A 57,671-nucleotide genomic window follows, 5' to 3' on the forward strand; every position below is an offset into this window, starting at 1 on the left:
AAGGTGCCACAACCGTAAAAACAACCTTCTTGCAGGGGAATGAAAAGATCCAACACGCAGTAAAAACATTACTGGAGTACAAATGGATCCCAGGCGAGGGAAAAGGCTTTGCCATGGCTGGAGTAGGAAAGGTCTCAGGAGGAGGACAGTATTCTCTGAAAGAGGCTTATCAGTATATGGAGAGTAAGGTTGTTAAGGGGAAGGGTGAAGGTAGTAAGAGTACTAGTGGGAATAGTAAGCATTTAAGTGATGTGAGAATTCCATCAGTAAGAAACAATGAGTTTAATAAATGGTTTGATAATCTATCAGTAAAAGAATTTGAGGAAATGTGGAATAATCCTCAGTTGAGAAGTAAAATAGAAGATAGGATTAGACGCCCAGGAGGATACCACGAGTGGCATCTTGTAGCAAGAACTCCTAAATTTAAGCAATGGGGAATTAGTATGGATGATATTAAAGAAATGAGGTCTCTGACTAAAGATGTTGAATTTGTAAATCCACCTGATCGTCATGGAAGAAGAGGCTCGACAAAAGCACATAATGAAATGTTAAAGATTATTGATTCTGCTTCTGACTATGAAATTTTTGTTAAAAGGCCTAATGAGTGGGCTGAAAATAGAATAAAAATGGCATTATGGATTTACCAGAAGGTTTGAGGAGGTGAAAAATGAAAAACGATGTTTCTTTATGGTTAGGATGCTTTAGTGATTTTGATGAACTCGAAACGTACACTGAAATAAAATATAATGAAGATGGAGATAGTATTCCCTCTATTTTTGAGAAAGATTTTAAATTAGGTTATTATGATAGGGACTTAGTTGAAAAAGATTGGATTTCTGATGCTGAAGATGACATAGAAAAGCTGTTAGCAGATTTTTCATATGATAATCAATTAATACAACAGTACAATAACATTAAGTTAAAGTCTAAATACAATACCATCATTTTAATTTATAATTATGATTATAATAAAGAAGGTAAAATTGTTAACTTCGTAGATAAGACTACCTACAAGTTGGATTTCATTGGTACGGCAAAATATATAGATTAATGCGAATATAGTAGAAAAGGAATTTGAATTAATAAAAAATGAAGATGATGATGACCAAGATGAAGACGATATGGATCATGATGATCTAGATGATTAATAACATTGCTCTATTGTACAAAGTTACAATGGAACATTCTTTTCGACAAAAAAATTAATATATACCTTGACAGTTACTAATATAATCGATATACTTCATATTAATTTCAAAAGAAAATATATTCTAAATATTAAAATGTGTTGAATAGGAGTAGTAAGGTCATGTATTTGTGCAGAGAGCTATGGGTTGGTGCGACATAGTCAAATGACATCCTGAACTCGCCTAGGAGCAGTAAGGTGGAACGGAATCACATTTCTTAGTAAATCTTAACGGTTAACCTTCGATATTAGGTTTGTAATCAAACGATTACTACTAAGGTGGATTCATAATGGAATCAATAAGGGTGGTACCGCGTTAAGTAAATGGCTTAGCGTCTCTTTATATAAAGAGATGCTGGGCCATTTTTTATTTTATAGAAAAAGAAATGGAGGGTTTATTCGGATAGGTATATAAAATTTATTTATTTATATAAAAAGATTTAATAAGGAGGAAAATAAGATGAAACAGACGGAGCAATGGACTTCGAAATTAGGTTTTATTATGGCAGCAGCAGGATCAGCAATTGGACTTGGCGCAATATGGAAGTTTCCTTATATTGCTGGAAAGAGCGGGGGAGGAGCATTCTTTTTAATCTTTATATTATTTACTGTATTAATTGGTCTCCCGCTATTAATAGCTGAATTTATGATTGGACGCAGTACACAGAAACAAGCAGTTGGAGCATTTAAAAGTATCGCACCAAATACAGGATGGCACTGGATTGGGCGTCTTGGGGTTGGGACTTGTTTTATATTACTTTCATTTTATAGTGTTGTAGGTGGATGGGTACTAATTTATTTATTCAGAGGAGTAACTGGACAACTTATTACTCCGGGACAAAATTACGGTTCGTTATTTACTGAAACAATTGGAAATCCGGTTTGGGCTATTACTGGACATTTCGCTTTTATGTTCATTACGATATGGGTTGTATCAAAAGGTGTACAAAACGGAATTGAAAAAGCAAGTAAATATATGCTACCAGCATTGTTCGTTTTATTTGTCGCCCTTATTATTCGTTCATTAACACTGGATAATGCAATGCAAGGTGTGAAGTTTTTCTTACAACCAGATTTCTCAAAGATTACTTCAGAAAGTATTTTGTTCGCCATGGGCCAATCATTCTTTGCGATTAGTATCGGAATATCAATTATGGTTACATATAGTTCCTATTTAAATAAAAAAGAAAGTTTACCAAAATCAGCGGTTACGATTGTTGGATTGAATTTATTCGTATCTTTATTTGCAGGCCTTGCTATATTTCCAGCAGTATTTTCATTAGGAATGGAGCCGACAGAGGGGCCAGGCTTACTATTTATTGTATTGCCATCTGTATTTAGCCAAATTCCATTCGGAGGATTGTTCTTAACGGTATTTCTTGCGCTATTTACATTTGCGACATTAACCTCGGCATTTTCTCTACTAGAGACGGTTGTTTCAGCATTAGCAAATGGTGAACAAGAAAGAAGAACAAAACTATCATGGATCATTGGTTTCTGTATTTTCTTAGTGGGTATACCATCTGCGTTATCATTTGGAGTATGGAGTGATATTACGATTTTTGGGAAGAATATTTTTGATGCAGTAGACTTCTTATCTAGTAATATTTTAATGCCGCTCGGAGCGCTATTTATTAGTATTTTCGTATCATTCAAAATGGAAAAGAAAGTGTTAGAAGCAGAATTTTTTGTGGGTGGAAATTACGGAAAGAAAGTATTTACTTGTTGGGCATTTTTACTTCGATTTGTAGCGCCACTTGCAATAATCATCGTCTTTTTAAATGTAATAGGAATTATTTAACATTAAATGTTATAATATTCAGTAAAAAAGAAGGTGATGATTATAAAAGCGAATTTGATAAAAGCAGGGAAGTATATGAATATTAAAGGGAAAAAGTTATACGTTGAAACGCATGGAAGCCCTAAAAATAAACCAGTCCTATACTTGCATGGTGGACCAGGAGAAAGCTGCTATGATTTTTCATTTCATCAAGCGGAACGTTTAAAAGATTCTTTATATGTAATTATGATAGATCAAAGAGGTGTTTGTCGCTCAGAAGAAATTAATGAGGACGAAGCTTTTGGATTAAATGATTTGATTGAAGACTGTGAGGAACTAAAAAAAGTATTACAAATTGAGAAATGGTCTGTAATTGGACATTCCTTCGGTGGATATTTAGCATTGTTATATGCGTTGATATATCCAAGTTCAATAGAGAAAATAATTTTTGAAGGGCCAACTTTCGATTTTGCATTAACAAGTAGGGCTTTGTTACAAAAGACAGGAACGTTATTAAAAAAGTATGGAAAAGAAGCGGCAGCAGAAGAGTGCCTAACTTATTCATCTAGTAATGCTAATTCGGAAGAGTTACTAGATGCATATATAAGGTTAAGTGATGAATTAGATGAAAAAAGAATGGAAATTTACAATTATAAGGAAGATGAGACAGACGATAGCTTATATAGTGACGAAGAGTGGAAACAATTTTCGAATCGTTCCAAAATCCATTTCGATAGATTAAAATCAGAGGGAGCATGTCATACGTCATTATTATCTAAAATAAAAGATGTACAGAATCCAATGTTATTAATAGTAGGAAAATATGATGTAGTAACGTGTGAAAAGCAAATTGAAATATTCAATCGAGATTCTCTAAATGGAAAGCATATCATATTCGAAGAAAGTGGTCATACACCCCATTACGAGGTAGCAGATCGATTTGCTGAAACAGTCATTCATTTTTTAAAATAAAAAAGAAAGGTGCTTCTAATAATGAGAAGCACCCTTTTTAAATTTCAGGATAAGTGATTGTAATGTTAGGCCATTTGCTTTGCCAATTCTTTTTATTAACCCTATTTTTATACATATGTATTCGTTCTTTCGTTTCAAGAAAATGAGGTGTAGGTTTCACTTGTAATGAAAGTAAATCTTCTATTCCGCACGGGGATGTTAGTATGACTTTGTTTTGTTCGTCCAAAGAAACACCAAGAGCGGTTGCTGTTTCAGGAAATTTAGAAATAGCATCAACAGAAGAAGAGTATGGCAGCATTCCATTCACTACATGCATGCGAGTTTGATTTTTTACTGACCAAGGGATAGAGGCATCCATCTTCGTCAGCCTCTGTTCTAATGATTGTTCGTATACCTCATCTTTATGTAATGGATCAAAATAAATGACATCGACGTCGGGTGTAGCTGTTCGTACTTCGTAGTTATGTAAAGTATCCCAAATTTTAGAACGGACAAATCCAGCGCAAACCCACCAATCAGGTAGCTCTAGTGATTTTGCCATTTGTAATACATTCATCATCCATTCGTCGTTTTCTATTAAGTGAATTAAATCTTGCTTTGTTTTTATATTCATTGATAAATACACCTTCCTTGTAGATTAATGCATCAGCTCAATAATCCATAAAATCCAGTAAGCACCTGGTACAAATAAAAATTGTGCTAATAAGGTGCCGAGAAGTCTAGAAATCATTAGCCAACCATACATTTTACTCATTGCTTCAGCACCCTTTTCTGATTGTAAAGCTCGTTCTGTTAAAAGAGCAATGCGTGGATCGAGTAGCACTGTTAATAAAATGGTAGCAAAACCATTAACTAGACCAGAAGCTGTACTTGCATTTGTTGCGTAATCTGGGTTTAAAAAGGAAGCGTAAAGGGCTGAAAGTACCCCCGCTGTATAAATTGCAGTAGCAAACATGTTAATAAGCATAATACGCTTTGGGATACCACCGATCCTCATTCGATGAATCATTTCGAATTTAGGGAAGCGTACATATTTTTTTGTGTACTTTAATTTTTGAATGTTATTCGTCTTCATCATTCGAATGAATGAACCATCTGTTTCAAAGTTTTGAATGACGTATCCAAATAGCTTTGTCAAAGTTGGATAGAGTATAATCGCGAGCAAAGTACCGACAGAAGCAGATAATAGAACGAGCCGTATAATATGCTCTAAATTAATAGAAGAATCTAGTTTTGCTTCATCGACAATACCACCGATTAAAAAGGCTTGTAGTAAGTTAGATGTTCTTGAAATAAGCAGTACCATTCCTACGACGGATAAGGCAACGGCAATCTTTTTTAAACGTACACCAGCTAATCGAATACTATAAGAGCTAGTTTCAACTGCGTGGATAACAATTGTGAAAGTCATTATAAAAATTAATGTAATTGACATTTGATTCACCAGTTTCTATTAAATTAAGTATAACTTTTTCACTTTATCATATCTTTTGTGATTTTGTAACTGAAAGTATAAGGGTTAGAAAAAGTAATTTTCTGAAAAGTTAAATGGTGATAGTATAGTAAAGGGGTAAGTAGGAGAATGGCTTTAATGGGGTACATATAAAATCAGTGGGGGAATTAAATATGTATAAAACATTTCTATTTGACTTAGATGGAACATTAACGGATCCGAAAGAAGGGATTATAAATTCTGTTCTATACGCGTTAGAAAAAATCGGGATTGAAGAAGTATATATAAGCGAGTTAGATTCATTTATCGGCCCACCAATACAACAATCTTTTGTAGATAGATATAATATGAACGAAATAGAAGTAGAACGAGCAGTGTTTTACTTTCGGGAATATTTAAAGCAAAGTGGTTTATTAGAGAATAAAGTATACGATGGAATTACAACTCTATTGCAAGAATTAAAGGATGCTGGCAATCGTTTGTTTGTAGCGACATCAAAACCTACTGTATTTGCGAAACAAGTAATAGAGCACTTTCAGTTAACAACTTTTTTTGAAGAGATTGTAGGGAGTAATTTAGATGGGACAAGAATAAAAAAGGAAGAAATAATTGCTCATATTTTACAAACAAATGAAGAACTTAAAAAAGAAGAAATGGTGATGATTGGTGATAGAAAGCATGATGTAATCGGTGCGAACAGTAACGGAATTGCTTCAATAGGTGTATTGTATGGATATGGTAGTGAGATTGAATTGAGTGATGCTGGGGCGATTCATATAGTGAAAGATGTCGAAGAGTTACAAAGCTTTTGTATAGAGAATAGTACGATAAAACTATAGAAATAGAACCTAGAAATCCTTTTATAACATATGACGATGAAATCGTTTTTGTTTAAAGGGATTTTACATATGTAATCGAATACTATAATTAGACAATTTTAGCATGAAAAATTTGTAATAAAGTGAAACTTTGATCAGTGGAGGCTTTTTCCATCCTCCACAAATTATCAGCCCGCATCAATCGGGATTTTACGGGCAGTTGATATCCCGCCTAGCTTCCGCGCATTTGCTGAATTTTAAGGTGGGAGTGTTACTGCCCGCAAATAGCGGGATAAAAAGAGGAGGAATGTCATGAAATAAAAGGGTTTGAAATCCCGGTAAAAGTCTGTTGTTAAAAGATTGAATTTTCAGTTTAAAAGGAGGGTTATAATTGGAGCTAGTTATTATATTATTAGCACTTAGTTTACTCATGTTTGTAGCATATAAAGGATTTTCTGTAATATTATTCGCACCGATTTTTGCATTATTTGCGGTATTTTTGACAGAGCCTAGTTTTGTATTACCTTTCTTTTCAAATATTTTCATGGAGAAAATGGTAGGATTTATTAAATTATATTTCCCTGTGTTTTTACTTGGAGCAATATTTGGAAAAGTAGTAGAAATGTCAGGAATCGCTGATTCCATCGCAAAGACCATTGTAGAGTTAGTTGGAGAAAAACGTACAATTTTAGCGATTGTTCTAATGGGGGCTATTTTAACGTATAGCGGTGTTAGCGTATATGTAGTGGTGTTCGCTATATTTCCGTTTGCGGATAAGTTGTTTCGACAAGCGGATATTCCGAAGCGTCTAATCCCTGGAACGATTGTTCTTGGAGCAGTAACGTTTACAATGGATGCGCTACCTGGATCACCACAAATTCAAAACGTAATACCTACAACCTTTTTTAAAACGGACATTTATGCTGCGCCGATACTTGGTATTGTAGGGGCAATTTTTGTTCTTACATTAGGTTTACTATATTTAGAAAGTAGACGTAAGAAGGCAAAAGCCGCAGGAGAAGGGTATTTTGGTTTTAACGATGGAAATTCTGAAATGGCAGCATCTTTACAATTAGAACAAAAAGATATGCCGATACTAAGCGGTATTGAAATCACAAGAGTGCAACAGGTGATTGCGTTTGTACCACTTATTTTAGTAGGTGTAATGAATAAAGTTTTCACAATCATGATACCGAAGTGGTATCCGAATGGCTTTGATTTCTCAGCTATTGGTATGAAAGCATTTGGAAAGGTTGAATTAAGTGCAGTAGTTGGAATTTGGTCTGTAGAATTGGCACTTATTATAGGGATTCTATCAACACTTTTATTATATTGGAAACGGGTAGTAACTGGATTTCAAGCTGGTTTGAATACAAGTATTGGTGGAGCGCTACTTGCAACAATGAATACAGGAGCTGAGTTTGGGTTTGGTGGTGTTATTGCCGCACTTCCTGGCTTTGCGATAATGAGAGATGGCATCTCTGCAACGTTTACTAACCCATTAGTAAATGGGGCAGTAACGACGAATATTTTAGCTGGAATTACAGGTTCAGCATCAGGAGGAATGGGAATTGTGTTAAGTGCGATGGGGGATAAATTTATTGCTGCAGCAACGCAATATAACATTCCATTAGAAGTTATGCACCGCATTGTATCAATGGCGTCAGGTGGAATGGATACATTGCCGCATAATGGTGCAATTATTACAATATTGACGGTAACGGGATTAACACATAAGCAATCATATAAAGATATTTTTGCTATTACAGTTTTGAAAACGGTTGCTGTATTTGGAGTCATCACGTTCTATACTTTAACAGGAATCTATTAATAAGAGTTAATATACGAAAAGAAAATATTCATTAGGATAAGAAGGGGTGGAGTACTTGCAAGAAGTTGCTGAATTTCGTATGCCGAAGTCTGTATTATATGGGAGAAATTCGCTTGAAAAACTAGGGGAGCAATCAAAAAAGTTAGGGAAAAGGGCTTTTATTGTGAGTGATACAATTATGGAGAAATTAGGGTATGTTGAAAGTTGTATTACGCAATTAAATGCGAAAGGGATTACTGTTAGTACATACAATAAAGTGAACGCTGAGCCTACAAATATACACGTATTAGAAGCTTTATCTATTTGTAAAGAAGGGAAATGTGATTTTATTATCGGTATCGGCGGAGGAAGTTGTATTGATGTTGCGAAAGCAATTGCAGTGTTATATACAAATGGTGGGGAAATTGAAGATTACGTACAAAAGGATGTTGAAATAGAAAAAGATCCGCTACCGCTTATCGCAATTCCAACAACTTCTGGTACTGGATCGGAAGTAACAAGTGTAGTAGTAATTACGAATAAAAAAACGGATGTAAAAATGATGATAAAGCATCCGAGTTTCACTCCACAAGTAGCGATTATTGACCCGATTTTAACACGTTCGTTACCACCTCATATTACTGCAGCAACAGGGATAGATGCATTATGTCATGCAATTGAAGCTTATTTTTCTAAAGTTTCACAACCTCTTACAGATGTTCTTGCTCTGTCGGCTATTGAAAGTATTATGAAATATTTACGTATCGCATATGAAGATGGAGATAATATGGAAGCAAGGGAAGCAATGATGATTGCTTCATTGCAAGCTGGGATTGCTTTTTCAAATGCATCTGTTACATTAGTGCATGGTATGTCTCGTCCAGTGGGAGCATTATTCCATGTACCACATGGAATATCGAATGCAATACTATTACCTACAGTTTTAGAATATACAAAAGCGAAAGCAGTAAGAAGGTTAGCTGACATAGGACATAACTTAAACAAAGATTTATATTCTCATTCTGAAGAAGAAGTAGCCAACTACACGATTGCTGAAATTAAGAAACTTTGCTTTGATCTTCGTATTCCTAATTTAAGAGAATACGGAATTGGGGAAGTTGAATTTGAAAATGCTATTTCTAAAATGGCGAAAGATGCTATTGCAAGTGGTAGCCCAAGCAATAACCCGAGAGTTCCATCATATGAAGAAATAAAAGAATTGTATCGCAAATGTTTTGATTATCAATATGAGTCTACTACAAGAGTTGTTTTCTGAATATTCTATAATTATTTCCGTGGAAATGAATAATATTCCTATACATTCGATCGCATATATTAGGATGGGGATTTGATTTATTATAGTAATGAAACGTTATTTATTGTGTATAAATTACATTATGAATTGTGTGTTTGAAAATATTATTTAAAAGGAGAATATATGAAGTTAATAGGTCTTATTGGCGGAATGAGCTGGGAGTCATCTACTGAGTATTACAAAATGATAAATGAAGAAGTAAAAATGAGATTAGGTGGATTACATTCAGCGAAATGTCTACTTTACAGTGTTGACTTTGAAGAAATTGAGCGATATCAATCTGAAGGGGATTGGGATAAAGCGGGAGAAGTATTGGGAAATGCAGCTTCTTCTTTGGAGAAGGGTGGTGCTGATTTTATAATAGTTTGTACAAATACAATGCATAAAGTTATTAAGCATATAAAAAATAGAATCAGCATCCCAATATTACATATTGCTGATGCAACAGCGAAGGAAATAAAACAACATGGAATTCAATCAGTTGGTCTACTCGGGACAAAATACACGATGGAGCAGGATTTCTATAAATTACGTATAGAAGAAAATGATATAAAAGTAATCGTACCAACAGAAGAAGATAGAGAGACAGTAAATAAAATAATATATAACGAATTATGCTTAGGAAAAATAAACCAACAATCAAGAGAATATTTTAAAAGTGTAATGGAAGATTTAGTGCAAAGAGGGGCAAAAGGCATAATATTAGGGTGTACGGAAATAGGGCTATTAGTAAAACAGGAAGATTCAATAGTTCCTTTATTTGATACAGCGCGCATACACGCAATTGAAGCTGTGAATATGTCTTTAATAAGTAAAGATAATTTTATTATGTAAACAATGACCGTGTGAGTGGAAAATGTTCAGAAAATATTTTATAATGTAAGTGGTTACATTCAAGGGGGAATGCGGATGTTTTCAGTTCAACCAATCGCATTTGTACATAATGAAAGAAAGGAAATATAAGATGATGAGTGGGGAGATGTAAGATCCTGTATTACTTTAACTGATATGTATACTGAGGAAAGTATACAAGGGGTTGAAGACTTTTCTCATATTGAAGTTATTTTCTATTTTCATAAAGTAACAGATGAACAAATCCAGTATTCTGCTAGACACCCTAGAAATAATAGTAATTATCCAAAAGTAGGGATTTTTGCACAGCGTGGAAAAAATCGTCCGAACCGACTAGGAGCGACAGTTGTTAAAGTGATAAGAAGAGATAGAAAAACAATCGTTGTTGAAGGATTAGACGCAATCGATGGTACACCTATATTGGATATTAAGCCTGTTATGAAAGAATTTATACCGAGAGAAGAAATAAAGCAGCCTGAATGGGCAACGGATATTATGAAACAATATTGGAAGGGGAATACAGTAAAATGAGAATATATGAGGCAACAATTGCAGATTTAGATGGACTAGCATCGGTTTTTAATAATTATCGCGTATTTTATCGACAAGATTCCGATATTGAAGGAGCAAAAGTATTTTTACGAAATCGAATCGAGAGAAAAGAATCCATTATTTTCGTGGCAGTTGAAGATGGAGAATATGTCGGGTTCACGCAACTATATCCATCATTTTCTTCTATTTCGATGAAAGAGTTATGGATTTTAAATGATCTGTTTGTACAAAAGGCGAAGCGCGGAGCTGGAACAGGTAAAAAATTATTAGAGGCCGCAAAAGAATTCGCATTAGAAAATGGTGCAAAAGGTGTAAAATTACAAACAGAGATTGATAATTTATCAGCACAGCGATTATACGCTGAAAATGGTTATTTGAGAGATAATCGTTATTTCCATTATGAATTAACTTTTTGAAATACACATAGTTAAATGAGACGTTTTCAAAGTGAAGACGTCTCATTTAATTTTTTATTGATGATTTAAAATCCAATTTGTAGCATCTTCAAAGTTTTCTGCAATGTAGTTTGGTTCAATATGTGCCCATTTATCTCGGAACGTATGTAAAGCATCATATCCAGCACCAGTTTGAACTAATATAGTCGTTGCATTTGCGTTTGCACCAGCAACAATATCCGTCCAGCGATCACCGATTACAGCGCATTTTGTTAAATCAAGCCCATGTTTTTCCGCTGCTTGTAGGAGCATACCTGTGCTCGGTTTGCGACATTCACATCCATCACCATGTTTATGAGGGCAAAGGTAAATATCATCAAAACCAAACTCTTTTAATTCTTTCGCAAAATCATTCACGGTCGCTAGTCCATCTGCGATACCTGGTTGATTAGTAAAAGAGAAAAGCTTTATATTTTTTGCTTTTAATTTTTGTAGAGATTCTTTCGTAAAAGGAAATAATGTGAAAGAACCTGGATAATGTATTGTAGTATCCCCACCAATTGTTCCGTCACGATCAATGAATATTGCTTCAATGTTTGTCATAGTTATAGTCCTTTCTTTGTACCAGTAGTTTAAAAATATTTTACAAATCGATACCCATTTACTTCATAGCCCAATTTTTCATAGAAGGGGTGTGCTTGTTTGCGGTTCATTCCACTAACAAGCCAAGTACCAATACAGTCATGCTCTTTTGCTAATTGTTCTGCATAATCCATTAACACTTGTCCAATACCTTTTCGACGTATTGTAGAATCAACACTAATAATTGAAATCTCTCCATAACGAGTTACATCTTCTAAATTTTCACGTATACGAAATCCTAGTAATCCAAAAATAGTATTATCTTCCTCATATACATATAAAAAATCAAAAGGGCTCATTTTTACGAATTTTAAACGATTCTTCATATCTTCAGTAGAGATAGAGGATCCTTTTAATTCTTTTGTGAGAAAACAAAGTGAATCTATATCATATATAGTCGCTTCACGAATTTGAACTGACATATGATCAACCCCATTTACTTTAAAATCTTCAAACATTAAATATTCTGTTGAATTATGTTTTTTCCTGCTACCGAAACAAATATTTTAGAAATGATATAATACTATATTAAGAGGGATATGTTATCATTTTCCTTGATTGTATTGTAAATGGAAAGAAGGGGAATGTATGCTAGAAGTGAATATTCGCTCAGCAGGATATGAAGTAGGTGAAAAGACAGTTCACGATATTGCATTTGCAATTGAAAAAGGCGAGTTAGTTGCTCTTATTGGCGCAAATGGCGCAGGAAAGAGTACGACAATTAAATCGATGCTCGGTTTGCTAGTCAATATGGATGGTGAAATTTCGTTTGGTGAAAAGAAAAATCCATATGCATATGTACCGGAGCACCCCACTTATTATGATTACTTAACTTTGTGGGAACATATTGAATTGCTAATGGCTGCCCGTGGAAATGAAGTGAGAAATTGGGAGGACAAAGCAAGGGAATTATTACATACGTTTCGAATGGAAAAACATATACACGAGTACATATCAAAGTTTTCAAAAGGTATGAAACAAAAGTCGATGCTTATATTAGCATTTTTAACAGAGCCAGATTTTTATATTATTGATGAGCCTTTTATCGGTTTAGATCCAGTAGCTACGAAAGAATTTTTGAATTACTTATATAAAGAAAAAGAGCGAGGAGCTGGAATTTTACTTTGTACACACGTACTAGATACTGCAGAAAGGATTTGTGAAAGGTTTTTGCTTATTTCGAAAGGGACATTAGTAGCAGATGGGAAATTAGACAAAATCCAAACATTAGCAGAAATGCCAAGGAGTCCATTGTTAGACTGTTTTGATGCAATTGTAAGGCGGGAACAGCATGATTAAACAACAGTTTAATAAAAGGTTACGTCATGAATTGCAAAAAAAATGGAAGTCGATTCGTTCTGTTACAGATTGGACAGTCGCATTATATATTATTATTCCAGTACTTATATTTGCGGGGATTTACTATCGTTCACTATGGATGAAAGAATTATCGATGGAAGAAACCGTTTATTTTGGATTAGGCTTACTCGCGTTTTATTTTGTCACATTTTCAAGAGGAGTTCGCTCGTTTTTTGAGCAAGCAGATAGCTTATTTTTAATTTCGTATCCAAATCATATGCAAAAATTAATGAGGATTGGCATGATGTATACGTTTATTCGGATTGCAATAACGAACGTAATTGTAATATTTATTATGTTACCTATATTGATGAAAAGTATGGGAGCGACAAGTATACAAATCGTACTATTTTGGATTTTCTTTACTGTTTTTCGATTTACGTTATCGTTGTTGATGAGATTCATAAATGTACGTGTGGGGAAACGATGGGTTTTATGGATAGTAAAAGATGTTGTATTTTCTATTAGCTTAATTTTTTTTGGAATCAGTATATTTTTTATTTATAAAAATCCGTTGTACTCAGTATTATTTATCGGTCTAGCAGCTTTACTTACTGTAGTCTTAGTAAAAGAAAAGATGAATTATAAAAAATTCTTTTTTAAAGAAGTTGAGAAAGAAAAAGAAGAAAGTATGCGCTGGACTGTAGGGATTATGCAGGTTGGTGGTCATGCAGCTAAACCGAGTAGTTCGAATAAAAAACCATGGATGTTTCCTCGTTCTAAAAAGATATTAGGAAAAAAATCTGATTCGCGTATTGTAGAAGCTTTTTTAAAAGAATTTTTGCGTACAAGTAGTGCTTTCATGTTTTATATTCAAATTGTATGTATAAGTACTGTAAGTATTATCGTGACTCCGAAGTGGATAACAGCTATTATTCTTGTATTTGCTTTAGTTGCTATTTCTCGCTATGCACGCGATTATTGGAATGAATTTACGAAGAAAATGTTTCTACATTTATATTGTGACGAAGGAGAATTACTATTATTAAGATGGAAGGCGGATCGTTATTTGCTCTTTCCAACCGTATTCATATACGGGACGGTCATCCTTTCTCAGTTTTATTTATTGCCAGCAGTAATAATTGGGTTTATTTTTATAGTATTCATTGGTTGGATTGTATTTTTACCATAGAAAAAGAGCCGGAAACGGCTCTTTTTCTAGTCTGTAACACACTGATAAATAAAATATACTAAAAGGAGTATGCTTGCGGCGGAGTACAGGGCATCTAAAGTCATCTGATCGCCTCCTCGTTGTTGTATATATAGTGTATGAAATCTTACAATTTCATATTCAAGTGAAAAATATGTGAACGTTAACAAAATTGTAAAGTGCAAAAATTACAATCATTTTGTATAATAGAAGAAACAATCGTTATATAAAATATAATGAGCGAAAGGGGAGGGAACATAAATGCCAAATTGGTTTAGAAAAACCTTAGTCGCATTAATTACCGTATTTACATTTGGTTTAGTGACGCCTCCTTCCATATTACTTGATAATGCCAAAGCTGCGGACAAGCCTACGAGCACAGCTGGGCAACAAAATTTGGAGAGTACGTCCTATACATATGAAGAAACGAAGGATAGGTTAACCACCGATACCTTTATTAATTATGCGATGCAAGAAGCAGAGAAGCAATCTATGCAAAAATTCGGCTCTAAAATTGGGCCTGTAATTGAAGATGAATTTAAAGATGTTGTATTACCTAAAATTGAAGAAGCAATTGCAGAACTTGCCAATGATGTGCCAGAAGAATCGTTACAATCATTAGCGATTTCTCAAAGACCGGCTGGCGGAAATAATGAAAAGATTTTTCATGTTTATGACACGAAATCAGGAAATGACTTACTGCGATTTCATGTGAGGCGAGATCATCCACCGCAAGATGGATATTATTTTAATTTCCACTATCATCGTTTTGATGATGGATACTCAGGACACCATGAGTTAGGAAATATTTATTGGAATACGAATGTACCGCCGAAATGGCTGTCTTAAAGAAGAACAAGAGAAAATCTTGTTCTTTTTTTATATTTATGAAAGGGGAAGACATTTCTGTTGTTGAATAACATATGTTTAGGAAAAAAAGCAAAGGGAGTATGGGAATGCAAAAATACATTGTTTTTGATTTTGACGGCACATTAGTAGATTCACAAAATATATTTGTACCAATTTATAATCAACTTGCTGAAAAGCACGGATATAAAACGGTAAGGGAAGAAGAAATTGAGTATTTACGTAAATTAACGATGCCAGAGAGATGTAAAAAGCTTGATGTACCTCTGTATAAACTACCGATATTAGCGCTGGAGTTTTATAAATTGTATCAACCTGCTATAAAAGATCTCGTTTTGTTCCATGGGATGAAAGATGTATTAGATGAACTACATAAAAAAGGCTACGGAATTGCAGTCATATCATCGAACTCAGAAGAGCATATTCGGGCATTTTTACACAATAATGATATAGAAAATATACAGGAAGTGTATTGTTCTAAAAATTTGTTTGGTAAAGATAAAATGATAAAAAGATTTTTAAAATCGAAAAAGCTAACAGAACAAGATATGTTGTATGTCGGTGATGAACAACGTGATATAGCAGCTTGTAAAAAAGCTGGTGTAAATGTAATTTGGGTTTCTTGGGGATATGACGTTATTGAAACGGTAAAAGGGGATGCGCCAGATTATATGGTCAATACGCCAATGGAAATAATGCAAGTAGTACAGGGAGCGCATTCTTAATATGAATACACTTCGAGCAGGTATTCATCATATTGAATTTTGGGTAGCAAATTTAGAGGAGTCTATTTCTTTTTACGATATGTTGTTTTCAATAATTGGATGGAGAAAATTAAGCGAAGGAGCATATAGTACGGGAGAAATTGAAATATATTTTAAAGAAGTAGACGAGGAAAATTGTAAGGACGTTAGGACTGAGACATATTTGTTATCAAGCTATTAATAGAAAAGTAGTTGATGAGGTATCGGGATTTTTAGTCGATACTAATGTGAAGATTATATGTGGTCATATCGAAATAAAGCATTATTCGGATGGGTACTATACAATAGACTTTTATGACCCGAATGGTTTTATTGTAAAGGTTGCGTATACACCGAATGCGGAAATGTAAGGGGAATAGACATGAAGACAATTACAGCATGGCAAAACAATATACAAATAGTAAAAGATGCAGTGGATATTGAAGAAATTTCTAAAGGTTTCTCACCTGATAAGAAATATATAATTACGAGTGCGAGTAATGAAAAATATTTATTGCGGACAGGCGATATAAAAGAGTATGAAAGGAAGAAAATAGAGTTTCAAATTTTAAATGAAATGCAAAACCGTAGTGTGCAAGCACAAAAACCAATTGAAATGGGTTTGTTGGCAGAAGAAGGTGTATGCTATGGCATTTTTTCTTATATAGAAGGGGAAGATGCGAAGAAGCTATTACCTACGTATTTACCCAAAGAACAATATGATATTGGTATAGAGGCAGGAAAAGATTTAGCAAAAATGCATACATATGAAGCTCCCAAGGACTTACTGCCTTGGCATGAAAGAGCAATGGAAAAACATAGAAAATATTTAGAGGCATATAAAACATGCGGAATTAAAATAGAAAATGATGATAGAATTATTAAGTTTATAGATGAAAATGAAATGTATGTAAAGAACCGCCCAAATCGATTTCAACACGATGATTTTCATTTAGAAAATATAATTGTACGGGATGGGAAATATGTAGGTGTTATTGATTTTAATGGCTATGATTGGGGCGACCCACTTCATGATTTCGTAAAGATTGCATTATTTGCAAGAGACATTAGTATCCCGTATTCAATCGGACAAATAGAAGGATACTTTAATGGTAGAATACCAGAGGAGTTTTGGAAATTATATGCGGTGTACGTTGGCATGACGGTTTTCTCTTCAGTTGTTTGGTGTTTACGAGCAGCACCACATATGTTAGATGATATGTTAGAACGTCTTACTATCGTTTTAGAGGATCATAAAAACTTTGAATTATCGAAGCCGATTTGGTTTGATAGTGAAATGATGAATAGAAAATAAGGATAGTAGGTGGGAAATCTCACACCTGCTATTTGTAAATAACTCATGAGATGGTCTCTTTACATACTATATATGTAGTTTTTTTATGAAGGAATGAAAACCTTGATGTCTCCATTATAATAAAAAAAGGGGGTGAATTATTGAAAATCAGGCAAGGCAAATATGAAGAAATAAAATTACGCGATAGAATCCCAGGAATGGTTGAATATATAGAGGACACAATGTTACCTACTGGTTTTCACTATTATATTCCTCCTCACTGGCATAGAAGTATTGAAATTAGCCTAGTCGTATATGGAGACGTTTTCTTGTATGTGAATGGGCAAAAAAAGAAAGTATCTGCTGGCGAATTTATTTTTGTAAATAGTGGAGATGTTCATGAATTTGAAAAAGTTGAAAATATAAGTTGTGCAGTCATGATGCTAATTATTTCTTATGAATTTCTTAAAGAGCTAAATGAAGATTTTGATAAATATAGATTTAATATAAAAGAATCAGTTGTTCAGAAAACTAACCTCCAGCAAATGTTTTATGAATTAAAGGGGTTAGTTACAAATTCTGATGATTTAACTTATATAAAAATTAATAGTTTAATTTATGAAATTGTTTATATTCTATTGCGATATTGCAAAGATGGGGAGAATATAGACAATGATTTTCAACTTGAAAGTAGACAGAAAGAAAAAATTACGTATATTTACAAACATTATGATGAGGAACTAAAACTGAAAGATGTGGCTAAACATTTTTTTGTAAGTGAAGAACATTTTTCACGTATGTTTAAAAAATCATTCGGATCAAATTTCACCACTTTTTTAACGAGATACAGGCTCTATAAAGCGTATGAAGATATTATTAGAAGTACGAATTCTATACAAGATATAGCGCTGAAACATGGATTTCCAAATGTGAAATCATTTATTTCACAGTTTAAAGACAAATATGGATATACACCATTACAGTATAGGAAAAATATCATATCAAAAAAAGACTATAATCGAATCAAATATGAACAACAATAAAAATACGTTCCATGGTACATTTTGTACATGGAACGTATTTTTATTTAGTAAACGGGAAGCTATATAATCCTGAATAATGAAAGCGCTTGAATTTAGAGGGGAGAAATATTAGATGACTAGAAAATATGACTTAGACTTATTAGAACAAATTCAAGAAAAACAAGAAACCATCAATGTGCAGGGGGCAAAAGTCTTAGTAAAAAACATACCAGATTGCGATGAAAAAGGAGCGATGGATCCACGCCTTTATAAGGATACGAAGGTTCAAATGAATGTAATGAGGTTTATGCCTAAAAATATGATGAAAATGGATGCTTCTGAAAAATCGGTAAAGAATATGCGAAAACAATTTAATGGAATTAAAAGTGTTCCAATTGTCACTAAAGACATAAATATTGCGCATAAAACAGTGAAAGCGGAAGATGGCTATGATATACCTATAAGAATTTATAACAGTAGTACTAAACGAGAGAATGCACCAATTTTATACTTTATTCATGGTGGCGGATTTATGGCAGGATCACCAGATGTAGTAGAAGAACTTGTGAAATTGATAGTGGAAAAAACAGATATATTAGCTGTTTCTGTGGATTATCGATTAGCTCCAGAAAATCCTTTTCCAACTGGGCATACAGATTGTTACACTACTTTAAAGTGGATTTATGAGAATGCTGGCACATTAGGCGGTGATAAGAATAATATCTTTGTAGCAGGTGATAGTGCAGGAGGGAACTTAACACAGTATTGTACAACTAAAGATTTGGAAGATGGTAGGAAGTACGTGAAGGGACAGTTGCTACTGTATCCTACAATTAACATGTGTGATTATGAAGATGAGTTTTATTCTTGGAGTATAGATAAATATGAAATTGCTCCAAAGTATAAAAAAGGATTAGAAAAAATGCTTAATATGATGCATTCAATGGTTGGAGGTATGTCAGAAGTACTGGGTACGAAAGAAATTAATTCTAAGTATTTAAGTCCATATGTTGATGTATCCCCAGACTATCCATGTACATTTATTACGGTAGGAGAGCATGATTTTTTAATGATAGAATGCTTAGCTTATGCAGCTAAATTAACTAACAAAGGAGTTGATACCGAAACAATCCTTTATCGAGGTTTAGGGCATGCTTATGGAGATAACGTGGGTGTTTATCCTCAAAGTGAAGATTTAGCAAATGAAATGGGGAATTTTATATTAAAGCATAGTGGAAAGTAGGGAGCATGATGAAAAATAGAAAAGTGATATTAATTGCTAGCTTTGCTATTTTACTATGTATCTTTGCATTTACAGACTTACAAATATCCAATAGTTTATATGAACCAACTAATAAGATTGCTCTTTTTTTACATGCTAAAGGAGTATTTTGAGCTTATATAATGATGAATGGTTTGAGTAGTACTAAAGTGTTATTTGTTTAATTAGATAAATAAATTAATGGTTTTAGATAAAATTTCTACTTGTGAAAAAATAGAGAGAAGCGAAAGCTTCCCTCTATGGAATTAACTATTCAATTTTAGTAAATGTAAGCGGCTGAGTACTTAGCATAGCGGGCACATGTAACTGAAGTGATGGGAATTCACCATTCACATTCATTTCATATGCAAATAATAGATTCATTTTTGCTTGGAACAAGTCAACTGGTGCGGAGAAAATGTCGTAATGATGATGCTGTAATTGAATCTCCATCTCCATAAATTGTACGTGTAATGAATCATCCCGTTTATATACTTGTAATGCTCCATAAGCAGGATGTTCAAAAGTACCAGTATAATCCTCTAACTTGTGAGAAGGTGCAGTCCCTTTAATTTGTTCAGGAAGGGATTCAGTTGCTTCTTTCATCATTTCCTTCATTTTTTCAGTATCTTCAACAGCACGTTTATGCCAATCGATGCCTTCTAATTCAAGTAGATCGTCATAAATTTGGTTAGCAAGATAAGTAGGGAGTAATGTGCTTCCGGCATTCGTTAAAATGACAAGGCCTACATTTTCTTTTGGCATGAATGAAACAAGTGCCGAAAATCCATCAATATTACCGCCATGATGAATCACTTTATTACCACGATAAGCGCTAATAAACCAACCAAGGCCGTAACTATTTAATGGAGATTCAGGGAGTGATAGAACTGGTTGATCTGGAATGGAATTGTGTGGTGTATACATTTGTTGTAATAATTCAGAGGAGATTAATTCATGATCTCCAAACTTTCCTTCGTTTAAGTGAAGAAGTACCCAATTTGCCATATCTTCAATTGTAGAATTAATGCATCCAGCAGCGCCAACTGTATCGATATTACGGAATGGAACTTCTTTTATTTCACCGTCATTTTCCATGTAAGGTAAAGCATAATCGTCTGTATTTTGTGAGTCTGTAACAGAGAAATTTGTTTGATTCATATTTAAAGACTCTAAAATATGTTCTGTAACGTATTGTTCCCACGTTTGATTTGTAATGTTTTCCACAATGTAGCTAATTGTCGCATACATTAAGTTGTTATATAGAAACGCTGTTCGGAACGGCGCATCAAGTGGTAAATGTTTTATTTTTTCAACTAGATCTTTTCGAGATAAGGAAGAGCTGTACCAGAGAGCCTCATGACGACTTACACCAGTTCGATGAGAAGCTAAATCTCGTCCTGTAACTTGCGAGTTAGCGAGCATATCGGATAGAGAGAAGTTAGGTACGTAAGATTGGACAGGGGTATCCCAATTAAATTTTTTTTGCTGTGCTAGTAAGCTTAATGAAAGTGTCCCGAATGCTTTCGTTGCGGAACCGATTGCGAATCGTGTCTGCGGAGTAACAGCCTCTTTTTTCTCTATGTTTCGATAGCCAAAACCTTCTGAAATAATTACTTCGCCATCTTTTATAACAGCTATAGCAGCGCCAGGAACGTTTAAATCCTTCATCATCTTCTCAACCTTATGTTGTAACGTACTTAAAACAGGAGTTTTGATTTTAGACATGCTTTCAACCTCCAAATATAATTTTTATGTTCCGCACTATACTTTCTGTAATAGAAAAGTGAAACCCTTTTTAAATACAGAAAGTTAATAATTTTGTAAGAATAAATAAAATTATTATTTATTTAGAATTTTATTTTTATTATAATTAATTTAAATTGGATTTGAGAAGAGAGGGTGAAAAAGCGTGCTAACAATAAAGAAAATACTTTGCGATAATAAAATTAATCCGATAGGCATAGATTCAAAAGCTGTTAAAATTAGTTGGCAGCTTGAGTCGAATAACCGAAATGTCAAACAACGTGCTTATCAATTGCAAGTTGCGAAGGATAAAGATTTTGAAAATATAGTATTTGATTCACAGAAAGTAGAAACAGATCAAAGTTTACATATACCGATCAATTCCTTTCTATATAGAACGGAGACACGCTATTTTTATCGAGTGAAGGTGTGGGATAATCATGAAGAAGAGTCATCTTGGTCAAAAGTAGCATTTTGGGAGACTGGATTACAAAGTGACAATTGGACGGGAAACTGGATTGCTGCAAAAAAAGAGCGAACACAAGTTATGTCCTTTAATAAAAATATTTTTATTAAAAAATTAGTAAAAAAAGCACGTTTATATATAACAAGTTTAGGATTATATGAGGCCGCTATAAATGGAGAGCGTATTGGAGAGAGTTACTTTACTCCTGGATGGACGAGTTATGATAAGAGAGTATTGTATCAAACGTTCGATATAACGCATTTATTAAAGGATGAGCACAATGCTATTTCTGTACTGGTAGGTAATGGATGGTTTAAAGGACCGCTTACAATGCATCATGTACGTAATTATTACGGGGAAAGACGTGCGATTATTGCTCAAATACATATAACGTATGAGGATGGAACGAAAGAAAAAATTGTAACAGACGAAACGTGGAAGGTAGAAAAAAGCCCTATTTTGTATTCTGAAATTTATGAAGGAGAAGTTTACGACGCTAGGTTAGAAGAAAGTGGGCAAGAGTTAGAGAATGTGGAAGTAATTGGTAATTCTAAACGAATAATTGTTGCACAAGAAAACGAATCGATTCGTAAAATGAAAATCATAAAACCAATCTCTATTTCAAAACTATCAAATCATGAGTGGCTCATTGACATGGGACAAAATATGGTGGGCTGGGTGCGATTTACAGTTCGTCATGTTTATAGTGGACAAAAGATAGAATTACAACATGCTGAAATATTAAATAAAGACGGTAGTTTTTATACTGGAAATCTCCGAAAGGCAAAACAAAAAATAGTATATATAGCAAAAGGAGAAGCTGAGGAAAAGTTTGAGCCTCATTTTACATATCAAGGTTTTAGGTATGTGAAAATAAGTGGATTAACCCAACCACCTCAAATAACAGATTTTGAGGGGATTGTATTGCATACTGATATGGAAAAAGCGACTGAGTTCGAAACGTCCAATCCATTAATCAATCAGCTTCATCATAATGTGGAATGGTCCCAAAGAGGTAACTTCTTTGATGTGCCAACAGATTGTCCACAGCGTGATGATCGACTTGGATGGACAGGAGATGTACAAATGTTCATCGGGACAGCTACACAAATCATGAATGTTCAATCGTTCTTTAAGAAATGGCTCCAAGATTTATCATTAGATCAAAATGTTAACGGAGCTGTGCCTTTAGTTATTCCAGATGCGTTTGGAAAAAGAGCGGATTTTGATCTTGATACTTCTGGAGGTTGGGGCGATGCAGCCATTATTTGTCCGTGGGTTCATTATTTGCATTACGGGGATGTATCGATTTTAAAAGAACAATATGACAGTATGAAGAAGTATATAGATTACATACGTTCACAAGGTGATAACGAGTATACATGGGATACAGGTTATCATTTAGGAGATTGGCTTGCATTAGATACGAAACCAGATGTGTATGAAGGCGGAACAGACAAGTATTTTATTGCGACGGCTTTCTATGCGTATTCTACATCGCTTTTACAAAGAATTGCTGGGATTTTAGGTGAAAAAACAGATGCTAGGTTTTATGAAGAGTTACATGCAAATATTGTTCAAGCATTTCAAAATGAATTCGTTACACCAAATGGTAGATTAATTTCAGATACCCAAACTGCCCATGTATTGGTGCTGTTGTTTGAATTAATAAATGATAATGTGAAGGAGAAAGTATTTAATCGCTTAATTGTGCTTATAAAAGAAAATAAAAATCATTTAACAACTGGTTTTATAGGAACTCCGTACTTGAATTTAATATTAAGCAAGTTTAACCGTCACGACCTTGCTTGTAAGCTTCTATTTCATGAAGATTATCCCTCTTGGTTATATCAAGTGAAGAAAGGAGCTACAACCATTTGGGAACATTGGGATGGTGTGAAAGAAGATGGAACACTTTGGAAGGATAGCATGAATTCTTATAATCATTACGCATACGGTTCTATTGTTGAATGGATATACCGATATATTGTTGGGTTAGAAGTGAATGAAACAAAGCCTGCATATAAACATTTTTATATCCAGCCTCATTTTGATTCCAATCTAGAATGGATTAATATAAAGCGTGAAACAGCGTATGGAGAAATTAAAATTGATTGGCGTGTAGAACATGAACAAGCTATATTAAATGTCTCAGTACCGGCAAATACTACAGCAACGTTACGAATTCAGGAAGCTGAATGGGAAACGAGAGATAGGATTGAAAAGGAACTAGGATCGGGCGATTATGAATTTACATTTTGTAAGAAAATAAATGAGGTAGAATTCTGTTAATATAGAAATGTTTTTTATTAATTTGGATTATTAAATTCGCTGTTTTTCATGTTATGATAAATTGCATATAAGATTGAAAGAAGGTTTTCTTACATATGAAACATGCTGAATATGAATATTTAAATTTATGCCGTCATGTAATGGAGCACGGTACGAAGAAAGAAGATCGTACGGGGACAGGTACTGTATCTGTATTTGGTTACCAAATGCGTTTCGATCTAAGTAAAGGATTTCCTTTATTAACGACTAAGAGAGTCCCATTTCGCCTTGTAGCAAGTGAACTGCTTTGGTTTATGAAAGGTGATACAAATATTCGTTATTTATTGCAACATAATAATAATATTTGGAATGAATGGGCGTTTAAGAGCTGGGTAGAAAGTGACGAATATAAAGGTCCTGATATGACAGATTTCGGTCTTCGCTCTCAACAAGATGAGGAATTTAAGAAGCAATACGATGAGCAAATGGAATTGTTTAAAAGGAACGTTCTAGAAGATGATGATTTTTCGAATAAATATGGTTATTTAGGAGACGTATACGGAAAGCAATGGCGTGCTTGGAAAACGACAGCTGGTGAAATGCTTGATCAACTAAAAGATGTAATTGAAATGATTAAAAAAACGCCAGATTCACGTCGACTAATTGTTTCTGCTTGGAATCCTGAGGATGTACCAAGCATGGCTTTACCGCCTTGTCATACGCTATTCCAGTTTTATGTAGCAGATGGAAAGCTTTCTTGTCAGTTATATCAAAGAAGCGGTGACATATTCCTTGGGATTCCATTTAACATCGCAAGCTATTCATTACTAACACATTTAATTGCACATGAATGTGGTCTTGAAGTTGGCGAGTTTGTTCATACAATTGGTGATGCACATATTTATACGAATCATTTTGAACAAGTAGAAAAACAGTTGGCACGTGAACCACGTCCATTCCCGAAACTTACATTAAATCCAGATGTAAAATCTGTGTTCGATTTTGAAATGGAAGATTTAACGATTGAAGGATACGATCCACACCCAGCAATTAAAGCACCGGTTGCAGTGTAATTGTAGAGGAGATGAAAAGAATGATTATTTCATTTATGGTCGCAATGGACGAGAATAGAGTAATTGGGAAAGATAATAACTTACCTTGGCGTTTACCTAGTGAATTACAATACGTGAAGAAAACGACGATGGGCCACCCGCTTATTATGGGAAGAAAAAACTATGAAGCGATTGGTAGACCATTGCCTGGAAGACGTAATATTATTGTAACTCGTAATGAAGGGTATCATGTAGAAGGCTGCGAAGTAGCTCATACTGTAGAAGAAGTGTTTGAACTATGTAAAAATGAAGAAGAGATTTTTATTTTTGGCGGAGCGCAAATTTATGATCTCTTTTTACCTTATGTAGACAAGTTATATATAACAAAAATCCACCACGCATTTGAAGGAGACACATTCTTCCCAGAAATGGATATGACAAATTGGAAAGAGATTTTTGTAGAACAAGGTTTAACGGATGAAAAAAATCCGTATACGTATTATTACCATGTATACGAGAAACAACAATAATAATAAAAATTGATGTGAGTATTCGCATCAATTTTTTTATTTGTATTTATAAATGTAAGTTTATAGATGATATTCGATAGTGCTATAATGAAAGATAGCATGTGAAAAATGCTAAAATTTTCAAAAGTATTAATGTAGAAAGAGGAGGAGAATCGATTGAGAAAGATATGGGGGATTCTATTTCTTTGCTTAACATTCATGTTAGTCGGATGCGGTAAAGAAGAAAAACCACAAGAAGCGTTTGATACATATGCGAAAGCATGGAATAAACAAAAATTTGCAGATATGTATGATCAATTATCAGAAAATGCAAAAAAAGATATTTCAAAGAAAGAGTTTACTGAGAAATATGAAAAGATTTATTCTGGTATCGAAGTGAAAGACTTAAAGGTAGAAACAGGGGAAGTAAAAGAAGATAAAAAAGATGAAGGCCCTGTTCCTTTTAAGGTAAGCATGGATACAGTTGGTGGTAAAATCACTTTTGGCCATGAAGCGAAAATGGTGAAAGAAAAAGATGGAGATAAAGAATCATGGAAAATAGATTGGACTCCTGATTTTATATTCCCAGGCATGACAAAAGATAGTAAAGTGCGTATGCAAACGACAGAGCCAAAACGTGGAGAAATATATGACCGTAACGGTAAATATCTTGCGGTAAATGGTAAAGCTTCTGAAATTGGAATGATTCCAGAAAAATTAGGAGATGCTGCTCCGCAAACGAAGGAAACGATAGCGAAGTTGCTAAATATGTCTGTAGAAGAAATTGATCAAAAACTAGCTGCTAAATGGGTAAAACCAGGGTATCTCGTACCAATTGGAATTTTACCTGAAGGGACAACGCAAAATACGTATCTTGATTTACCTGGTGTTGTAACAAAACCTGTAAATGTTCGTACATATCCGTTAGGGGAAGCTGCAGCTCATCTAACTGGTTATATCGGAAAGGTAAATGCTGAAGATTTAAAAACGCTACAAAAGAAAGGCTATCAAGCTGATGAGCCAGTTGGTAAGGCTGGATTAGAGCAAGTGTTGGAAGAAAAGCTACGCGGTAAAAAGGGTGGCCGTGTCTTTGTAGAAGATGCACAAGGAAAAGAAATTAAAAATTTGGCAAAAACAGATGCTGTTGATGGAGAAAATGTAACTTTAACTATTGATAGTGTTGTTCAAGAAAAAACGTATAATGAAATGAAGGGAGAAGCTGGTTCAAGTGCGGCGATTAATCCGAAAAGTGGAGAAACAATTGCTCTTGTAAGTAGTCCAGCTTATGATCCTAATTTAATTGCACGAGGAACATCGAAAGCACAACGCGAAGCTTGGAATAATGATCCGAAAAAACCAATGACGAATCGTTTTACACAATTATCGGTACCAGGTTCTGTATTTAAGCCAATTACAGCTGCAATTGGTCTTGAAACAAAAACGATTGATCCAAAAGAAGAGTTGAAAATTGAAGGATTGAAATGGACAAAAGATTCTTCTTGGGGTAATTATTATGTAACGCGTGTGAAAGATGCAAATCCGATTGATCTTGATAAGGCAATGAAATACTCGGATAATATTTACTTCGCACAAGAAGCGTTAAAAATTGGAAAAGACAAATTTATGAGTGAAGCGAAAAAATTCGGATTCGATGAGAAATTACCAATTGAATATGGATTCCCAGCTTCTAAAATCGCAAATGATGGTATTAAAAATGATATTCAAATGGCAGACACAGGTTATGGACAAGGACAAGTGTTAATGACTCCTCTTCATTTAGCTTTAACGTATGCGCCAATTGTAAATGATGGAACGATTCCCACGCCGTATATCATTAAAACAGATAAACAACCAAAAGCTTGGAAAGAAAATGTGATTTCTAAAGGAAATCAAGATATATTAAAAACTGCTTTAACAAAAGTAATTAATGATCCAGATGGTACAGGGAAAATTGCTAAAATTGATGGAATGACTCTTGCTGGAAAAACAGGTACAGCGGAATTAAAAGTATCTAAAGAGGCCGAAGGAAAAGAACTAGGCTGGTTCGCTGCGTTTGATTTAAATTCACCTGATATGGTCATTACAATGATGATTGAAGATGTAAAAGGTAGAGGCGGAAGTAACATTCCAGTTGAAAAAGTGAAACATATTTTTCAAAAATAGAAATTGATAGAAACTACCTCCATGAAATAGGGAGGTAGTTTTTTATTTGGTTAAAATCTTAATGTTTATATACAAAAGTAAAATGAAACTACATAACTTATTAACTTACGAAAAAAAAGTAGCTATTTTTTATTGACAGCAAGTATAACTTTTTGTATTATACTTATATAAGGTAAGTTATTTACTTACAAAACATAAATCTCAAATTAAAGATAAAATGTAAAAAGGGAGATAATACAATGACAAAAGTACTATTTATCACAGCAAATCCAAATTCAGCAGAAGGTTCTTTCGGAATGGCAGTAGGAGAAGCTTTCATCGAAGCTTACAAAAACGAGCATCCACAAGACGAAGTTGTAACAGTTGATTTATTTAATACTGTCGTACCAGCAATTGATGCAGATGTATTTGCTGCTTGGGGTAAATTTGCAGCAGGTGAAGGTTTTGAAACTTTAACTGAAGTTCAACAACAAAAAGTAGCAGCAATGAACACAAACCTAGAAACATTTATGCATGCAGATCGTTATGTATTCGTAACTCCAATGTGGAACTTTAGCTATCCACCAGTAGTAAAAGCATACTTGGATAACGTAGCAATCGCAGGTAAAACATTCAAATATACTGAAAATGGTCCAGTTGGCTTATTAGAAGGCAAAAAAGCACTTCATATTCAAGCGACAGGTGGCGTTTATTCTGAAGGAGCATATGCAGCTGTAGACTTCGGTCGCAATCACTTAAAAACAGTATTAGGATTCATTGGTGTAAATGATACTGAATATATTGCAGTTGAAGGTATGAATGCAAACCCTGAAAAAGCACCAGAAATTAAAGAAGCAGCAATTGCTAATGCTCGTGAATTAGCAAAACGTTTCTAATATAGAATACTTAAAAATGTCCAAACACTTGTTGTTTGGACATTTTTTCTTCTTTTTCCTTCGTTAGTCTAGTATAATGAAGGTCGGAATGATAATAGGTGGGGGTTCTGTATGATTCAAACGTTTTTTAAAATCTTTTATTTAATTTTAATCGTAATTGCGATTACACCGAGAATGTGGCGTCTTAAAAAACAAGTAAATACGATGTCACCGCAAGAAAAAGATAATGCTGTGTATAAAACGACAAATTGGTTTGGTAAAAAAATGGTACGTGTTGCTGGGGGGACAGTAGAAGTAAAAGGACTTGAAAATGTTCCGGAAGACAAGCCAGTACTAGTTGTAAGTAATCATCAAAGTAATATGGATATCCCTGTTTTACTAGGTTACTTAAATAAACCAATTGGATTCGTTTCAAAGGCAGAGATTAAGAAATTTCCAGTTGTACCAACTTGGATGGAACTTATGAATTGTGTATTTATGGTTCGTGATGATCGTCGTCAATCTCTTCAAGCGATTAAAGATGGAATTGAACTATTAAAGAATGGACATTCTATCGTAATTTTCCCTGAAGGAACGAGAAGTAAGGGTGGCGAAATTGGAGAGTTTAAAGCGGGGAGTTTTCACCTAGCAGTAAAATCTGGTGTAGCAATCTTACCTGTAACGTTAGATGGTACATATAAAATGTTTGAAGCGAATGGAAATCGCATGAAACCAGCTCATGCAACAGTAACAATTTCTAAGCCGATTACACCTGAAGAGTATGCGAATATGGATATTAAAGAATTAACGAAGCATACACAGGATATTATTGCATCTCAATTACATAAGTAATAAAAAAAGTTTCAGCTTACATCAAGCTGAAACTTTTTTTATTACACTGCAGGTAAGACGTAAAAGAGTACGCAGAAGAACATCATTGTACTACCACCTAAAACGAAAAGATGCCAAATGGCATGATTGAAAGGTAGCTTTTCCCAAAGAAAGAATATAGCCCCAACAGAATATAAAATGCCACCTATTAACAGTAGTGAAAAACCGTGTCCAGTTAGATTTTCATAAAGTGGTTTAATAGCAACGATTATGAGCCAGCCCATAATGATGTAACATAAAGTTGATGCTTTTATAAAGCGGCGTACAAAGAAAATTTTGAAGACAATACCGCCAATTGCAAGTGTCCATATAATAGCGAGTAACGTCCAACCTAAAGGTCCACGAAGTGTAATGAGTAGAAAAGGAGTATATGTGCCAGCGATTAGTAAATAGATGGCTGAGTGATCTAAAATAGTAAATAATTTTTCTACTTTTGGATGGTGAATGCTATGTAGCAACGTTGAAAACAAGTACAGTAAGAACATGCTTACACCATAAACAGTAAATGCAACAACAGCAGATGCGGTACCGTGCTTAGAAGCATGAATAATTAATATAACTAAGGCAGGGATGCTTAAAATGGCACCGATACCATGTGTAATTGCATTTGCAATTTCTTCTTTCACAAAATGTGTCATTCGTGTCATTTTTTCAGTCATTATGCAAATCCTTTCTACTATCATAAAATAATATCTCATTTCCCTTACCATATCATACACAAGGGCAATAGAAAATGAAATTTGTATAATTGATTATATTTTTGAATTTTTTTGACAAAAGATAACGGAATTGTTGACGTTTTCAAACTTTTTTGACAAAATAAAATTATGTAATAGTAGGACAAGGAATCTACTAATAAAGGGGATGGAGAAATGTTTTCAAATATTGGCTTTCCAGGGTTAATTTTAATTTTAGTAGCTGTACTCATTTTATTTGGACCTAAAAAATTGCCGGAAATCGGGAAGGCTTTAGGGGAAACGTTAAAAGAGTTTAAAAAATCAACGAAAGAATTGACAGATGATGCATTTCAAGAGAAGGAAAAGAAAGAAAAAATGTAATGGATTTTCCTTGTAATGGATAAATAAAGTGTGGTGAACGAGATGGAAGATCAAGAAATGAGCGTAGTAGAACATATTGTTGAGCTTCGTAAACGAGTAATATATACAGTCTTATCATTTGTACTATTTTTAATTATTGGATTTACTTTTACGAAGGATATATATTTTTGGCTCGTAAAAGATTTGCCGATGAAGTTAACAGTTCTGGGACCGAGTGATGTATTGTGGATTTTTTTCTCGATTGCTACAGTATTTGCTATCGTTTGTACGATTCCTTTTGCTGCGATACAAATTTGGTTATTTGTAAAGCCTGGTTTGCATCCTAATGAACAAAAAATGACATTAATGTATATACCGGTACTATCTATATTATTTATTGCAGGTTTGTGTTTCGGATATTTTATTGTAATGCCGTTTCTATTTCATTTTTTAACGACAATTGGTAATGAAATGTTTAATACGATGTTTACTACAGAAAAATATTTTCATTTTGTACTTAATTTAACAGTGCCATTTGCAGTTATTTTTGAATTACCTGTAGTGGTTATGTTTTTAACGAGTATCGGACTTTTAACGGCAGAATTCCTTGTGAAAATAAGAAGGTATGCATATGTAATATTGATTATTATTGCATCATGTATATCACCACCTGATTTTTTATCACATAGTTTGGTAGCGGTACCACTTATTTGTATTTATGAAATTAGTATTGCTTTATCAAAGATTGTTAGTAAGCGAAAACAAAAAAGAGAAGAAAAACAGTCGAAAAGTGCCTCTTTATAAAGGCACTTTTTAATTTATTTGTTATACTCTAGCTATAATCGTATACAATATATAGAAGAAAAAAATTATAGAATCTCCAAAATTTAGACAAACTTTTCACTTTTATAAGTTTATACTGAAGTTATCGAGCTATATATGGGTAATAAGACTCCCGTCTCAAGGGATATATAGGACAGGGGCCAAATTAGGTGGATATAAATGAAGTATTAACTTCTAAACGGGGGCCGCTTAAAAATATTTTAGTTTTCATAGGAAACCTACACTTGAAAAACGTGTTAAAGAATAAAGTGGAGGAAGTTCAAAAATCCAACGAAAAAGAGGATTGATATTGTGATTACGAAAAGTTTTTATTTCACTCATGCAACAGGGAGTTGTATTAAAATATTTGAAATCCCTGTCCTACAAACACAGCATCCATTAGCGTTTCTAATTCAGTCTCGTCTTCAATTGTTTATTGCAAAAATTCAAAAACATAAAAATCCAAGATTCTCGTACTCTTTCCGTGAATATTTACAAAGTTGTTTGAAGTGGAATGATTATTCAAATGTATATAAAACAAATACTCTTGAAAAGAATGCATAATATACAGCAGGGACAGAGTTAGATCGGCTCTGTCTTTTTCATTTTAGGTATAGAAATATAATTAATTTGGTGAAATTTATTCGAAATTGTTGAAAGCATCTGGAATGCTAGTATAATAACAAGGAGAGCGTATTGGAAAGGGAAGAATATAATATGCAAAAAATTAAAATTGTAACAGATTCAACGGCAGATTTATCACAAGAGGTAATTGAGAAGTATGACATTCATGTTCTACCATTATCAATCTCTGTAAATGGACAAACATATTTAGATCGCGTTGATCTACAACCAGATGAATTTATTGAAGAGATGGCAAAATCAGAAGAATTACCAAAAACATCACAACCAGCTATGGGTACATTTGTAGAAATGTATGAAAAGTTAGGGGAAGATGGGAGCGAAGTACTATCCATCCATATGACAGGTGGAATGAGTGGTACTGTTGCAACAGCAAATAGTGCTGCATCAATGACCGATACAAAAGTAACAGTCGTTGATTCTCAGTTCATTAGCCATGCATTAGCATATCAAGTAATTGAAGCAGCAAAGCTGGCAAAAGAAGAGCGCTCATTAGAAGAAATTTTAACGCGAATTGAAGAAGTGAGAAAAAATACTCGCTTATATGTAGTTGTAGATACATTGGAGAATTTAGTGAAAGGTGGACGTATTGGTAAAGGAAAAGCGTTTATCGGCTCTTTACTGAATATCAAACCAATTGCAAACCTTGATGGTGGAGCATACAATCCTGTCACAAAAGTTCGTAGTCAAGGGCAGATTGTAAAGACACTAACTAAATTATTTGAACAGGATACAGCAGGGAAGTCTATAAAAGCTGTTGGGATTCCTCATGCAAAAGCAATGCCTTTAGCTGAAAGTATGAAAGCAGCGATTGAAAAAGCGAGTGGATTCGCACAATCTGAAATTTTCTATACAACTCCAGTTATTAGTACTCATACAGGTCCGGGCGCAATCGGATTTATGTATTTAGCAGAGTAATAAAAAAGCTACTTGAAATATATTTCAAGTAGCTTTTTTATGTGAAGAGAAAGTAAGAAATAAGAAGGGTTATACAGGCACTACCGCTAATGATATAACGAGTCTGCAAATATTCTTTCATAGAAAACACCCTTTACCCCGCTATTTGCGGACAGTAAAACTCCCACCTCAAAATTCAGCTGGAGCAAAGAGGTTAGGCGGGAGTCGGGCTGCCCGTAAAAGCCCGATTGGTGAAGGCTAATAATCAGTGGGGATGAAGAAAACTCCACTGATTAAAGTTCACTTTATGATTTTCTATATTATATGATGGATGCAAGAAATAAGTAGTTCCGTTATACATGTAGCGTTTCGATTTTTTCATTTACTTGTTTATCATTTGTTGCGCTATTATAAGTGAAAGTTTGACCTAAAAAGAGAACATGTAGTTGTTCCCACGGTAGCATTCGTAAATTCCAGTTATTTCGTAGTCTTGTTATTGCTTCTCTTGGTGTTTCATCTGCTAAAGCAAAAGTACCGTAGTGCATTGGAATGAAATGTGTAGCTTTTATATCTAAATAGGCTTGCACAGCTTCTTCAGGTGAAACGTGAGACACTTTCATAAACCATTCTGGTTCATAGGCACCAATTGGCATAAGTGCAATATCAATTGAAAAACGTTTTCCGATTTCTTTAAAACCTTGGAAATAACCACTATCACCACAAAAATAAATGGTTTCTGAAGAAGTTATATTATCAATGATCCATCCTCCCCAGTGAGAGGTGTTCATATCAAATAATGATCTTCTCGTCCAGTGCTGGGCAGGTACGAAGTGAAAAGAGACTTCATCAATTGTTGTACTTTCCCACCAGTTGTATTCTTCTACATTGGTAAAATTTTTACGAGTGAATAATTTTTTAAGCCCAATAGGAACAAGGTATAAGGCATCATCATTTAGTTGGCGCAGAGATGAAAAGTCTAAATGATCGTAATGACCGTGTGAAATAAGGACAATATCAATTTTAGGTAATTCTTCTATAGAGAGTCCAGGTTCTGTGAGTCTTGGAACTAGCTTTAATTTATTGGCCCATACTGGATCCGTTAATATATTAAGTCCATTCGTTTGGATAAGAAAAGTGGAATGCCCAATCCATGTGACAGTCGTTTTTTCAACATTACTTTGCAAAAATTTACTTTGTTTAACAGGTGATTGTTCTACTAGAAAAGAAAAGTCTTTTTTGTTTTGCTTTCTCTCTTTACGCCAGCGTAGGAAGGAGCGAATTGATTTTTTTGTACTTACATTATCCATATTTTCATAGCGCTTAGCCATGAACATCACCTCATTTAAAATCGTTGTAGTTGTATTGTACCGAAATGTTGTTAAGGAATACAGTGTTTAACATGGATTAATGTTTAAGTAATTGTAAAAAAACAGGGATAGGTATTTACAAATTTAACAATGAACTTTGTTTCGTAAATAATGTTTAGAGAAATAATAGTAGTAAAATATATTTTGTCTAGTAATTAGCTTTAAATAAAGAAGTAACATACGTAAAATCGTACGATTTCGTGAACAAATGACGTAAACAATTTTCTCATAGTGTTTACTTTTGTTATGATATACATTACTTACATAAATTAAGGAAAGAGAAAAGAGGTTTAATAATGAAGCGTTATCAAAAGTTAATTGGTCTTATGGTTGTATTTTGTCTCTTTGTACTTGCAGGTTGTAGCAGTTCAGGTTCAAAATTACGTAAACCGTTAAACTGGGATTTAGAAACTTTCCAATTTACAAATCAAGAAGGAAAGCCATTTGGTACAAAAGATTTAAAAGGGAAAGTTTGGGTAGCTGATTTCATGTTTACAAACTGTCAAACAGTTTGTCCGCCAATGACTGCTAATATGGCTAAATTACAGAAAATGGCTAAGGAAGAGAAATTGGATGTTGAGTTTGTTTCGTTTAGTGTAGATCCTGAACTTGATAAACCAGAAAATTTGAAAACTTTCATTCAAAAGTTTACAGAAGATACAAGTAACTGGAACTTGTTAACAGGGTATTCACTGGAGGAAATTACAAAGTTTTCAAAAGATAACTTCCAATCGCTTGTAGATAAACCAGAAGATGGGCAAGTAATACACGGTACATCTTTTTATCTAATCGATCAAAACGGAAAAGTAATGAAAAAATATAGTGGCATTAGTAATACGCCATACGAAGATATTATACGTGATATGAAGCGATTAGCAGATTAAAAAGAAGGGTGCATAGTACCCTTCTTTTTTTACATTAGTCTATGGATAAAATGTCATGCTGCTGTGGAAGTTTTGGTGCACGAATTTCTAATACGCCGTTTTGATAAGATGCTTTCGCTGCTTTTTTATTAATTGAGTATGGTAACTTAATCAATCTTGATGCTTCTGAAATGGAACGTTCTCGGCGATAATAGTTATGAGATGTTTGTTCTTCTTCCTCGCCAAGTATCTCTTCTTTTACAGAGACTTTTAAGTATTCACTTTGTATTTCAATTCGAATTTGTTCTTTTTGTATACCTGGTAGTTCAGCTGTAACAACGAGTTCTTCGCCAACTTCATATAAATCTACAGGGAATGTTAATAAACGGTTTCCTTTTTGGAAAAAATGATTTAAATCAGCGATTACATTGCGAAGTGGTGTTTGCTCGAAGAAATCATCAATTTGCTTTAAATAATTGCGAACCGGTGGGCGAGAAGAATCTTTTTTTTCTTCACTCATGGTATTCCCTCCTAGAAATCAATATGCAATATCATATGACAAAAGCGGAGAAAGGTGATTGCCTAGTTTTCATGTTTTCATAAAAAATTGTTAAAAATGTGAAATGGAGTGATTTTTTTATAGTTTTTGGTCGCCATATTCAGTTGATTATGCTAGTATAAATAGGGTTGATATAGTAGTATAGAGACAGAATGAAAACTGAAAGAGGGTAAGAAGTATGTGTGGTTTTGTAGGATGTTTATGTGAAAACCCTAGAGAGTTTTCAGAAACAGAAAAACATCAATTTGAAAATATGAACACGATGATTTTCCACCGCGGTCCAGATGACGAAGGATATTTTCGTGATGAACATGTACAATTTGGCTTCCGCCGTTTAAGCATCATTGACTTAGAGGCAGGACATCAGCCGCTAACTTATGAAAATGATCGATATGTAATTATTTTTAATGGTGAAATTTACAATTATGTAGAATTACGTGAAATGTTACTTGAAAAAGGCGCAACGTTTGCAACGCAATCTGATACAGAAGTTATCATTGCATTGTATGCACATATGAAAGAAAAATGTGTAGACTACCTTCGTGGTATGTTCGCATTTATGATTTGGGATCGTGAAGAAAAGACACTTTTCGGTGCACGTGACCACTTCGGCATTAAGCCTTTATACATCGCACAACAAGGTGATACTACATTCTTCGCATCTGAGAAGAAAAGTATTATGCATGTAATGGAAGACAAAGGGGTAAACCCAACGTCATTACAACATTACTTTACGTACCAATATGGTCCAGAGCCAGAAACATTAACAATTGATGTTAATAAAATTGAGCCTGGTCATTACTTCGTAAAAGAAATCGGTAAAGAGATGGAAATCCATCGCTACTGGAATCCTTATTTCAACGCTTCAAGCGCAACGAAAGAAGAACATATCCAAGCAATTCGTGATGTATTATACGATTCTGTAAAAGTGCATATGCGTAGTGATGTACCAGTAGGTTCATTCCTTTCTGGTGGTATCGATTCATCTATTATTGCTTCTATAGCAAGAGAAATGAACCCAAATCTTTTAACATTTTCTATTGGTTTTGAGCAACGCGGTTTCAGTGAAGTTGACGTTGCGAAAGAAACTGCTGAGAAATTAGGAGTTAAAAACCATAACGTATTCATTTCAGCGCAAGAGTTTATGGATGAGTTCCCCAAAATCATTTGGCATATGGATGATCCTTTAGCAGATCCAGCAGCTGTACCATTGTATTTCGTTGCGAAAGAAGCACGTAAACATGTAACGGTTGTTCTTTCTGGTGAAGGTGCAGACGAGCTATTTGGTGGGTATAACATTTATCGTGAGCCAAACTCTTTAAAAATGTTCTCTTACATTCCTAGCCCAGGAAAGAGCGTTCTAAAGGCATTAAGTGGTGCTCTTAAAGAAGGATTTAAAGGGAAAAGCTTCTTAGAGCGTGGATGTACGCCAATTGAAGAGCGTTACTATGGAAATGCGAAAATCTTCCGTGAGGAAGAGAAAGCTGAATTAATGAAGTATTACGATGAAAGTGTTAACTATATGGATATCACGAAACCATTGTATAACGAAATTAAAGATTATGATGATGTAAGTAAAATGCAGTACATTGACATGTTCACATGGTTACGCGGCGATATTTTATTAAAAGCTGATAAAATGACGATGGCAAATTCATTAGAACTTCGTGTACCGTTCTTAGATAAAGAAGTATTTGACGTTGCATCTAAAATTCCGACTGAATTTAAAATTGCTAACGGAACTACGAAAGCTATTTTACGTGAAGCAGCACGTGGCATTGTTCCAGATCACGTATTAGATCGTAAAAAGCTTGGATTCCCAGTACCAATTCGTCACTGGTTAAAAGATGAAATGCACGATTGGGCTATAAATATTATTAAAGAAAGCAAAACGGATCATTTAATCGACAAACAGTATGTATTAAACTTACTGGAAGCACATTGTGCAGATAAAGGCGATTATAGCCGTAAAATTTGGACTGTACTTGCGTTTATGGTATGGCATCAAATTTATGTTGAGCATAAATACGATACGAATAAGTTCCACGAAGAAACAAAGCGTGCGTATAGCTTAGTTTAATAAAAAAACCTTAAGGTCGTATTCGGCCTTAAGGTTTTTTTCATAAATTGTAATTATAATTGATATAATAATAGTAAAAGGATGGACAACATATGATTACGTTTGAGAAAGTAAATACAGAAAATGAAAGCGTTGTAAAAGAAATGTTTCACTCACACAGCTTAGATATGAAAAAGGTTCAGTATTGTGTAAAAGTTGATGATACATATATTGGTGTAATAGATTATAGTGTCCAAGAAGAGAGTGCTATTTTGTCACAGTTAATTATTCATTTTGATTATCAAGGTTATGGATACGGGACAAATACGTATTTTACATTTGAAGAAATAATGAAACAGAGAAATGTGAATGAAATAAAAGTATTGCAAGAGGTGTTTACGGAACAAGCTAAATCTTTCATAGTGGGATCTGGTTTTATTGAGGAAAATGGAATATATGTAAAGAAAATATAGTGAATATTGATCACTTGATGAAATGAATATGGGGCAGGTGAATGTATGACAATGACTGCTGGTCTTGTATTAGTTGGAGGTTGTTTTATTGTAGCAGAACTATGCCAGATTTTTATTCGAAAAAGAATGTATAAGAAGAGAAGACCATATGAATTACAATATATACCCGTGTTTGTAATTTTGTTTTGCATGTTATTTGCATTACAAAACGTAATTCATTTTTCACCTCTTTTGAACATCTTTTTAAAGTTTGGATTGTTATACAGCGGTGTTGGAATAGCTCTTATATTTATTTTGTTTTGTATACGTTACATCCACTATCAATCGTACATATTCATTTTAAATTGGTTAAAGAAAAGTGATAGAAGCCGCCTTACATAAGGGGGTTTTTTCTTTGTATTTGTAACGGAACTTGTACAACTAACATAAAATAGGACGAGTAGAAATGTAAGCTTATTACCTTAACGAAAGGAACGAAAAAGATATATGAAACTTGTTATAGACGCAGGGCATGGTGGATATGATTCTGGTGCTGTTGGTAATGGGTTAGTGGAAAAAGAGTTAACACTTCAAATTGCTAGACGTGTACGAGATATTTTATCTGCAAATTATCCAATCAATATTAAAATGACACGTGACAGCGATGTATTCATCTCTTTATCAGAACGTGCTAATATTGCTAATTCATTTGGTGCAGATTATTTTATCTCATTTCACATTAATAGCGGCGGTGGCACTGGATTTGAAAGTTATATTTACAATGCGCTATCTAATAGTAGTTCCGCATATGAAAAGCAACAAAAAATGCATGCAGCAGTCAATCCTGTATTAACTAAATATGGTCTTCGTGACCGAGGAGCCAAAAAAGCAAATTATGCGGTACTAAGAGAGACTGCAATGGATGCAATTTTAACTGAGACTGCTTTTATTGATACAACGTTTGATGCTAATTTATTGAAAAATCCACAATTTATTGAAGACTTAAGTCAAGCGTATGCAAATGGGATAGCAGCTATTTTTGGAGTTGCTCCAAATCCCAATCCTCCAAATCCACAACCTCCAAACCCTCAGCCAACACCACAAACAAAGGGGATCGCCTATATACTTGGGAAAAATGTGAATTTAAGAAGTGGTCCATCAACGTCCTCTTCAGTTATTCGTCAACTAAACTCTCCAGAGTCGTATGTCGTATATCAGGAAAGTAATGGATGGTTGGACTTAGGAAATGGACAATGGGTGTATAATGACCCTTCGTACATTAATTTTGTAAAGACGAGCAATAGTGATGGAAGTGCAATTGGTGTCGCATATATACAAGGAACGAATGTGAATTTAAGAAGTGGTCCATCAACATCTTCTTCAGTTATTCGTAAATTAAATAATCCAGAATCTTATTTAGTGTATATTAATCAAAACGGTTGGTTGAACCTTGGTGGAAATCAATGGGTGTACAATGATCCATCATATATTAAATATAATCAATATTAGAAAATGAATTTATAATGTAATATGAATGCGTATTTATGTATAACGTAGATACGCATTTTAAGAATGTTTATTATTTTCATACTTATACAGTTTATTTTAAAAATAAACATTTGAATAGCGGATAAAATTTAAATTGTATGTATTAAAAAAGTTTTCTGATATACATTGACAATGTATGTAATATACATTAACCTTTAATTGTTAATGATAATCGATTTCATCTAGGGAGGACATATGGTACATAGTAAAAAAATATTTATGTTCTGCATTATGATACTTATGGTAATAATCGCAGGGTGTAGCAAAGAAGAGAAAAAAGAAAATGATACATCAGCTAAAGCAAAAGATTCGTATACTGTAAAGCATGCAATGGGTGAAACAACAGTAAATGGTACACCTAAAAAAGTAGTTGTGTTGACAAATGAGGGTGCGGAGGCACTTTTAGCTGTTGGAGTAACACCAGTTGGAACTACAAAACCACGTGCTGGCGATGAATGGTATCCTCATTTAGCAAAAGAGTTAAAAGATACGAAAGTTGTAGGAACTGAGCGTGATATTAATTTAGAGGCAGTTATGAAGCTTCAGCCAGATTTAATTATCGGGAATAAAATGCGTCATGAAAAAATATATGAGCAATTGAACGAAATAGCGCCAACTGTATACGCTGAAACATTGCGCGGGGATTGGAAGGAAAACTTTACACTCTATACAAAAGCCGTAAATAAAGAAAAAGAAGGGCAAAAGGCTCTTGAAGATTATAAAAAACGTATTGAAGGAATGAAAGAGAAGCTAGGAGATAAATTGAATTCTACAGTTTCTATTATTCGCTTCGTACCAGGTGATGTCCGGATTTATCAGAAAAATTCATTCTCAGGTGCTGTTTTAAATGATGTTGGATTTAAGCGACCACCACTACAAGATAAAGATGAATTTGCGATAAAAGGAATTACAAAAGAGCAAATTCCGAATATGTATGGGGACTACATATTCTACTTCACATCTGATAAAGATGCGGATAAGAATAATGAAGGAAATACGTTAGCGAAAGAATGGACAGAAGATCCACTCTTTAAGCAATTACAGGCTTCTAAAAATAATAAAGTATTCCAAGTAGATGAAGTAATTTGGAATACAGCAGGCGGCATTAAAGCTGCAAACCTTATGTTAGATGATATTGAAAAATATTTTCTTAAATAAATGAATGATAGAGTACATCACTTTTACGAAGTGATGTACTTTTTATTTGTGAAAATACAGAAAATTCCTTCTTTCAGAACGGTATAAGTTGTACAATAAAACCAATCATGTAATAAAGGAGTGGGGAAGAATGAAGGCTACTCATAAAGATTGGATTTTGTTCAATGGGAGAATTATTAATACGAAGGAAGAACAGCCGATGGTCGCATTAGAAGAGCGAGGCTTCCAATTTGGTGATGGTATTTATGAGGTATTTAGACTATACGATGGTAAGCCTCATTTATTAGATTTACATTTGGAGCGATTTTTTAAATCAATGGAAGAAATTAAACTAGTTCCACCATTTACGAAGGAAGAATTAGTGGAAGGGTTACATCAAATGATTGAAAAAAATCAATTTCAAGAAGATGGGAATGTATATTTACAAATATCAAGAGGCGCACAACCGCGTAATCATGTATATGAGGCAGATTTACAGCCGACATATTTTGCAAATCTTGTTTCGTTCCCAAGACCAGTTGCTTCAATGGAAGCGGGGATCAAAGTAACAGTAGAAGAGGACATCAGATGGAAGTTTTGTCATATAAAATCATTAAACCTGCTACCGAATATTATGATTAAAAATAAAATAAATGAGCAAGGGTATCAAGAAGCGATATTAGTACGAGAGGGAATTGTAACTGAGGGGTGTCACTCTAATTTCTTTATGGTGAAAAATAATACATTGATTACCCATCCAACTGACAATTTTATTCTACACGGCATTACTCGTCACTATGTTATTACATTAGCAAAAGCTTTACATATTGAAGTAGAAGAGCGAGAATTCTCATTACAGGAAGTATATGAATCTGATGAGTGCTTCTTTACAGCGACACCGCTCGAAATATTCCCGGTTGTTCAAATTGGTGATGAGCAGTTTGGAAACGGTGAAAGAGGACCAATTACGAAAAAACTACAAGCTGCATATGAAGAGAGTATTAGTTTGTTTAAAGTGACAAATTAATACTGAAGAAAAAAGCTGGTATTCTTCCGGCTTTTTTTCATGATATAATTCAACCGTAGGACAAGTTTTGAAAACGCTGTAAAAAGGGGATTTTATGTATGAATTATGAAGATTTTAAAGAAGTAATTCACGGTAGACGAAGTGTTAGAAAATTCACGGAACAAGAAGTGTCCATAAGTGATATAAAAGAAATTATTGATTGTGCTCGTTACGCACCGAGTGATACGAACTCACAAACGTGGGGGTTTTTGGTTATTATGAACCGCGAGAAAATTAAAGAAATTGAACAAATGACATGGGATGCATTACATAAACTTGCAGCAAAAGCAGCAGAAAATGGAGAAGAGAAAGCAGGGAAATTACTTACACGTTCTTTCGGACCGTATGCGACAGCTTTCTCAGAGGCACCAGTATTAATCGTATGTTTGGCAACGCCATATGAATCAAAGTTTCGTGAAAAGATATTTGATCCAATTGCCTTCGTTCCTGATTCAGTGTGGGAAGAGGAAGGGATTAAGAGTAGCTGTTTAGCGGCACAAAACTTAATGTTGGCTGCACATGCGAAGGGACTTGGTACTTGTCCAATGACAGGACCTGTATTATTAGCTCAGGATGAACTGCGACAATATTTACAAATTGAGCCTGGAAAACAAATAAATATGGTTATTTCACTCGGGTTTCCGAAAGATAAACCGAAGAAACTTCCAAGAAAAGAAGTAGGTGAGATTACAACATTTATTAAATAATAGATAAAAAAGACATTGGAAATAACGATGTCTTTTTATTTTATGGGATATTTTGGTGTGATTTTGGGATAAAATGATGAATAAGAAAGAATTTCTATTTATTGCTTACAAAAAATTAATGTTCTATTAAGGAAAGTATGATACAGTAATCGTGAGCAAGATAGTATTTGTTCATGAAAGTGTTAAAAGTAGTTTTAAAATATTAAAATTATTTTTGTATAATAAAATATAATGAAATTACAGGGGGGATGAATTTTGAAGAAATTCATAATCGCTGGACTGTCTGTATTGTTATTAGTAGGTTGTGGTACTCCAAAGGAAAAAGAGGACGCACAGTCTAATCAGAAAGAACAGGTTGTAAATGCAAGTGATGAGAATATGGTTGTATTTCCTGAAGGGGCAATACCAGTTGGAGAAGGGAAAGTAAAAGTAATTACACCAGATGGTACTTCTGAAAATGGCAATATACCGACTGTATTTATCAAAAAAGATACTTTAATTCAGCAAGTCGAGTTAGAACTTTCTAATTTTCAAAACGATAAAGATACATTCGTATTTGTAGATCAAATATTTGCAGATAAACATCAAGTAACTAGTTCAACACAGACAACAGTACAATTAAAAGAAAAAATGCTTGAGACAGGTAGTCATACGATTACCGCAGCTCAGTTTGAAAACAATGACCCGAAAGGAAAAGTCATTAGCTTTAATCAAGCGACATTTGAAACGAAGCCTGCGTCTTAAGCGGAATAAAAAGTACATTACTCAAAAAAGTAGTGTGCTTTTTTGTATGGATCGAATGATGTAATAGAGAATAATCTGTTTCGCTTTCCAATACGAATGAATAGGAAGAAGTTATTCTTTGCTATGTAAGAGAAAGGGATTGAAAATTTGAAGCGATGTATTCGTATTTTCTTACTTGTGATAATGATGTCGATAATTTGGTTTACCTTACAAGAGGAAATTGAAGTAACGCTCAATTATCAAATTCATGATTTATTAATTGGAACTGTATGTTTTGTCATTGTGTACCGATTTTATCCCGCTTTAACGGGCAGTAAGAACCCCACCTAAAAATTCGGCGCATGCGAGGAAGTTAGGTGGGAGATCAACTGCCCGTAAAAGCCCGATTGGTGAAGGCTAATAATCAGAGGGGGATGGACACCCCCCTCTGATTAAAGTTTCACTTTATGATAAACTCGGATTAAGGTAAGTATTGAGTTGGAAATGTAGGGATTTCATTTGAAATGTCGAATAGTACATACGATGTCGTAATAACAAATTTTCTATTGTTTACTGTGAAACAGAAGAAGGAGAGATAGTAGTAATGAAACGAGCTCTTATTAATATCGACTATACATATGATTTTGTAGCTGAAAAAGGTGCTTTAACTTGCGGGAAGCCAGGTCAAGAAATTGAGAAAGAACTTGTACATATAACGAAGCAATATATTGAAAATGGAGATTACGTAGTGTTTGCAATCGATAAACATGAAGAAAATGATGTACATCATCCAGAAGCCAATTTGTTTCCACCTCATAATATAGCAGGTACAAATGGAAGAAACTTGTTTGGTGAATTACAAAATGTATACGAAAAATATAAAAATGATAAGAATGTATATTACATGGACAAAACGCGATACAGTGCATTTGCGGGAACGGATCTAGAGATGAAACTAAGAGAAAGAGGAATAGAAGAAGTTCATCTTGTAGGGGTATGTACTGATATTTGTGTTCTTCATACAGCAGTAGATGCTTATAATAAAGGATTTAAAATTGTCGTTTATGAAAAGGCGGTTGCATCTTTTAATGCGCAAGGGCATGAATATGCACTTGGACATTTTAAATCTTGTTTAAATGCAGAAGTGAAGTGAAAAAGAGGCCTTTGAAAAGGTCTCTTTTTTTACATTTAAATAGAAACAAATTGTTGTTGAATTAACTTTTTAATGAACGGACTAATCTTTTCTGGTAGCCCATTTAAATCGAAAAATTGTACATGTAATGATTCAACTCCGTCTGCTTTTAACAAGCCACCTGTAATGTCTTTGCAAAGGTAAGCGATTGTTATAGGATAAAATTCATCTCCATTCGTTAATTTCACAAAAAACTCTTTACCTGAAAATACACTTACTAACTGAAGTATACCAATTTCAATACCTGTTTCTTCAAGCACTTCTCGTCTTCCAGCTTCTTCTGTGGATTCACCGAGTTCCACAAACCCTCCAGGAACACCCCACATGCCATTTCGTCTTTGTTGTAGTAATATTTGTCCTTGGTCATTTAAAACAGCTACAGCAACTCCTGCTAAATTGAGTGGTCTTGATCCAACAATTGCTCTTAGTTCTTCGATATATCCCATTAATTGTAACCTCCATGAAAAAAGTATCAAATGAACTATTCGGTGTTATGTGAATGTATTTCTTTGAACGAGGTGAGAATTACAAAGTTGCTTATAAAAATTTCTATTGTAATCTCCCTTTAGATTATTAAAAAGGGTATATTTATAGTAAATAGAAAAGGACATCTGAAGTTGAAAGATTGATGAAAGGGTTATATTGTTGGAGATGAACTAGGGATACAAATACATAGTTAAGAAAGTAAAATGAAAGATCAGGGAAAAAAGTTGCGAAAGCAAATTTTGAGATAATCAATAAGTAATTACAATAAATCAGCTCTGCATGAAATTTTTTAAAAATAAGGAAGTGGATAGATGAGTGTATTAGCGTATACTGAGGAGTTTTTTAATTATGTAAGGGAGTTTTTACTATTAAGGTTTTTACTATTTGCTTTAGTTCTTATCATCATTTCGTTTGTAATAAATCGCATTATTGATTGGTTTTTTAGAAAGTCCAGCTTTTTTGATGAAGAGGTAGAACAGACGATTCAAAGTGTCATTCGATCTATTTTTAGATATATCATTATCATCAGTCTAATCATTTATTTAATTAGTCAGTTTGTAGATATAAAAAGCATTATTGCAGGTGCAGGGATAGCGGGAGTTGTCATTGGTTTTGCTGCGCAACAAATGCTAAAAGATGTCATATTAGGCTTTGCGAGATTAGCGGACAAAGAGTTTCGTGTTGGCGATTTTGTTACTTTTAACGGAACAAATTCGGGAACTATTGAGGAAATTAGTATTCGTTTTATGCAAATACGTGAATGGTCAGGAAAACTACTTACCATACCACATGGAGAGATTAGAACGATACAAAATTTTAATAAAGGATGGATGCGAGTAATTGAACGCATCACGGTAAGTTATCAGGAAGATCCTACAAGAGTTAAGGAATTGTTAGAAGACGTATGTGTTATATGCAATGAAAATTTGGAACAAAGTCTGTATAAAGTAGAGGATGAGGCTGTTGAACCATTTAAATATGTTGGTGTTACAGACTTAAATCCTAACCTTAAATATGTTGGATATGAATTTTGTATTACAGGTTTAATTAAACCAGAAGATTATTTTGAAACTTCTAGACAAGTAAGATTTGCATTAATGGCTATGTTCCATAAACATCAAGTGCAAATGCCAGCAGCGAATATGTTCGTTACTACTGAAAGTTTGCAGCATATCCATGGGGAACAATATTTGTCAGACAATTAAATAAAGCTTTACATTTTGAATTCGGATTTGTAGATGTAGATGAGTTTTAGAGGGCTTAAAAAGTAACTTCATTACTTGGCGTAGTTCAGTTTAAGAATTACGCTGCCAAAATTTAAAGAGAAAATAAAAAAATGATTGATAAATAAAAAAGAGCTGAAGAAATTCAGTTCTTTTTTATTTATAGAATTTAGAAATTTCTTAATGTTATAATGATAGTTGGTGATGAGAATGAACTTTGAAGAAAAAGAGATACATCGTTTAGAAGCATTAAAAGAAATTGCGGAATTGCTAAATGAAGCAACGAATTTACAGGACATGTTAGAAAAAGTTTTACATACATTGTTACAAGTTATGAATTTACAAACAGGGTGGATATTCTTTATTGATGAAAGTGGAAAGCACCGTATGCTTGTAGACGAAAACTTACCACCAGCCCTTACGTGGCAAAAGAAGAAGCCGATGTGTGAAGGAGACTGTTGGTGTGTAGAGCGTTTTGTGAATGGCAGATTAGAAAAAGCGACAAATATTATTGAATGTAAGCGAATAGAAGATGCGATTGAATGTAATTGGGGTGAAACAGAAGATGTTACACATCATGCGACAATTCCACTTAGGTCCGGATCAGAGAGATTTGGTCTATTAAATGTGGCCTCGCCCCATAAAACACATTTTTCTGAGGAAGAGTTAGCGTTATTAGAATCGATTGCATTTCAAATTGGAACGACAATACAACGTATTCAATTAGTGGAGAAAGAACGTAAATATGTAGTTGTAGCTGAAAGGAATCGATTGGCTCGTGATTTACATGATTCAGTTAAACAATTGTTATTTTCTATTATGCTAACAGCGAAAGGTACTCTGAATATGACGCAAGATAGAGATTTGCAAGAGATGTTAAGTTATATTGGGGAATTATCGCAAGAAGCATTACAAGAGATGACGCTATTAATTTGGCAATTAAGACCTGAAGGATTAGAAAAAGGTTTAGCAGAAGCGATACAAAATTATGGAAAACTGTTAGGGATTCAAGTGGAAGTTCGAATTGATGGAATGGTTTTAATTGAAGATGAAATAGAAGAAGTTTTATGGCGTATAAGCCAAGAAGCATTACATAATTGTAAAAAGCATGCTTCGTGTGAAAAAGTATGTGTTCATTTAAGGATTGAAGATAATAAGCTGCACTTTTACATAGAAGATAACGGAATAGGATTTATACAGGAACAAGTAAGAGAGTCCGCACTTGGTTTGAAAAGTATGAAAGAACGAATTGAGTTAATGAGGGGGATTTTTCGAATAAAAGCAGAACCAGAAAAGGGAACGAAAATAGAAATTCAATTACCGGTTTGAAAGGGAGAACGTCTATGAAAATTAAATTACTACTTGTAGAAGATCATCATATCGTTCGAAGGGGACTCGTATTCTTTTTGAAGACGAGAGAAGAATTTGAAATTATTGGGGAAGCAGAAAATGGTGAAGAAGCATTAACATTCGTCCAAACAGAAAGGCCAGATGTAGTATTAATGGATTTATCAATGCCGAAAATGGATGGTATTGAAGCGACAAAACGTATAAAACAATACGATGAGACGATAAAGATACTTATGCTCAGTAGTTTTTCAGAACAAGATTACGTTTTACCAGCACTCGAAGCTGGGGCAGATGGTTATCAATTAAAAGAAGTGCAGCCAGATCAACTTGTTGCGTCAATTGTTGCGGTATATCAAGGAAATGCAAATTTTCATCCGAAAGTAACACCAGCACTATTAGGACGATCAGTAGTCAAGAAAGAAAAAGAGAATCCTTTTTCTATGTTAACGAAAAGGGAGCAAGAAGTACTTCGTGAAATTGCGAAAGGAAGAAGCAATAAGGAGATTGCAGCAGAGCTTCATATTACAGAACAAACTGTGAAAACACACGTTTCTAACGTATTGGCTAAATTAGAAGTAGATGATCGTACACAAGCTGCATTATACGCAGTAAAGCATGGGGAAAACTAGAAATAAGTATGAATAATTGTGTCATATGTTACGGTAGAATACATAAGAGCAAATAAAATGTATAGTGATGCGCTAAATAAAGGTGTTTCTTCTTTCGATTATTAGCCCGCACCAATCGGGTTTCTACGGGCAGCCCGACTCCCATCTAACTCCCTTGCATTCATCGGATTTTGAGGAGGGAGTCTTACTGCCCGTTAATACGAGATATAGCTACTATGGAAGGGGAAGATACGATATGCCTGGTACAAAAAGTGGGATTGGAAAGATTCAGGCTTCGTTAAATGGTTTATCACCGAAATTACGAAGTATTGTCGAACATATTTTGAAACATTCACAAGATGTTGTACATAAATCGATTACGGAGTTAGCGGAAGTTACGAATAGTTCTGAAGAAACGATATTCCGCTTATGCAAACACCTAGGTTTTCAAGACCTGAAAATTACATTAGCTCGTGAGATTGTACATACACCAATGCAAAATATTCATGAAGAAGTGTCTGCAGAAGATAGTATGGTAACTGTCGCTAAAAAAGTTTTTCATTCGCATATTACAGGACTGCAGGATACATTACATTTGTTAAATGAAACGGCACTAGAGTAGGCTGTGTGTATATTGCAATTACGAGCTATCAGAAATCAGCGTTAAGTCAACTTGCTGACATAACACTATATACTTCGACTCGTGAGACAGAATTTCATACGGAAGCAAGTTCATCGCGATTAGCACAACTAAGTTTATTAGGTACTTTGTATGTGGGATTGTCGTTACAGCGCCAAGATGAAACACTACAAAATTTACAAAGCATTCGTGAAACAATTTCGATGAAGCGAATATAAAAAGCTCTTCAAATGAAGAGCTTTTTATATTGGTCAATTGTCTGTTGATATATCCTCTAGATCTACGTTTTTTAAATTCCCTCATTGAAAAAGGTCACTAATTAATATTCGTAATTTCTTATATTTAAAAACATTCATTTTGTTATACCTATATATTTCGCATACAAAAGCAAAAAATAGCCTCATACATCAAAATACATTTTGGATAATAATTCAAATTTTGTTCAATATTTTACAATGGACTTATAAAATTACATGTTATGATGAACATGTAATGATGATTGAACACTTAAATTTGGTGCAATAGTTGGCCAAAACAGTGAAGACAGAAGTTGTGAGAAGAACTCATTAAAATTCTAAAACACTAAAGGGGAGATCACATATGAAAGCAGTAGTGGTGAATAAAAACAGCAGAGCAAACGTCGAAGTTATTGAAAAAGAATTACGTCCGTTACGCTCAGGCGAAGCGTTAGTAGATGTAGAGTATTGCGGAGTTTGCCATACTGATTTACACGTTGCAAATCACGATTTTGGTAATACAGATGGCCGTATCCTAGGTCATGAGGGTGTAGGTATTGTTACGAAAATTGCTGATGATGTTACTTCACTAAAGGTTGGTGACCGTGTAAGTATTGCATGGATGTTCCAATCTTGTGGCCGTTGTGAATATTGCGTAACTGGTAGAGAAACATTCTGCCGTGAAGTGAAAAATGCTGGCTATTCAGTAGATGGTGGTATGGCTGAACAATGTATTGTTACAGCTGATTATGCGGTGAAAGTACCAGAAGGATTAGATCCTGCTCAAGCATCATCAATCACATGTGCGGGTGTAACTACATATAAAGCTATAAAAGTATCGGACATTAAACCTGGTCAACCTATTGTCATCTATGGTTGTGGTGGATTAGGTAACCTAGCTATCCAATACGCTAAAAATGTATTTGGTGCAAAGGTAATTGCAGTAGATATCAATGACGACAAATTAGCCTTAGCAAAAGAAGTTGGTGCGGATATGACTATCAATCCAATTACGCAAGGTCCTGCTGATAAGATTGTACAAGAGACATTTGGTGGAGCTTATGCTGCTGTAGTAACAGCTGTTTCTAAAGTAGCCTTCAACTCAGCGGTTGATGCAGTACGTGCTTGTGGTAAAGTCGTTGCGGTAGGTTTACCAGTAGAAACTATGGATTTAAATATTCCACGACTTGTACTCGACGGAATTGAAGTAGTAGGTTCTCTAGTTGGTACTCGTAAGGACCTAGAGGAGGCATTTTTGTTCGGCGAAGAAGGGAAAGTAGTGCCAGTTGTTCAAACGTGTTCTCTAGATAAAGTACAAAATGTATTCGAAGAAATGGAACAAGGTAGAATTCAAGGACGTATGGTAATCGATTTTAAACAGCATAATTGTGATTGCAAATAATTCACTTTAAATATAAAAAGCATGAGTCTAGCAAAGGATATGTAAAAAAGTTAGACGGCATGCAGAAGATGATCCCTGTATTCAACAGGGATCATCTTCTTTATATTCCACTAATAGCAATGCCGATTAATGAGAAATGATTAAAGGTTCAATTTATCCCGCTATTTGCCGTGTAGTAAGATCCCCACCTCAAAATTCGGTGAAGGCAAAGAAGTTAGGTGGGGAATCAATTGCTCATAAAAGCCCGATTGGTGAGGGCTGATAGTCAGTGGGGGATGAAGAAAATCCCCGCTGATTAAAGGTTCACTTTATTTGCAAACGAAAAAGAATCTTTATGTTTAACAAATTTTTTATGATCTGGAACGGTTTGAATTGCTACAACTTGCGAATCTCTTGCTTTCAGTGCATCTTGAATCCCGATTGTCATAAGCTTAATAAAAAGAATCGTAATAAAGAATGAAACGAGAGTATAAAAAATAATCCACCATGAAAGATTCATTTCATAACGATTTAATCCAATAAGGCCTGCCCAATCATTAGATAGAGAAACAGGTTTGAGCACTCCGTCATAGAGTTCCCGCATTTGTATCCCGCCAATTACAATGTCAAGCAACGCTAAATGGATAACGAGTATGAGTGTTTGGACGATATGTTCCATGAATAACACAAATAAGCGGTCAAGTAATAAGACTCGTAAGTGTTTTTTTATAATATGAAAACGGCTAGCACCCAGTAATTGTGAACTTAAAATGTAATCTTGTTTCATAAATTCATCAACCTCTGAGGATATATATAAAGAAAGTGTAGGCAGAGCGACGAAAATAAGTACGAGTACTTGATAAAACGTAAATGAAATATTTGGGTCTAATCTATCAGCATTTGATGTAATTACAATATTAACGGGCGTGATGAGTATAAATGCGATAAATAGAGTTGGAATATAATAAAAAACTTCTGAGCATGTCTGGAAAAATCTCTTGAATTTTGGAGCATATAAACTTAAGAGAATTCCTATACATGTTCCGCATAAAATTCGAAAGAAGCTAATTGCCACGGCTAATAAAATGGTGAATTTTGCTCCTTCTACAATTTGTAAGAAAACAGACTCTCCAAAACGATCAGTTCCAAAAGGCGGCATTAACGATGGTGGAAAGGGGGCCTTTCCAAGTAATTCGTTATTGTCATTGTAAAGTAACTGAGGAGGTTTTGGGATGTTATCTTTAAAGAACCAACTATAAATAAAACTAGCTGAAACAAGTATGAATAGATAAGTAAAGCCAATTAAAAAGCGTTTTGATTTCCAAATAGATTTCATAATGCTGCTCCTTTCAATTGCTTTTTCCATCTATTCATCATGAATGAGGTTATTTGAAAAATAGTATAAAATGGTAAAATGATCATAACAAGTATGATAAATGCAGCTGGAGGTGAAATAAACGCCTTCTTAAATAAAAATTGAATAATGCCTTCCATATTAAAAACAAATTCTAAAATGAATAAGTTAGAAAGTAAGAAAACAAAAATCGTTTTTAAATGGTGGAAGAAGTGGATAGATATATTTTTGAATAAATGAATGCATAGTATATAACTTGATGAAAGGCCTTTTCCATATGCCACCTCTACGTAATGTTTTCCATGTTCTTCTTTTATGTATAACACCATCATCCGAAACATTTGTAATGTAGGTAAGACCGCTAAAGATACAATAGGGAGTAAATAAGCTCGATTTTCATTAAAAGAAATAATGGTGACAGGAGATTCTCCGAATTTCTGAAGTACCCATATGAAAAATATTTGCAAACAAATCATCATCATCATATCAGGGACAGCTTCTAATATGAACACAATTCGGTTTATCCATTTTTTTATATAATCTTTTGCTAAAAAATAAAAAAATGCCATACTAGATGATAGAAAGAGCGCAAGAAAAAAGGCTATAAATAATACAGTAAATGAATATAGGTAAGGTTCTAAAACAGTTGGAAATAATGGTGTCTTTTTGAAACTACCAAATTTCGGGTCTGATCCTATAACTACTAATGATTCAGGTGAGAAAACCTGTTTTAACATAGTAACGATCTGATTAAAAAAATGAATTGGTTGAAAAGTGAATCCCTGTTGAGTGATAAATAAATAAGGTAAATTTAGTAATAGTAAGAGTGATAAAAGAATTGATGAAAGTTTTATTGTGAATTGAGATATTTTATTTAACATTAAATCCCTCCGACATCTTTTTACAACATTATACAATAAAGTTTATATTTTGTTTTGATTTTTCTGAAAAATATAAATACTATTAGATTTTATAGTATGGAACATATATTTACAAGGTAAGAAAGTGATAGTAGGGAGCCGTGCTCTATGTCCATCAAGATAAAAGGACTAGTGAACCTAAAGCAATAAAAAGAGCAAAATGCACAAAATTTCCGTATTGGTGGTAAATGCTTAAGTTGATGGATATGTGATGTGACCCCACGCCCATCAACTTAAGCATTTAGTGTAGATTTAGAATGAAGTTTAATCAGAAATGCTTTACAAATCCTTATTTGATAAAAGACAAAAGGAATCCATTTTGAAAAAAGATGATATGCTCCCCATTAGGTAGACAAATAAAAAATAAAAATCTGTTTATCTAAGGAGAGTATTTTTTATGGCTCGAATGAAATATTCTAAAGCTGAAAAATTGGCGATTTTAGCTCTTTATAAAGATGGTCATCAATCAATAGCTGACATTACTGCTAAATTTTCGATTGATTCTGGGACGATTAGAGATTGGAAGAAAAGGTATGAAGTGAATGGTGAAGATGGCCTAGAAGAAGTACTTTCTTGGAAGCGTTATTCAGAAGAGTTAAAGTTAGCAGCCGTCAATGATTATCTATCAGGGCACTTTTCGTTAAGCAAGGTTACCCAAAAATACAATATATCCCGTACTGCGGTTTTGAGAAAATGGATTAAAAAGTATAATAGTCATAGAGAATTAAATGATACCGGTAAAGGAATGACAAACTCTATGACAAATAGAAGAAAAACAACGTTTGTAGAACGAATTCAAATTGTGAATTACTGTATAAAACATCAGAAAAACTACCAGCTCACAGCCGAAAGCTATGAAGTTTCTTATCAACAGGTATATCAATGGGTCAAGAAGTTTGAAGCGCATGGTGAAGAAGCACTACAAGATAAACGCGGTCGAAAGAAAGAGGAATATGAATTAACAGATGAAGAAAAGTTTAAGCTGGAAATGAAACGTTTAGAGCGAGAAAATGAACGATTACGTGCAGAAAATGCTTTTTTAAAAAAGTTAGAGGAACTCGAAAGGAGGCGTCGTTAACAAGCGTTCGTCTACAAAATAAATATAGAGCGATTCAAGATTTACATGCGAATGAAAATCTGCCAGTAATCCTTTTATGTGAAATTGCCGGTGTATCTCGTGCCGCTTATTATAAATGGCTACAGCGCACGCCAACAGCTAGAGAATTAGAGAATGAAGCAATTCTTCAGGATATCCAGGCTATTTATGCACGAGTAGGAGGCATTTATGGGTATCGAAGAATGAAATTAAATATCAATAGGATATATCATAAAAGGTTCAATCACAAACGCATTTATCGCTTAATGCACATTGCTGGATTACAGTCCGTGATTCGTCGGAAAAGAAAGCGCTATGTTCCCTCATCTGCGCAATATGTCGCTGAAAATCGACTCAATCGTGAATTTACTGCATGCAAGCCCAATGAAAAATGGGTAACAGATGTCACGGAGTTCAAATTAGGAAACGGAAGGAAAACGTATTTAAGTGCCATTTTAGATCTTTACGATGGTTCCATTATTAGTTATGTATTGGGAAATTCAAACAATAATAAATTGGTATTTCGAACATTGGATCAAGCTATCACTATATTAAAAGAGAATGAACATCCATTGATTCATAGTGATCGAGGGTATCAATATACGTCACATGGGTTTAAGAGAAAAATAGAAAAAGCAAAAATGATTCATAGCATGTCACGTGTAGGAAAATGTATAGATAATGGACCAATGGAATCGTTTTGGGGGACGTTGAAGTGTGAAAAGTATTACCTACATAAGTATGAGACACTTGAAGCCTTACAACAAGCGATAGATTATTATATCCAGTTTTACAATAACGAACGTTACCAAGAAAGATTAAACGGTTTAAGCCCATTGGAATACAGGGTTCAAACCGCTTAAAGTATTTTTATTATTTCCACTGTCTACTTGACAGGGAGCTGTTCAAGATTGATTAAAATGGATTCTTTTCATATGAATACATATACAGTTTTTATAAAAAAGTCCGATCATATATAAATCATCGTCGTACAAGGGAGATGTTCACCAAAAGATTGTCTGAAGGGTTTGAAATGAAGTTAAGAGAATTAATAGGAGAGATTAAAAAATTAAATTCGGCAGATTTTATGTAATAAACTAAAAATTCCAATATGAGAGGGGAATAAAAATGAATATTTCTGTTAAATATCAAGAAAAAGTTAAACATGATTTAGAACCTAATGAACAAATTATCGATGTCTTTACTGGAAGAACTGCCCCTACTAATTGGGTGATGAAACTTCTTCCTGAAATTTCTTGGCTCACTAAAGAGAATATGCCAATAGTTTTAGTGATAACAAACCAAAGATTGCTTGTATATAAACAACAAATGAATTTGGACATTCAACTCGCCATCGGAATTCATCGCTTCGATATAACGGAATGTAAAGAACTAACTAGTGTACTTAATGGAGCAATTCAAGTTACTTTAAAAGACAATCAATCTTTCAAGTTTGTCTTTAAAAAGGAACGGATGCCGAAAATCCTAAAAGAACTTACAAATTAAATTTATGTGTTTCAGAGGATACCAGATATACCATTGTGTGACAAGGTCTTGTTTATACAGCAAGGCTTTTTCTTATGTGTTACAATCACATTCCAAAGTATTATTCTACTCATTAAAATTACCCCTTGTGTTTAATTTATTTTGGTAAAGTATGTTTCTGTTTTTAATCAACGTATTATTTAAACTGCTAAATTTCATTTGGCTTTTACTCAACAATCTGGCCCTTTAATGGAATAACTTTATTATCAATTAACAGATTTTTAATCCACAAGAAAAACCGAAATCCCTTTTTTAAAGAGATAGGAAATTCCGGTTCATCTTTTTTATAAACGGTTAAACTTTTTTCAAAACCACAGATGGTACACCATGTACGGCTAGTCTCTTTTATAAACTCTATATTTACCATACTGGTCTTACTCCCGATATAAATTTATCTTCTCTTGCTTCATCAACTATTTTTGTTAAATCTTCTCTGATCATTTGTATTCGTTCAGCACCTATCTTTTCACTCAAGCGCTTTTCTATCTCAGCTAGTATTTCCCCTTTTGCTTTCACTACTAACCAACCTCGTTTAGTCAAAACAATAGTTTTCCCTCTGTATGTGTTGTTAATGAGAGGAAAAGAGTATGTTGCGAAACGAATATAATGCAACTTTACCGCACGGAAAAGCTAATTCTAGTATGTAAATGAAATGGAATGAAGGGGTTTGTTTTTTTGTTATGAAAAAAATTTTCTTTATAAAACTTGATTTAAGAAAAAATTTATATACTAATTCATGTAAACGGTTTACTAAATCGTATTTTGCTAGAAACGAAGGAAAGATCCGCATGGAAACAAGGGGGAGAGTAATCGGGATTGACATCGGTACCACAAGTGCGAAGACGGTTGTGTTCACAGAAAAAGGGAAAGTCGTTGCGTCACATGCAATTGATTATCCAATTATTCAACCAAACGTCGGATGGGCTGAGCAAGATCCCTATGTAATATGTGCCGCTGTATTCAAAACTGTAAGCGTCGCCATCGAAGAAAGTAATGTGTTACCAGAGGATATTTCTTCAATCGGTATTAGTACAGCAATGCACGCATTAATTGCTGTAGATGAAAACGGTGCGCCGTTAACGCACTCTATCATTTGGGCAGATAATCGGAGTACGAAACAATCAGAAAAATTATTAGAACATATGAATGGACATGAAATTTATAGACGAACAGGTACACCCATTCATCCAATGTCACCACTTTCTAAATTATTATGGATGAAAGAAGAGGAACCAGAGTTATATAAGAGTGCTTATAAATTTATTTCTAAATTGAAGGTGGAAATTCATTCTATAAAGATACGTTGCGTCGTGCTGAAGAAGCGAAAAGCTTTGGCTTACATTACGTAGATATCGGTACATCAGGCGGTGTAGAAGGAGCTAGATACGGTGCTTGTTTAATGGTTGGTGGAGAAAAAGAAATTTATGATCAATTAGAACCGTTATTTAAAGATTTAGCAGTAGAAAACGGTTATTCATATGCGGGCCGCGAGGGTAGTGGGCATTTCTTAAAAATGGTTCATAACGGTATTGAATACGGAATGATGCAAGCAATCGCTGAAGGGTTTGAAGTACTAGATAAGAGTTACTTTGATTTCAATTATGAAGATGTTGCAAAAGTATGGGCGAACGGATCAGTTATCCGCGATTGGTTAATGGATTTAACTGAAAAAGCATTTGCAGATGATCCGAAACTTGATGGCATTAAAGGTGTAATGAACTCTTCAGGAGAAGGGAAATGGACTGTTGAAACTGCGCTTGAATTACAAGCAGCGGCACCAGTTATTGCTATGTCATTATTTATGCGCTACCGTTCACAAGAAGATGATACATTCCACGGAAAAGTGGTTTCTGCACTTCGTAATCAATTCGGTGGACATGAGGTTGTGAAAAAATAGGAAATATTAGTTTTGTGAAACTCATACGAAAGTATGAGTTTTTTTATTTCTCATACTATTTAATGAAAGTTTTTCCCTCTTTTTACTGTGTTTTGTATAGAAATTTCTGATAATATATAAATATAACTTGAAAACAAAGGGGAGAAATAATTATGAAACTAGTCGTTATTAACGGTACACCAAGAAAATTCGGTAGAACTCGCGTTGTGGCAAAATATATTGCAGAGCAATTTGAAGGGGAGTTATACGATTTAGCAGTAGCGGAATTGCCTTTATATAATGGAGAAGAATCACAACGTGAATTAGAGGCAGTAAAAAAATTAAAAGCTTTAGTGAAAGCTGCGGATGGAGTAGTACTATGTACACCAGAATATCATAATGCGATGAGTGGAGCGCTGAAAAATTCATTAGACTACTTAAGTAGCAGTGAATTCATCCATA

General features: G+C 34.1%; 55 protein-coding genes, 9 pseudogenes and 1 other annotated feature (2 of these 65 cut by a window edge). Of the genes and pseudogenes, 51 read left to right on the top strand and 13 right to left on the bottom strand.

What is annotated here, in order from left to right; genetic code table 11:
• The 5 genes and pseudogenes from BAU27_RS15195 to BAU27_RS15210 all read left to right on the top strand — a co-directional run.
• Nucleotides 1-664, top strand: a pseudogene (locus tag BAU27_RS15195) (WXG100 family type VII secretion target); its annotated part reaches 112 nt to the left of the window's first position; the annotation flags it as partial.
• A 3-nt stretch (nucleotides 665-667) separates the two neighbouring features.
• Nucleotides 668-1,051, top strand: a complete 384-nt coding sequence (locus tag BAU27_RS15200) for an immunity 22 family protein (protein WP_071745228.1) — start codon at nucleotides 668-670, stop codon at nucleotides 1,049-1,051.
• Nucleotides 1,050-1,148, top strand: a pseudogene (locus BAU27_RS33560) (PepSY domain-containing protein); the annotation flags it as partial. The gene BAU27_RS15200 and the pseudogene BAU27_RS33560, both read left to right, overlap by 2 nt.
• A gap of 131 nt (nucleotides 1,149-1,279) precedes the next feature.
• Nucleotides 1,280-1,529: a binding site (T-box leader), on the top strand.
• Nucleotides 1,530-1,646: 117 nt separating this feature from the next.
• Entirely contained in the window at nucleotides 1,647-2,987 is a 1,341-nt protein-coding gene (locus BAU27_RS15205) for a sodium-dependent transporter (protein ID WP_071771335.1), read from the top strand.
• 36 nt (nucleotides 2,988-3,023) lie between these two features.
• Complete coding sequence (locus BAU27_RS15210; RefSeq protein ID WP_071771336.1) at nucleotides 3,024-3,938, top strand: alpha/beta fold hydrolase; 915 nt, start codon at nucleotides 3,024-3,026, stop codon at nucleotides 3,936-3,938.
• 37 nt (nucleotides 3,939-3,975) lie between these two features.
• On the opposite strand, the gene BAU27_RS15215 is transcribed toward BAU27_RS15210, so the two are convergent.
• The gene (locus tag BAU27_RS15215) at nucleotides 3,976-4,551 is read right to left on the bottom strand and encodes a nucleotidyltransferase family protein (protein ID WP_071771337.1); all 576 of its coding nucleotides are present in this window, start codon (nucleotides 4,549-4,551) and stop codon (nucleotides 3,976-3,978) included.
• Nucleotides 4,552-4,575: 24 nt separating this feature from the next.
• On the bottom strand, nucleotides 4,576-5,373 hold the full coding sequence (locus tag BAU27_RS15220; RefSeq protein ID WP_071771338.1) for a lipid II flippase Amj family protein: 798 nt from the start codon (nucleotides 5,371-5,373) through the stop codon (nucleotides 4,576-4,578).
• Between the two features lie 191 nt (nucleotides 5,374-5,564).
• Here BAU27_RS15220 and BAU27_RS15225 point away from each other — a divergent pair, with 191 nt between their 5' ends.
• The 6 genes and pseudogenes from BAU27_RS15225 to BAU27_RS15255 all read left to right on the top strand — a co-directional run bounded on the left by BAU27_RS15225 (nucleotide 5,565) and on the right by BAU27_RS15255 (nucleotide 11,154).
• Entirely contained in the window at nucleotides 5,565-6,230 is a 666-nt protein-coding gene (locus tag BAU27_RS15225; protein ID WP_071771339.1) for an HAD family hydrolase, read from the top strand.
• A 370-nt stretch (nucleotides 6,231-6,600) separates the two neighbouring features.
• The gene (locus tag BAU27_RS15235; RefSeq protein ID WP_071771341.1) at nucleotides 6,601-8,040 is read left to right on the top strand and encodes a GntP family permease; all 1,440 of its coding nucleotides are present in this window, start codon (nucleotides 6,601-6,603) and stop codon (nucleotides 8,038-8,040) included.
• Between the two features lie 55 nt (nucleotides 8,041-8,095).
• Entirely contained in the window at nucleotides 8,096-9,295 is a 1,200-nt protein-coding gene (locus BAU27_RS15240; RefSeq protein ID WP_071771342.1) for an iron-containing alcohol dehydrogenase, read from the top strand.
• A gap of 162 nt (nucleotides 9,296-9,457) precedes the next feature.
• Nucleotides 9,458-10,168, top strand: a complete 711-nt coding sequence (locus BAU27_RS15245) for an aspartate/glutamate racemase family protein (protein WP_071771343.1) — start codon at nucleotides 9,458-9,460, stop codon at nucleotides 10,166-10,168.
• Nucleotides 10,169-10,243: 75 nt separating this feature from the next.
• Nucleotides 10,244-10,717: pseudogene (locus BAU27_RS15250) on the top strand (SAM-dependent methyltransferase).
• On the top strand, nucleotides 10,714-11,154 hold the full coding sequence (locus BAU27_RS15255) for a GNAT family N-acetyltransferase (RefSeq protein ID WP_071771344.1): 441 nt from the start codon (nucleotides 10,714-10,716) through the stop codon (nucleotides 11,152-11,154). The pseudogene BAU27_RS15250 and the gene BAU27_RS15255 overlap by 4 nt, the downstream one beginning before the upstream one ends.
• 54 nt (nucleotides 11,155-11,208) lie before the next feature.
• On the opposite strand, the gene BAU27_RS15260 is transcribed toward BAU27_RS15255, so the two are convergent.
• Together BAU27_RS15260 and BAU27_RS15265 are read right to left on the bottom strand one after the other, a co-directional pair.
• Nucleotides 11,209-11,736 carry an HAD-IIIA family hydrolase gene (locus BAU27_RS15260; protein WP_071745216.1) on the bottom strand — a complete coding sequence of 176 codons (528 nt, stop codon included), beginning with the start codon at nucleotides 11,734-11,736 and terminating at the stop codon, nucleotides 11,209-11,211.
• Between the two features lie 29 nt (nucleotides 11,737-11,765).
• Nucleotides 11,766-12,197 (bottom strand): GNAT family N-acetyltransferase, encoded by a 432-nt coding sequence (locus BAU27_RS15265; protein ID WP_071771384.1) that lies wholly within the window; start codon nucleotides 12,195-12,197, stop codon nucleotides 11,766-11,768.
• A 166-nt stretch (nucleotides 12,198-12,363) separates the two neighbouring features.
• On the opposite strand from BAU27_RS15265, the gene BAU27_RS15270 reads away from it, so the two are divergent.
• The 9 genes and pseudogenes from BAU27_RS15270 to BAU27_RS33565 all read left to right on the top strand — a co-directional run.
• Nucleotides 12,364-13,074 carry an ABC transporter ATP-binding protein gene (locus tag BAU27_RS15270; protein ID WP_071771345.1) on the top strand — a complete coding sequence of 237 codons (711 nt, stop codon included), beginning with the start codon at nucleotides 12,364-12,366 and terminating at the stop codon, nucleotides 13,072-13,074.
• Nucleotides 13,067-14,266, top strand: a complete 1,200-nt coding sequence (locus tag BAU27_RS15275; protein ID WP_071771346.1) for an ABC transporter permease — start codon at nucleotides 13,067-13,069, stop codon at nucleotides 14,264-14,266. Before BAU27_RS15270 ends, BAU27_RS15275 begins: the two co-directional genes overlap by 8 nt.
• Before the next feature lie 279 nt (nucleotides 14,267-14,545).
• The gene (locus BAU27_RS15280) at nucleotides 14,546-15,133 is read left to right on the top strand and encodes a YpjP family protein (RefSeq protein WP_071771347.1); all 588 of its coding nucleotides are present in this window, start codon (nucleotides 14,546-14,548) and stop codon (nucleotides 15,131-15,133) included.
• A gap of 107 nt (nucleotides 15,134-15,240) precedes the next feature.
• Nucleotides 15,241-15,876 (top strand): HAD family hydrolase, encoded by a 636-nt coding sequence (locus BAU27_RS15285; RefSeq protein WP_071745212.1) that lies wholly within the window; start codon nucleotides 15,241-15,243, stop codon nucleotides 15,874-15,876.
• Nucleotide 15,877: 1 nt separating this feature from the next.
• Nucleotides 15,878-16,265, top strand: a pseudogene (locus tag BAU27_RS15290) (VOC family protein).
• 11 nt (nucleotides 16,266-16,276) lie between these two features.
• Nucleotides 16,277-17,209 carry an aminoglycoside phosphotransferase family protein gene (locus tag BAU27_RS15295; RefSeq protein WP_071771348.1) on the top strand — a complete coding sequence of 311 codons (933 nt, stop codon included), beginning with the start codon at nucleotides 16,277-16,279 and terminating at the stop codon, nucleotides 17,207-17,209.
• A 140-nt stretch (nucleotides 17,210-17,349) separates the two neighbouring features.
• Nucleotides 17,350-18,231 carry an AraC family transcriptional regulator gene (locus tag BAU27_RS15300; protein ID WP_071771349.1) on the top strand — a complete coding sequence of 294 codons (882 nt, stop codon included), beginning with the start codon at nucleotides 17,350-17,352 and terminating at the stop codon, nucleotides 18,229-18,231.
• A gap of 112 nt (nucleotides 18,232-18,343) precedes the next feature.
• Entirely contained in the window at nucleotides 18,344-19,453 is a 1,110-nt protein-coding gene (locus BAU27_RS15305; protein ID WP_071771350.1) for an alpha/beta hydrolase, read from the top strand.
• 8 nt (nucleotides 19,454-19,461) lie between these two features.
• Nucleotides 19,462-19,596, top strand: a pseudogene (locus BAU27_RS33565) (phosphatase PAP2 family protein); the annotation flags it as partial.
• A 145-nt stretch (nucleotides 19,597-19,741) separates the two neighbouring features.
• Here the strand turns inward: BAU27_RS33565 and BAU27_RS15310 are convergent.
• On the bottom strand, nucleotides 19,742-21,199 hold the full coding sequence (locus BAU27_RS15310; protein ID WP_071771351.1) for a serine hydrolase: 1,458 nt from the start codon (nucleotides 21,197-21,199) through the stop codon (nucleotides 19,742-19,744).
• 184 nt (nucleotides 21,200-21,383) lie between these two features.
• Between BAU27_RS15310 and BAU27_RS15315 the strand changes: the two genes are divergently transcribed.
• The 6 genes from BAU27_RS15315 to BAU27_RS15340 all read left to right on the top strand — a co-directional run bounded on the left by BAU27_RS15315 (nucleotide 21,384) and on the right by BAU27_RS15340 (nucleotide 29,384).
• Nucleotides 21,384-23,975 carry an alpha-L-rhamnosidase gene (locus BAU27_RS15315; RefSeq protein ID WP_071771352.1) on the top strand — a complete coding sequence of 864 codons (2,592 nt, stop codon included), beginning with the start codon at nucleotides 21,384-21,386 and terminating at the stop codon, nucleotides 23,973-23,975.
• 95 nt (nucleotides 23,976-24,070) lie between these two features.
• Nucleotides 24,071-25,027 (top strand): thymidylate synthase, encoded by a 957-nt coding sequence (locus tag BAU27_RS15320; protein WP_071771353.1) that lies wholly within the window; start codon nucleotides 24,071-24,073, stop codon nucleotides 25,025-25,027.
• Between the two features lie 20 nt (nucleotides 25,028-25,047).
• Entirely contained in the window at nucleotides 25,048-25,536 is a 489-nt protein-coding gene (locus BAU27_RS15325; protein WP_071771354.1) for a dihydrofolate reductase, read from the top strand.
• 156 nt (nucleotides 25,537-25,692) lie between these two features.
• Complete coding sequence (gene pbpC, locus BAU27_RS15330; RefSeq protein WP_071771355.1) at nucleotides 25,693-27,678, top strand: penicillin-binding protein 3; 1,986 nt, start codon at nucleotides 25,693-25,695, stop codon at nucleotides 27,676-27,678.
• A 239-nt stretch (nucleotides 27,679-27,917) separates the two neighbouring features.
• Nucleotides 27,918-28,553 (top strand): FMN-dependent NADH-azoreductase, encoded by a 636-nt coding sequence (locus BAU27_RS15335; RefSeq protein WP_071771356.1) that lies wholly within the window; start codon nucleotides 27,918-27,920, stop codon nucleotides 28,551-28,553.
• 111 nt (nucleotides 28,554-28,664) lie between these two features.
• Complete coding sequence (locus BAU27_RS15340; protein WP_071771357.1) at nucleotides 28,665-29,384, top strand: lysophospholipid acyltransferase family protein; 720 nt, start codon at nucleotides 28,665-28,667, stop codon at nucleotides 29,382-29,384.
• Between the two features lie 41 nt (nucleotides 29,385-29,425).
• On the opposite strand, the gene trhA is transcribed toward BAU27_RS15340, so the two are convergent.
• A complete protein-coding gene (gene trhA / locus BAU27_RS15345) occupies nucleotides 29,426-30,082 on the bottom strand; it encodes a PAQR family membrane homeostasis protein TrhA (RefSeq protein ID WP_071745202.1) in 657 nt (218 codons plus the stop codon).
• A 213-nt stretch (nucleotides 30,083-30,295) separates the two neighbouring features.
• Here trhA and BAU27_RS15350 point away from each other — a divergent pair, with 213 nt between their 5' ends.
• The 4 genes from BAU27_RS15350 to BAU27_RS15365 all read left to right on the top strand — a co-directional run bounded on the left by BAU27_RS15350 (nucleotide 30,296) and on the right by BAU27_RS15365 (nucleotide 32,842).
• Nucleotides 30,296-30,481, top strand: coding sequence for a twin-arginine translocase TatA/TatE family subunit (locus BAU27_RS15350; protein WP_000492443.1), 186 nt, complete (start codon nucleotides 30,296-30,298; stop codon nucleotides 30,479-30,481).
• Between the two features lie 42 nt (nucleotides 30,482-30,523).
• Nucleotides 30,524-31,264: a twin-arginine translocase subunit TatC gene (gene tatC / locus BAU27_RS15355; RefSeq protein ID WP_071771358.1), complete on the top strand. Its 741-nt coding sequence runs from the start codon at nucleotides 30,524-30,526 to the stop codon at nucleotides 31,262-31,264.
• A gap of 330 nt (nucleotides 31,265-31,594) precedes the next feature.
• Nucleotides 31,595-31,846 (top strand): DUF2535 family protein, encoded by a 252-nt coding sequence (locus tag BAU27_RS15360; protein ID WP_000629009.1) that lies wholly within the window; start codon nucleotides 31,595-31,597, stop codon nucleotides 31,844-31,846.
• A gap of 153 nt (nucleotides 31,847-31,999) precedes the next feature.
• Nucleotides 32,000-32,842 carry a DegV family protein gene (locus tag BAU27_RS15365; RefSeq protein ID WP_071771385.1) on the top strand — a complete coding sequence of 281 codons (843 nt, stop codon included), beginning with the start codon at nucleotides 32,000-32,002 and terminating at the stop codon, nucleotides 32,840-32,842.
• A gap of 332 nt (nucleotides 32,843-33,174) precedes the next feature.
• Here BAU27_RS15365 and BAU27_RS15370 read toward each other — a convergent pair whose 3' ends face one another.
• A complete protein-coding gene (locus BAU27_RS15370; RefSeq protein WP_071745200.1) occupies nucleotides 33,175-34,149 on the bottom strand; it encodes an MBL fold metallo-hydrolase in 975 nt (324 codons plus the stop codon).
• 335 nt (nucleotides 34,150-34,484) lie between these two features.
• Between BAU27_RS15370 and BAU27_RS15375 the strand changes: the two genes are divergently transcribed.
• Nucleotides 34,485-35,072: an SCO family protein gene (locus tag BAU27_RS15375; RefSeq protein ID WP_071745199.1), complete on the top strand. Its 588-nt coding sequence runs from the start codon at nucleotides 34,485-34,487 to the stop codon at nucleotides 35,070-35,072.
• 34 nt (nucleotides 35,073-35,106) lie between these two features.
• On the opposite strand, the gene BAU27_RS15380 is transcribed toward BAU27_RS15375, so the two are convergent.
• Nucleotides 35,107-35,571 (bottom strand): Hsp20/alpha crystallin family protein, encoded by a 465-nt coding sequence (locus BAU27_RS15380; RefSeq protein WP_071745198.1) that lies wholly within the window; start codon nucleotides 35,569-35,571, stop codon nucleotides 35,107-35,109.
• 217 nt (nucleotides 35,572-35,788) lie between these two features.
• Between BAU27_RS15380 and asnB the strand changes: the two genes are divergently transcribed.
• From asnB to BAU27_RS15430, 10 genes are all read left to right on the top strand, one after another.
• A complete protein-coding gene (gene asnB / locus BAU27_RS15385) occupies nucleotides 35,789-37,690 on the top strand; it encodes an asparagine synthase (glutamine-hydrolyzing) (RefSeq protein ID WP_000333827.1) in 1,902 nt (633 codons plus the stop codon).
• Nucleotides 37,691-37,782: 92 nt separating this feature from the next.
• Complete coding sequence (locus BAU27_RS15390; protein WP_000627497.1) at nucleotides 37,783-38,142, top strand: GNAT family N-acetyltransferase; 360 nt, start codon at nucleotides 37,783-37,785, stop codon at nucleotides 38,140-38,142.
• Nucleotides 38,143-38,187: 45 nt separating this feature from the next.
• A complete protein-coding gene (locus BAU27_RS15395; RefSeq protein WP_083596020.1) occupies nucleotides 38,188-38,523 on the top strand; it encodes a hypothetical protein in 336 nt (111 codons plus the stop codon).
• Between the two features lie 105 nt (nucleotides 38,524-38,628).
• Nucleotides 38,629-39,630 (top strand): N-acetylmuramoyl-L-alanine amidase, encoded by a 1,002-nt coding sequence (locus BAU27_RS15400; protein ID WP_002031713.1) that lies wholly within the window; start codon nucleotides 38,629-38,631, stop codon nucleotides 39,628-39,630.
• A 234-nt stretch (nucleotides 39,631-39,864) separates the two neighbouring features.
• Nucleotides 39,865-40,827, top strand: coding sequence for an ABC transporter substrate-binding protein (locus tag BAU27_RS15405; RefSeq protein WP_071771360.1), 963 nt, complete (start codon nucleotides 39,865-39,867; stop codon nucleotides 40,825-40,827).
• A gap of 130 nt (nucleotides 40,828-40,957) precedes the next feature.
• Nucleotides 40,958-41,833 carry a D-amino-acid transaminase gene (gene dat, locus BAU27_RS15410; protein WP_071745195.1) on the top strand — a complete coding sequence of 292 codons (876 nt, stop codon included), beginning with the start codon at nucleotides 40,958-40,960 and terminating at the stop codon, nucleotides 41,831-41,833.
• Between the two features lie 98 nt (nucleotides 41,834-41,931).
• Nucleotides 41,932-42,579 (top strand): nitroreductase family protein, encoded by a 648-nt coding sequence (locus tag BAU27_RS15415; protein WP_071771361.1) that lies wholly within the window; start codon nucleotides 41,932-41,934, stop codon nucleotides 42,577-42,579.
• A gap of 255 nt (nucleotides 42,580-42,834) precedes the next feature.
• Entirely contained in the window at nucleotides 42,835-43,323 is a 489-nt protein-coding gene (locus BAU27_RS15420; protein ID WP_071745193.1) for a putative periplasmic lipoprotein, read from the top strand.
• 138 nt (nucleotides 43,324-43,461) lie between these two features.
• Nucleotides 43,462-43,653, top strand: coding sequence for a hypothetical protein (locus BAU27_RS15425; protein WP_244159087.1), 192 nt, complete (start codon nucleotides 43,462-43,464; stop codon nucleotides 43,651-43,653).
• A gap of 253 nt (nucleotides 43,654-43,906) precedes the next feature.
• Nucleotides 43,907-44,455: a cysteine hydrolase family protein gene (locus tag BAU27_RS15430; RefSeq protein WP_071745191.1), complete on the top strand. Its 549-nt coding sequence runs from the start codon at nucleotides 43,907-43,909 to the stop codon at nucleotides 44,453-44,455.
• A 35-nt stretch (nucleotides 44,456-44,490) separates the two neighbouring features.
• Here the strand turns inward: BAU27_RS15430 and BAU27_RS15435 are convergent, their stop codons facing one another.
• Nucleotides 44,491-44,940: an NUDIX hydrolase gene (locus tag BAU27_RS15435; RefSeq protein ID WP_071771362.1), complete on the bottom strand. Its 450-nt coding sequence runs from the start codon at nucleotides 44,938-44,940 to the stop codon at nucleotides 44,491-44,493.
• A 351-nt stretch (nucleotides 44,941-45,291) separates the two neighbouring features.
• On the opposite strand from BAU27_RS15435, the gene BAU27_RS15440 reads away from it, so the two are divergent.
• The 5 genes and pseudogenes from BAU27_RS15440 (at nucleotide 45,292) to adhP (ending at nucleotide 50,439) form a co-directional block, all read left to right on the top strand.
• Complete coding sequence (locus tag BAU27_RS15440) at nucleotides 45,292-46,185, top strand: mechanosensitive ion channel family protein (RefSeq protein WP_071771363.1); 894 nt, start codon at nucleotides 45,292-45,294, stop codon at nucleotides 46,183-46,185.
• 228 nt (nucleotides 46,186-46,413) lie between these two features.
• Nucleotides 46,414-47,532 carry a GAF domain-containing sensor histidine kinase gene (locus BAU27_RS15445; RefSeq protein WP_071745188.1) on the top strand — a complete coding sequence of 373 codons (1,119 nt, stop codon included), beginning with the start codon at nucleotides 46,414-46,416 and terminating at the stop codon, nucleotides 47,530-47,532.
• 14 nt (nucleotides 47,533-47,546) lie between these two features.
• Nucleotides 47,547-48,182 carry a response regulator gene (locus tag BAU27_RS15450; protein ID WP_071771364.1) on the top strand — a complete coding sequence of 212 codons (636 nt, stop codon included), beginning with the start codon at nucleotides 47,547-47,549 and terminating at the stop codon, nucleotides 48,180-48,182.
• 235 nt (nucleotides 48,183-48,417) lie between these two features.
• Nucleotides 48,418-49,019: pseudogene (locus BAU27_RS15455) on the top strand (MurR/RpiR family transcriptional regulator).
• 382 nt (nucleotides 49,020-49,401) lie between these two features.
• Nucleotides 49,402-50,439 carry an alcohol dehydrogenase AdhP gene (gene adhP / locus BAU27_RS15460; protein WP_071771365.1) on the top strand — a complete coding sequence of 346 codons (1,038 nt, stop codon included), beginning with the start codon at nucleotides 49,402-49,404 and terminating at the stop codon, nucleotides 50,437-50,439.
• Between the two features lie 295 nt (nucleotides 50,440-50,734).
• Here the strand turns inward: adhP and BAU27_RS15465 are convergent, their stop codons facing one another.
• Both BAU27_RS15465 and BAU27_RS15470 read right to left on the bottom strand, forming a co-directional pair.
• Nucleotides 50,735-51,754: an ABC transporter permease gene (locus BAU27_RS15465; protein ID WP_071771366.1), complete on the bottom strand. Its 1,020-nt coding sequence runs from the start codon at nucleotides 51,752-51,754 to the stop codon at nucleotides 50,735-50,737.
• On the bottom strand, nucleotides 51,751-52,653 hold the full coding sequence (locus tag BAU27_RS15470) for an ABC transporter permease subunit (protein WP_071745184.1): 903 nt from the start codon (nucleotides 52,651-52,653) through the stop codon (nucleotides 51,751-51,753). Before BAU27_RS15470 ends, BAU27_RS15465 begins: the two co-directional genes overlap by 4 nt.
• 436 nt (nucleotides 52,654-53,089) lie before the next feature.
• Here BAU27_RS15470 and BAU27_RS31100 point away from each other — a divergent pair.
• Both BAU27_RS31100 and BAU27_RS15485 read left to right on the top strand, forming a co-directional pair.
• A protein-coding gene (locus BAU27_RS31100) for an IS3 family transposase (protein WP_139254656.1) occupies nucleotides 53,090-54,651 on the top strand; the annotation gives its coding sequence in 2 pieces (ribosomal slippage) (nucleotides 53,090-53,723 and nucleotides 53,723-54,651; 1,563 coding nt in all).
• A 265-nt stretch (nucleotides 54,652-54,916) separates the two neighbouring features.
• Nucleotides 54,917-55,294, top strand: coding sequence for a hypothetical protein (locus tag BAU27_RS15485; protein WP_071771369.1), 378 nt, complete (start codon nucleotides 54,917-54,919; stop codon nucleotides 55,292-55,294).
• Between the two features lie 205 nt (nucleotides 55,295-55,499).
• On the opposite strand, the gene BAU27_RS15490 is transcribed toward BAU27_RS15485, so the two are convergent.
• Together BAU27_RS15490 and BAU27_RS15495 are read right to left on the bottom strand one after the other, a co-directional pair.
• Nucleotides 55,500-55,700: a hypothetical protein gene (locus BAU27_RS15490; RefSeq protein ID WP_071771370.1), complete on the bottom strand. Its 201-nt coding sequence runs from the start codon at nucleotides 55,698-55,700 to the stop codon at nucleotides 55,500-55,502.
• Nucleotides 55,694-55,891 (bottom strand): annotated as a pseudogene (locus tag BAU27_RS15495) (MarR family winged helix-turn-helix transcriptional regulator); the annotation flags it as partial. The pseudogene BAU27_RS15495 and the gene BAU27_RS15490, both read right to left, overlap by 7 nt.
• Before the next feature lie 230 nt (nucleotides 55,892-56,121).
• Here BAU27_RS15495 and BAU27_RS15500 point away from each other — a divergent pair.
• From BAU27_RS15500 to BAU27_RS15510, 3 genes and pseudogenes are all read left to right on the top strand, one after another.
• Nucleotides 56,122-56,646: pseudogene (locus BAU27_RS15500) on the top strand (FGGY family carbohydrate kinase); the annotation flags it as partial.
• Nucleotides 56,604-57,230 (top strand): annotated as a pseudogene (gene gnd, locus BAU27_RS15505) (phosphogluconate dehydrogenase (NAD(+)-dependent, decarboxylating)); the annotation flags it as partial. The pseudogenes BAU27_RS15500 and gnd, both read left to right, overlap by 43 nt.
• 152 nt (nucleotides 57,231-57,382) lie before the next feature.
• Nucleotides 57,383-57,671: the 5' portion of an NADPH-dependent FMN reductase gene (locus BAU27_RS15510; protein ID WP_071745885.1), read on the top strand. It continues 248 nt past the right edge of the window; 289 of the gene's 537 nt are visible here — the first part of the coding sequence; its start codon is at nucleotides 57,383-57,385; its stop codon lies off the right edge, out of view.

Origin of the sequence: Bacillus sp. NH11B (genome assembly GCF_001884205.1) — a bacterium.
GTDB classification, from domain to species: Bacteria; Bacillota; Bacilli; order Bacillales; family Bacillaceae_G; genus Bacillus_A; species Bacillus_A proteolyticus.

Bases quoted from the DNA above. Each gene is read 5' to 3' on its own strand.
- BAU27_RS15200 (WP_071745228.1), top strand. From the start codon at position 668: ATGAAAAACGATGTTTCTTTATGGTTAGGATGCTTTAGTGATTTTGAT.
- BAU27_RS15205 (WP_071771335.1), top strand. From the start codon at position 1,647: ATGAAACAGACGGAGCAATGGACTTCGAAATTAGGTTTTATTATGGCA.
- BAU27_RS15210 (WP_071771336.1), top strand. From the start codon at position 3,024: ATGATTATAAAAGCGAATTTGATAAAAGCAGGGAAGTATATGAATATT.
- BAU27_RS15215 (WP_071771337.1), bottom strand. From the start codon at position 4,551: ATGAATATAAAAACAAAGCAAGATTTAATTCACTTAATAGAAAACGAC.
- BAU27_RS15220 (WP_071771338.1), bottom strand. From the start codon at position 5,373: ATGTCAATTACATTAATTTTTATAATGACTTTCACAATTGTTATCCAC.
- BAU27_RS15225 (WP_071771339.1), top strand. From the start codon at position 5,565: ATGTATAAAACATTTCTATTTGACTTAGATGGAACATTAACGGATCCG.
- BAU27_RS15245 (WP_071771343.1), top strand. From the start codon at position 9,458: ATGAAGTTAATAGGTCTTATTGGCGGAATGAGCTGGGAGTCATCTACT.
- BAU27_RS15255 (WP_071771344.1), top strand. From the start codon at position 10,714: ATGAGAATATATGAGGCAACAATTGCAGATTTAGATGGACTAGCATCG.
- BAU27_RS15260 (WP_071745216.1), bottom strand. From the start codon at position 11,736: ATGACAAACATTGAAGCAATATTCATTGATCGTGACGGAACAATTGGT.
- BAU27_RS15265 (WP_071771384.1), bottom strand. From the start codon at position 12,197: ATGTCAGTTCAAATTCGTGAAGCGACTATATATGATATAGATTCACTT.
- BAU27_RS15270 (WP_071771345.1), top strand. From the start codon at position 12,364: ATGCTAGAAGTGAATATTCGCTCAGCAGGATATGAAGTAGGTGAAAAG.
- BAU27_RS15275 (WP_071771346.1), top strand. From the start codon at position 13,067: ATGATTAAACAACAGTTTAATAAAAGGTTACGTCATGAATTGCAAAAA.
- BAU27_RS15280 (WP_071771347.1), top strand. From the start codon at position 14,546: ATGCCAAATTGGTTTAGAAAAACCTTAGTCGCATTAATTACCGTATTT.
- BAU27_RS15285 (WP_071745212.1), top strand. From the start codon at position 15,241: ATGCAAAAATACATTGTTTTTGATTTTGACGGCACATTAGTAGATTCA.
- BAU27_RS15295 (WP_071771348.1), top strand. From the start codon at position 16,277: ATGAAGACAATTACAGCATGGCAAAACAATATACAAATAGTAAAAGAT.
- BAU27_RS15305 (WP_071771350.1), top strand. From the start codon at position 18,344: ATGACTAGAAAATATGACTTAGACTTATTAGAACAAATTCAAGAAAAA.
- BAU27_RS15310 (WP_071771351.1), bottom strand. From the start codon at position 21,199: ATGTCTAAAATCAAAACTCCTGTTTTAAGTACGTTACAACATAAGGTT.
- BAU27_RS15320 (WP_071771353.1), top strand. From the start codon at position 24,071: ATGAAACATGCTGAATATGAATATTTAAATTTATGCCGTCATGTAATG.
- BAU27_RS15325 (WP_071771354.1), top strand. From the start codon at position 25,048: ATGATTATTTCATTTATGGTCGCAATGGACGAGAATAGAGTAATTGGG.
- BAU27_RS15335 (WP_071771356.1), top strand. From the start codon at position 27,918: ATGACAAAAGTACTATTTATCACAGCAAATCCAAATTCAGCAGAAGGT.
- BAU27_RS15340 (WP_071771357.1), top strand. From the start codon at position 28,665: ATGATTCAAACGTTTTTTAAAATCTTTTATTTAATTTTAATCGTAATT.
- trhA (WP_071745202.1), bottom strand. From the start codon at position 30,082: ATGACTGAAAAAATGACACGAATGACACATTTTGTGAAAGAAGAAATT.
- BAU27_RS15350 (WP_000492443.1), top strand. From the start codon at position 30,296: ATGTTTTCAAATATTGGCTTTCCAGGGTTAATTTTAATTTTAGTAGCT.
- tatC (WP_071771358.1), top strand. From the start codon at position 30,524: ATGGAAGATCAAGAAATGAGCGTAGTAGAACATATTGTTGAGCTTCGT.
- BAU27_RS15365 (WP_071771385.1), top strand. From the start codon at position 32,000: ATGCAAAAAATTAAAATTGTAACAGATTCAACGGCAGATTTATCACAA.
- BAU27_RS15370 (WP_071745200.1), bottom strand. From the start codon at position 34,149: ATGGCTAAGCGCTATGAAAATATGGATAATGTAAGTACAAAAAAATCA.
- BAU27_RS15375 (WP_071745199.1), top strand. From the start codon at position 34,485: ATGAAGCGTTATCAAAAGTTAATTGGTCTTATGGTTGTATTTTGTCTC.
- BAU27_RS15380 (WP_071745198.1), bottom strand. From the start codon at position 35,571: ATGAGTGAAGAAAAAAAAGATTCTTCTCGCCCACCGGTTCGCAATTAT.
- asnB (WP_000333827.1), top strand. From the start codon at position 35,789: ATGTGTGGTTTTGTAGGATGTTTATGTGAAAACCCTAGAGAGTTTTCA.
- BAU27_RS15390 (WP_000627497.1), top strand. From the start codon at position 37,783: ATGATTACGTTTGAGAAAGTAAATACAGAAAATGAAAGCGTTGTAAAA.
- BAU27_RS15395 (WP_083596020.1), top strand. From the start codon at position 38,188: ATGACAATGACTGCTGGTCTTGTATTAGTTGGAGGTTGTTTTATTGTA.
- BAU27_RS15400 (WP_002031713.1), top strand. From the start codon at position 38,629: ATGAAACTTGTTATAGACGCAGGGCATGGTGGATATGATTCTGGTGCT.
- BAU27_RS15405 (WP_071771360.1), top strand. From the start codon at position 39,865: ATGGTACATAGTAAAAAAATATTTATGTTCTGCATTATGATACTTATG.
- dat (WP_071745195.1), top strand. From the start codon at position 40,958: ATGAAGGCTACTCATAAAGATTGGATTTTGTTCAATGGGAGAATTATT.
- BAU27_RS15415 (WP_071771361.1), top strand. From the start codon at position 41,932: ATGAATTATGAAGATTTTAAAGAAGTAATTCACGGTAGACGAAGTGTT.
- BAU27_RS15430 (WP_071745191.1), top strand. From the start codon at position 43,907: ATGAAACGAGCTCTTATTAATATCGACTATACATATGATTTTGTAGCT.
- BAU27_RS15435 (WP_071771362.1), bottom strand. From the start codon at position 44,940: ATGGGATATATCGAAGAACTAAGAGCAATTGTTGGATCAAGACCACTC.
- BAU27_RS15440 (WP_071771363.1), top strand. From the start codon at position 45,292: ATGAGTGTATTAGCGTATACTGAGGAGTTTTTTAATTATGTAAGGGAG.
- BAU27_RS15445 (WP_071745188.1), top strand. From the start codon at position 46,414: ATGAACTTTGAAGAAAAAGAGATACATCGTTTAGAAGCATTAAAAGAA.
- BAU27_RS15450 (WP_071771364.1), top strand. From the start codon at position 47,547: ATGAAAATTAAATTACTACTTGTAGAAGATCATCATATCGTTCGAAGG.
- adhP (WP_071771365.1), top strand. From the start codon at position 49,402: ATGAAAGCAGTAGTGGTGAATAAAAACAGCAGAGCAAACGTCGAAGTT.
- BAU27_RS15465 (WP_071771366.1), bottom strand. From the start codon at position 51,754: ATGAAATCTATTTGGAAATCAAAACGCTTTTTAATTGGCTTTACTTAT.
- BAU27_RS15470 (WP_071745184.1), bottom strand. From the start codon at position 52,653: ATGTTAAATAAAATATCTCAATTCACAATAAAACTTTCATCAATTCTT.
- BAU27_RS15485 (WP_071771369.1), top strand. From the start codon at position 54,917: ATGAATATTTCTGTTAAATATCAAGAAAAAGTTAAACATGATTTAGAA.
- BAU27_RS15490 (WP_071771370.1), bottom strand. From the start codon at position 55,700: ATGGTAAATATAGAGTTTATAAAAGAGACTAGCCGTACATGGTGTACC.